The organism is Aquimarina addita (genome assembly GCF_039539305.1).
GTDB lineage: Bacteria > Bacteroidota > Bacteroidia > Flavobacteriales > Flavobacteriaceae > Aquimarina > Aquimarina addita.
Map to the genome: position 1 here is coordinate 1 of NZ_BAABCW010000001.1, position 54,236 is coordinate 54,236.

Consider the following 54,236-nt stretch of genomic DNA (forward strand, 5'->3'; position numbering starts at 1 on the left):
CAATGCCTATTCGGAATTGGGGAATAATTTTAAATCAATTTTTAACTATATTTGATGAAAGGGTTCAACTTTAAATAAAAGTCAAACCCTCTTTATTTTAAACTTACACACTTAATGGGATAGTGTCTTTTTATAAAACCACAAATAAGTCAACGCTTTTCGAAATCAAGTAAACCCTGAAATTTCTTACTTAAAAAAAGAATCTACAAACTCGTATTTATTAAAAACCTGTAAATCTTCAATACCTTCTCCAACTCCGATATATTTTACCGGAATTTGAAATTGATCACTAATTCCTATTACCACACCACCCTTTGCTGTACCATCAAGTTTAGTAACAGCTAGTGAAGTTACTTCTGTAGCAGCTGTAAATTGTTTTGCTTGTTCAAAAGCATTTTGACCTGTAGAACCATCCAAAACCAGCAAAACTTCGTGTGGTGCATCGGTTACAACTTTTTGCATAACTCTTTTCACCTTTGTCAATTCGTTCATTAGGTTAATTTTATTATGTAATCTTCCTGCTGTATCTATAATAATGACATCAGCATCCTGACTCACTCCTGATTCTAAAGCATCAAAAGCAACTGACGCCGGATCACTACCCATGTCTTGTTTCACTATAGGGATACCTACCCTATCTGCCCATACCTGTAATTGATCTATTGCCGCAGCCCTAAATGTGTCAGCAGCGCCAAGTACCACTTTTAAACCTTTTTTATTAAATTGATGTGCTAGTTTACCAATTGTTGTAGTTTTACCTACGCCATTAACCCCAACCACCATAATAACATAAGGCTTTTTGTTTTCTGGAATAACAAAATCTGTTGCTTCTCCAGAATTAGTCTCAGAAAGTAATCCTGCTATCTCTTCTCGTAAGATTTGATTCAATTCATCCGTTCCTAAATATTTATCTCTAGATACTCGTGCTTCAATTCTCTCGATTACTTTAATCGTTGTTTTTACCCCCACATCACTGGACACTAAAACTTCTTCCAGATTATCTAATACATCATCATCAACCTTTGACTTACCAGCAACTGCTTTTGTTAACTTAGAAAAAAAACTAGTTTTTGACTTCTCTAACCCTTTATCTAAGGTTTCTTTTTTATCTGAAGAGAATATTTTCTTAAATAAGCTCATTTTTTAATTCAATTTATAGGTACCATTTTTAATAAATCAACCCTTCAATAGGTTTCTTTTTGATATTATATCATACAATTAATAAATAACTATTTTTGCTCGATTCGAAATTAACAGCTATTGATAACGTTTTCTACTTTTAATCCTGATTATCCAATTTAATTACTGCACAGTCTTATAGGAGTCGGTATTAAAAGTTTAAAACCCGGAACATCTATATATATATTCGCCATAAATATAAAAAGAAAGAGCCATTCCAATAAAATTGAAACGGCTTCTTTTTAAATTATTTTAGTAAAATTACTTTTTACTTAAAAAATCCTTTACTTTATCAGGGGCAATGATTGTTTCTACAAAAGTATAAGCTCCTGTTTTTGGGGACTTAACCATTTTGATAGCCTTAGTTAATCTATTGGATCCTGTTTGTAACGATGCTACTGATTTCTTTGCCATGGTCTACTTATTTAATTTCTTTATGAACAGTCATTTTCTTAAGAACAGGATTAAATTTTTTAATCTCAATTCTATCAGGAGTATTCTTCTTATTCTTAGTTGTAATATATCTTGATGTACCTGGCTTACCAGAAGCTTTATGCTCTGTACATTCTAATATTACCTGAACTCTATTACCTTTCTTCGCCATTATAGTATATTTTTAAAAAGGAATTTATTTAGTTAAAAAACCTTTGGCTTTTGCTTCTTTTAAAACAGCAGAAATACCATTTTTGTTTATATTTTTTAATGCTGATGTAGACACCTTAAGTGTTACCCAACGATCTTCTTCTGGAAGATAAAAACGCTTTTTAATTAAATTCGCATTGAATTTACGTTTTGTTTTATTCATGGCATGAGAAACATTATTTCCAACCATTGCTTTTTTACCTGTAAGTTCGCAAACTCTTGACATCTCTTCTTAATTTTGGTATTATTTCAAAACAGGGTGCAAATTAACGAATTATTTATCGAACTACCAATTAATGTTTTGTAATTTTTATCCTTATTTAAGGATTTTTATATACACATTAGATGAACTTAAAAAAAATAAACTTTATCTTATCTTAAAACAGATCTCTAAATCCCTAATAACCCATTTATTACTATGCTCACTAAGGACATATATCTGCTCAACTCTTCTACAAACTTCATTCACAAAAGACCACTACACTTAAACGGTTTTTATAAATATTATCAATAAAACAGGTGTTTTTACCTATATATCAGGCCTTATAATCATATTATATTTACACCGGTTAGATTTTACAATTGTAACTAACTACTTAATTTGGGGTAATTGAGTAGTACTAAAGCGGATCCATAAGGATCCGCTTTCTATAAAAACAAGAAACTAAATTTCTCAATATCAAATATCTATCAAAAAAATATTTGAGTACAAAACCTACCCGCTATATCAAAAGAACACAATTCTTCCAATCTTCATAGCCTTATACACAGATGTTAAGGTGACAACAATCCATTTGTATTGCATCCATTTTTTATGCTGTTTGATCTACCTTACATTATGATACTAAAAACTATTTCTAATCTTAAAGGGTTTATAATAGTGGCATATACACTCATACATAGAAGAGCCTTCGGGCTGAAGCAATCATTTCTAAGTGCTCCTACTCAAGTTTTCAACAACTACAAAATGACCATTAATTAATCTGAAGCATTACTTAAACCTACTTAATCTATTTTAATTCTTTAAAAAGAAGTTCGAAAGATTTATGTACAGCCTTACCAATCGTTCGTTCTCTATTATTACTAAACACAAATTTTTCAGAAAAAACGTGATCCGGAGTAGCTATTGCTATAAAAACCGTACCCACTTCGTCTTCATCATTTATATCACTTTTTGTAGGTCCGGCATTTCCTGTAGTTGCTATTCCATAATCAGACTTAAAACGAGCGACAACTCCTTTAGCCATAGCCTCTGCTACCTCATTACTCATTACCGTAAACTCATCGATAAGAGCCGCGTCTACACCTAGAATATCAATCTTAGATTGTACAGCATATGCAACAACACCTCCATTAAAATAAGAAGAAGCCCCCGGATGTATCGTAAACGATTGAGCTATTTTACCCCCGGTACAACTTTCTGCCACAGCAAGTGATTTTCCTAACGAGGTTAATCTCTTTGCTATCATAAGTTCTATGGACTCATTATCTTCATACCCTACAATGATATCTCCTAATAACCCATGCAATTCGATAGTTTTTTTATCGATTGTCTCTTTTAGTAAATCTTCATCAACACCTCTTGCAGATAAACGCAATCTCACACTTCCTAAACTAGGTAGATATGCTAGTTTTATGAATGATGGTAAACTATCCTCCCAATCCTCAATACGTGCAGCGACAGAACTCTCACCTAAACCATATGTAAGTATTGTTTTATGAAGAATATACGGTCTATCAAAACGTCTTATCAGTTTTGGCAGCACCTCCTCTTTCATTAAATTCTTCATTTCAAAAGGTACCCCTGGCATAGAAACAAAAACCGTATCATCCTTCTCTATCCACATTCCGGGTGCAGTGCCATACGTATTCATTAACACTGTAGCCTTAGAAGGAACCAATGCTTGCATCTTATTTATCTCAGAGATAGGCTTCTTTATATACTTAGCAAAAATCTCCTCCACATGAGAAAGAACATTTTTATTCTCCACCAATTTGTCATCAAAATATTCGCAAATAGTATGTTTTGTGATATCGTCTTTAGTCGGTCCTAGTCCTCCAGTTAACAAAACAATATCAACCCTCTTTTTTGCCTCTTCTAATGCATTAAGAATATGTTGCTTATCGTCTTGTATGGAAGAAATTTGATAAACATCAATCCCTATTTTATTTAATTCTTTCCCTAAAAAAACTGAATTAGTATCTACTATCTGACCAATGAGGATTTCATCTCCTATGGTTATTATTTCTGCGAGCATATTACTGGAAGTCTGCTTTTAAAGCTTCAATTGAACTTTTAACTTTGGTTTCAATATGATTTAAAACAGGCATAATTTCTTCTTTACTTTTATTAGATTTAGACCAAGACTCTATCTGTTTAATTTCGCTTAATAAGTCTATATCAAATAATTGTAAATTAGGTTTCATTTTATGCGCATATTGATATGCCATCTGAGGATTATTACTAGCCACAGCTTGTGTCATATTATCCAGATCAGGCGGTATCTCTTCTAAAAATGTCTGCACTAATACCATAACAAATTCTTCATCTCCTCCAGATAATTCTCGTACGCTTTTTAAACTATAGCCTTTGCCCATATTTATTTTATTCTTATTGATAAAAGTTGTTGCTCACCTATAAAACCGGATAACATATCTTCTGCTTTTACTGCCCCTACTCCAGCTGGTGTTCCTGTAAAGATAATATCTCCAATCTTTAAAGTAAAATATTTTGACACATATTCTATCAATTCATCAATTTTCCATAACATTAATCCGGTATTCCCTTCTTGTACAATCTCCCCATTTATTTCTAGTCGAAAGTTAATATTATCTACATCATCAAAGTTTGCTTTTGGCAACCACGAACCAATAACTGCGGAACCATCAAAGGCTTTTGCTTTCTCCCATGGCAACCCTTTGGATTTTAGATTTTGTTGCACATCTCTTGCTGTAAAATCTATTCCCAATCCAATTTCGTCATAGTATTTATGAGCAAATCGACGATCAATGTGTTTTCCCACCTTTTTGATTTTAACTAAAACCTCTACCTCATGATGAACATCATCAGAGAAATCAGGAATAAAAAATGGTTGTTTCTTTAAAAGAATCGCAGTATCCGGTTTCATAAAAACAACCGGATCAGTTGGTTTCTCATTTTTTAATTCTTCTATATGGTTCGTATAATTACGACCGATACAAATCAGTTTCACAGAAAAAAATTTAATTATTATTTTGATGTGTACATAAATTAAGTACCACTCTCCTATCAGAAATATAGTTAATCAGCAAAATTAAAGTGTAATAAAACCTACATTTTTAAACTGTTATTCAACTTACGAAGTCTTATAGCCGTCAAGACTTTTTTAGTATATCGAGGAAAATCAGCATTTTGTATCCATCCAAAATAACCTGGTTCACTATCAAGTACTTCTTCTACCAATCTACCCTTATGTTTTCCAAAAGAAAAAACCTCTTGACCATCTTCATTATAAGCGATAAAACCAGCAAAATCAACAAACTGTTTTCTAGAACTATAGGCTGCTAAAAACTTAGTATCATTCTCCAGTTCGGGATATTTATCCAGTTGCGCCTTTAATATCTCATAGGTAGCATTAGTATCTGCCTCTGCAGAATGTGCATCCTCTAAATCCAAATTACAGTAAAATTTATAGGCCGCTGATAACGTTCTCTTCTCCATTTTATGAAAAATAGTCTGTACATCCACTGCAACAGAATTTTTCATATCAAAATCTAAACCAGCTCTTAGTAATTCTTCAGCGAGTAATGGGATATCAAAACGATTAGAATTAAATCCTGCAAGATCACAACCCTTGATCATTTCGTTTACTTTAGTTGCTAATTGATTAAAAGTAGGTTCATTTGCAACTTTCTCATCTGTGATTCCATGAATCTCTGTGGTCTCTTTAGGAATCGCCATTTCTGGGTTAACAAGCCAAGTTTTACTTTCCTTATTACCATTAGGAAATACTTTCAATATTGAAATTTCAACAATGCGATCTTTAGAAATATTTACACCAGTTGTTTCCAGATCAAAAAAACAAATTGGTCTTTTTAAATTAAGCTCCATAATTGATTGTGAATCTCAAAGATAATAGGTATTAGATATAATTTCATAGCGTAAAACACTATTTTAACATTTGTTTTGGTCACATTACATACTGACCAAAACAGTATTAGTAACTTTTATAGTTACTATCTTCATTTTTGGTATTAAAACCTGATTTTAATTGATTTATCTAAAACCCCTAATTTCTAAGATTCTAGCTTCATTGCTCAATACCAACCCAATTCCAGAAACACTTTTCAAAAAGATCAAAGGAGCACTGATCGCAAGTAAATAACACCAATCTGCCAAGCAATCCTTTTTAATATATGTTAAATTATTAACAGACATTTTTATTAGTTGCAACTACCCTACACTTAGTTGCGTAGAGATATCAAACCACAAGCCCAATGAATTTATAAAGAATCATCTAATTTACTTTTAAAGTATTCTTACCACACCTTCAACTCCTAACCACGAGAATGCAAGCTTAAAAAACTCCTGTTTTATGAAGCAAAACACTAGGGAAACATCATTAGTTTTAAAACTTAAATAAATTTAATAAGTAACTTATAACAAACAATATAACGCACTTAAGACAACGGTAGAAGCATTAAAGAAAGATAAATTTGTATTATAGATTATATTTCTATCAGATAATTCAGATTTAATTTGTTAGTCAAAGCTAACTTTTTTAGTTTTGTAGATAAAACAAATTCATTTTGAGTTCGTGTTTTCCTATAAACATAACAGTAGAATTACTTTAGAAATACACAAAATTCCATATGAATATGCAAGAAAACAATAAAACCCATCGCTTTAATGACTCTCAAAACTGATATTCAATTATCTAATTAGTTATTAAACAAAAAGTTAAAAATAAAATGAAAAAAATTATCACAATATTATCGATGATTCTCATCCTGTTTTCTTGTAAAAAAGAAGTGAAAGATCCAAATCAAAAACTAAATGTTGTAACCACCACTTCTATGATTACTGATTTAGTTAAGAATATTGGTGGAGACCTTATTACCGTAGAAGGCTTAATGGGCTCTGGAGTTGATCCACATCTTTACAAAGCTAGTGAAGGGGATGTTGGTAAGTTAGTGCAAGCCGATGTAATTTTCTATAATGGACTTCATCTGGAAGGAAAATTAGTAGAGGTATTTGAGAATATGAGTAATCAGCAGACTAAGACCATTGCTATTGGCGAAGCATTAGATAAAAATACGTTAATTGGATCTGACTATTTTGCTTCTAATTATGATCCACACATATGGTTTAGTACTGAAAATTGGATTAAAGTAGCAACATTTACTATCCAAAAACTACAAGAACTGGATCCTAAAAACGCGGATGCTTTTGCATCAAATGGCTCCAAATATTTAGAAAAATTACACAAATTAGAAGCTACATTAACTGCAAAAATCCAATCATTACCTAAAGAAAAAAGAATCTTAGTTACCGCACACGATGCCTTTAGTTATTTTGGAAAACAATATGATTTTGAAGTTGTGGGACTACAAGGACTATCCACAGCTACAGAGGCAGGTGTTCAGGACGTAAGACAATTAGCTAATTTTATTATTGAAAAAAAAGTAAAAGCTATTTTTGTAGAAACTTCTGTTCCAAAACGAACCATAGAAGCACTGGAGGCCGCAGTCAAATCCAAGGATCATAACGTAACTATTGGTGGAACTCTTTTTTCTGATGCACTTGGTACCTCGGGAACTAATGAAGGCACATATATAGGAATGTTTGAATATAATGTAAATACAATTGTCAACGCCTTACAATAATGGAACAAAAAATTGCAGTTCAAATAGACGATCTTACTGTGGCTTATAATTATAAGCCTGTACTTTGGGATATAGACCTTAGCATACCAGAAGGCGTATTAATGGCGATTGTGGGTCCTAATGGAGCTGGAAAATCTACATTAATCAAGTCAATTTTAGACCTCATACAACCTATTGCTGGCAGTGTGAAAATTTATGGAAAACCCTATAAAAAACAACGATCATTAGTGGCATACGTACCTCAAAAAGGAAGTGTAGACTGGGATTTCCCTACCACTGCGTTAGACGTAGTTATGATGGGAACCTATGGGAGTCTAGGATGGATCAAAAGACCTGGTCAAAAAGAGAAAAAGGCATCTCTGGAAGCCTTAGAAAAAGTAGGCATGCTTGCATTCAAAAATAGACAGATCAGTCAATTATCCGGAGGACAACAACAACGAATTTTTTTAGCCAGAGCTTTAGTACAAAATGCCTCAATTTACTTTATGGATGAGCCTTTTCAAGGAGTAGATGCTACCACAGAAATTGCTATTATTAATATCCTAAAGGAGTTAAGAAAATCTGGAAAAACAGTTATTGTAGTTCATCATGATCTACAAACAGTTCCTGAATATTTTGATTGGGTTACTTTTCTGAATGTCAAAAAAATTGCTACTGGTGTTGTAAAAGATATATTTAATGATGACAACCTAACTAAAACCTATGGCATCAATTATAAGGTAAGTGTACAGCAATGAGCCTACAAGAATACATAGAACTAATATTTACCGATTATACGTTACGCACAGTTACTATAGGAACTGCCGTACTGGGTACTATCTGTGGCATGCTTGGCAGCTTTGCTGTTTTAAGAAAACAAAGCTTATTAGGTGATGCGATTTCACACGCTGCATTACCTGGGATAGCACTGGCTTTTTTGTTATTTGGAGAATTAAATATTTTTAACGAGTTTCTTGCTGACATGTTAGGAAAAATAATTGGCAGTGAACAATCATATGCTATTTTGACATTTTTAATCTCTAATAAATCCTTCACTATTTTAATAGGTGCGTTATGTAGTGGTATTATTGGTACCATATGGATTAGAGGTATTACAAATAAAACACATTTAAAATCCGACACCGCACTTGGATTAATTCTATCCTTGTTTTTTGGATTTGGGATGTTGTTACTTACATATATCCAGAAACAACCTAATGCGAATCAAGCAGGGCTAGATGGCTATCTTTTTGGGCAGGCGGCTACTTTATTAGAACGTGATGTTTGGCTAATGGCAGTTATATTACTGATTAGTTTTCTTATGCTTCTTATATTTTGGAAGGAACTTAAACTATTACTTTTTGATACTGATTACACTAGAACCCTTGGTTTCAACAGTAAGTTTTTAGACATTCTCATCTCTACTTTTATAGTTATTGCTATTGTTATAGGCTTACAAACAGTCGGCGTAGTGCTAATGAGTGCAATGTTGCTAGCTCCTGCTGCGGCAGCCAGGCAATGGACTAATAGTCTTTCTGTTATGGTGATTCTTGCATCTGGTTTTGGTGCACTATCAGGAGTTATCGGCACTGCGATTAGCGCCAGTCAAAATAACCTATCTACAGGGCCAGTCATCGTATTGGTTGCAGCTGTATTTGTATTTATCTCCTTTATTTTTTCTCCTGGTAGAGGATTATTATTTAGAGAAATTCGTTTCAGAAAAAATCGAACAGATCTGGAGTTACACAAAACACTTTCTTTTATGTATCACATTGCCAGTGATCATGAAAATATTTCTCATCCCCATGCAATCAAAATATTAAATAATTTCAGAGGGTTTACCAAAAAATCTTTAAAACAGTTAGAACACAAGGATTACATTACTATCAATGGTAACATGTGGGCTATGACACAATCGGGATATGAGACTGCATCAAATCTATATAATCAATTAAAAGTGGATCATGAATAGTGCGCAGATAGAAATACAATTGATAGCCTCTTTGGTAGCGATTGCTTGCGCGATTCCGGGTACATTTTTAGTATTACGTAAAATGGCTTTAATTACTGATGCCATTAGTCATTCTATCCTATTAGGAATTGTTATTGGTTTTTTTCTGACAAATGATTTATCATCTCCATTATTGATTCCTATTGCAGCATTGAGCGGTATTCTTACTGTAATACTTGTTGAATTTATTCAAAAAACTAACTTAGTTAAAGAAGATACAGCTATAGGATTGGTTTTTCCGACTATGTTTAGTATTGGAGTTATACTTATTGATAAAAAAGCAGATGATGTACACCTTGATCTGGATGCAGTTTTAGTAGGTAAAATTGAGTATGCACCTTTAAACAGCTTTATCTGGGACGGTATAAATCTAGGTCCCAAAGCGCTATGGGTTATAGGAATCATTGCGCTCATAACGATCATACTACTTTTTGCATTTTTTAAAGAATTAAAAATAAGTACGTTTGATGCGGGACTTGCAGCGGCTCTGGGCTTATCTCCTGTGGCCGTACACTATGGATTAATGACAGTAGCATCTATTACAACTGTAGGAGCATTTGATGCAGTTGGGGCAATTCTTGTTATTGCTTTTATGATTGCTCCAGCTGCTATTGCATACCTATTAACTAATGATCTAATAAAAATGCTCATCTTTTCTTGTACTTTTGGAATTGTATCGGCTATAAGTGGGTATTGGCTTGCTCACATTATAAATGCATCAATAGCAGGATGTATGACAACCATACTAGGTATTTTATTTTTAATCGTCTATTTATTTGCTCCTAATAAAGGCTACTTTTCTGTTTTGTACAGACAAAAACAACAGCGCATCGAAGTTTCATTACTTACACTTCTGTTACATTTACGTAATCACAAGGATGATGAAACAGAACGCCATGTTAAACATCTTAATGAGCACATTAATTGGCAACAGGTTAGAGCAAAGTCTGTCCTGGATTTGGCACGTAATAATAACATGATCTATATTCAGAATGATATTATTTCACTTACAGAAAAAGGAGAACATTTCACAAGTGAAGCTATAGATTATATAATTTCTAATAAAAATTCTGAAATAGAACATATGAAGGACCGGTTTTTCCTATTTAGAGGGTAAACCGCACATTTTTTTATTATAAAATGTATCTTGAAAAATAAAATATCCAGAAATGTGTATCGAATTCTTAAAAAAAATCCCTCAACTACTAATATTCATTAGTGCAACCATAGCCTTTTCTCAGGATGCACCTGTTCGACTTATAGAGGACCTACAAAAAAAGCGTACTATATTATATGTGCAAAATGATACAGATACTAGTAAAAGTGTTTTTTTAAAGATTAACCCAACAGGATACAGAAAAAGTGCTCAAAGACCAATCATCAAAAATATACCCGCGAAAAGCAAAACACAAATGCTAATTTTGATACCATTGCGAGATGTATCATCTTCTTACACCTATGATCTTATTGTTAATGATGAATTAAAAAATTTAGAAACTACTAAAACAGATAAATAAGCTAAAAAATTTATCACTTTTAAACGTATACACTAATTAATTTCCTACAAAATTCATTTAAAAACTCTATTTTATACTTATGAAAAGTAAGGTTAAACCGTAAAAAGTGTGTATTTCAACGAAGTAAAAAACCAGTTTATCTAAAAGTTAAGAAAATTCTATTTTGCATTGCTTATTCACTGTACCTTTGACTAACAATAAGTTAACAATTTCATTAAGCCCCAAAACTATGAAAACTATACTTTTTACCATTGTAATCATCTTTTCTTTTACTGAAGCAAATGCTCAGGACATAGCATCAGAAACTACACCTACTAATGAAATCGAAAATTTCAAATCATCTAAAGTTGGTTTTTACAAAGCTTTAATTGCTAAAAATAATTTTGACATTAAAATTAAAGAACCGATTAAAGTAGTTGCTACAAGCAATAGATCAGCTTATTATGAAGCATTAATGATTAAGAATGGTTTCATTACTAAAACGAATAAGAAAAAAAGCATTCGATTAGTAAATAATGCCGCCAATAATCAAAAAGATTCTTCTGATATCAACAAGACTATAACATTACTACCTTAGAAAGTATTTATTATAACTGTCAGAATAATAATTCTTAACAATTTTCCTTTGTTAATCTTTCTGTCTAATTTCACTTCTCCGCATTGGCATAACATCAATAGTTTTAAACAAATCATTTGATGAAATAAATTCAGACTTTCTTAACTTAATACCACCGTCCAGTCCAATTAAAATAATTTCGAATGCCCCTTCTAACGATTTAAATTTTTCAAATAGCGTTTGCGATTTTTTCCAAGTAGCGTTCTCTACTCCGATTTTATACTGAGAAGGTGTGATCTGGTAGACAATTAATTTCCTGTCATTCATCTCGTCGGCATATGTATTAAATTCAGACATCTCTTTTTTTGCTATAGGGTGATCGCCTGCATCACTTATAACTAGCACTACTCTATTTTTCCATTGATGTGATGCAATATCCTGAGCATATATAGAATCAGAAATTATAAATGATACAGAAATTAATAATAGGATTACATGTCTCATTTTTTAAATAATAAGTATCTTTTTACTAAAATAGTTATAAAAAATTCAGGATGATCAGATACATATAACTCTTTTTGCCAAAACGAATATTATTCTTCTTATACCAAACAAATAGTTAATAAAAAACCACAACTAAAAGCTGTGGTTTTACATATTTTATAATGGACAATGAATGAATATAAACTTACGTATTCAATCCAAAATTTAATATTTTAAATTTCTCTTTTTATATCCCAAGCTTCCAGATATTCTTTTACACGTTGCACAAACTGTCCACCCAGTGCTCCGTTTACCACTCTATGATCATAAGAATGTGATAAAAACATTTTATAACGGATACCTATAAAATCTCCGTCGGGTGTTTCGATTACAGCAGGTACTTTTCTGATAGCTCCTAAGGCTAAAATAGCTACCTGAGGCTGATTAATAATAGGAGTTCCCATAATACTACCAAACGTTCCAACATTGGTAACCGTATAGGTACCTCCTTGCACGTCATCTGGTTTTAACTGGTTGTTTCTAGCTCTATTTGCCAGATCATTTACCGCCTTTGTCATTCCTACCAGATTTAACTGATCAGCATTTTTGATTACAGGTACGATTAGATTACCGTCTGCTAACGCAGCCGCCATACCCAAATTAATATTTTTCTTTTTGATTACCGTATCTCCTGCTATAGAAATATTGATCATTGGGAAATCTTTAATTGCTTTAGCAACGGCTTCCATAAAGATAGGAGTAAAAGTAAGATTCTCTCCTTCCCTTTTTACAAAATCATCCTTTACCCGCTTTCTCCAATTCCAAATATTGGTTACATCTGCTTCGATAAATGATTGCACATGTGCAGAGGTTTGCACAGATTCTACCATATGGTGCGCTATCATTTTGCCCATACGGGTCATTTCTATAATTTCATCTTCTCCAGATGATACCGAAGTTACTTTGGAAACATCTTGATTTGTTGATAAAATTGTGTCTACCGATTCACTTCTTGATGCTACTGATGTAGTTGCACCAGTATCAGCATTACGATGCTCTATATATGCTAAAAGATCATTTTTTGTAACTCTACCATCTTTTCCGGTTCCTGAAATACTTTCTAACTCTGTAACAGAAACATTTTCTGCTGCAGCTATATTTCTTACCAATGGAGAATAAAATTTAGAACTTTCGTTGTAATCCACATTAGTTGTTACAGCCTCCTTTGCTTCTGTAAGTTGCGCTTCAATGACTGCAACTTCCTGAGGAATCTCTGTCGTTGTATTTTCCTGTTCTTCTTTTGATACTGCAACACCTTCACCTTCGGTTTCAATAATAGCGATCGTCTGCCCTACTTTTACTACATCATCTACTTCAAAAAGTCGTTCTAAAAGAACCCCTTCTACTTCACTAGGAACCTCACTATCAACCTTATCAGTCGCAATTTCTAACACTGCGTCATCCATCTCGATAGTTTCCCCTACTTCTTTTAGCCAAGTTGTAATTGTTGCCTCTGCAACACTTTCACCCATTTTCGGAAGTTTCAGTTCAAATTTTGCCATATTACTAATAAAAGGTGTTTATGCGTTGTATTTTTTGCGAATTTACCTAAAAATAAGCTTTAAAATTATTTTTTTTGTATTAAAGTTTTTCTAAAAAACGATCACTTCTCCTTTTCCATCGCTATAATTACTTCCTAATATATAATTACATCCCTCAGGTCTTATTTTAAATACTTGAGTTGTATCCCTTTGTTGCTCCATAAGGCCAATAATCTCGCTAAAAGTCAAATACTCATTGTCAAAGATAAGTTCGTTATTCATATCTCCCAAATCTTGTACCGATTCTAATGAAATTAATTGTATATCCTTTTTTAAAACCTGAGCAATTTTTTGTTGCAATAATGGGTTATCAGATACTAAATAATGATGATCTATAACTCGTTTTTCTTTTTCCTGATTCTTAAAAGACTGTTGTATCGCAATGATTCTAATTCCAAAAGCAACCATACTATCCAGCAACCAATTACTTCTAAAATGTTTGCTATAGAATAAACGCATGGCTCCATAAAAACGTTTAATATAGGCTGCATTACGATCTGTGCTTTCTCCTTTATAATGAATAACAGGAACACTCCCTACATAATAATTCTGAAGCCCTTGTTTTAATATTTTATAAGATAGATCTATATCTTCTCCATACATAAAGTAATCCTCATCAAATCCATTCACAGATTCATATGCCTCTTTTTTCATAAAAAGAAAGGCACCCACAAGAATTTCTACATCCGCTGTTTCTGTTTCGCTTATATGATCTGCATAATAGTTTTTTACATGTCCTATTCGTATTCCAAAAAGCCTTCTGAATGATGTCATAGGTGATGGAATATTACGTTTGCTTTCTGGTAAAAAAGAACCTGTTCCGTCGATTAACCTCGTGCCCACCATACCCATATGCAATAATTTCTGAGAAGCTTCCAATATTTTTACAAAAGTATCTTCAGCTACAACGGTATCAGGATTAAGAATACATATATACTCGCCAGTAGCCATTGCTACTCCTTGATTATTAGCCTTAGCAAAACCCACATTTTTATTATTCTGTAGTAAGGTGATTTCAGGAAAATGTTGTTGCACCATTTTACAACTATCATCTTGAGAATTATTATCTATGATAATAATCTCAGCTTCAATGGTAGTCAACGCTTTTTTTACGCTTAGAATGCATAGTTCTAAGAAGTAGCGAACATTATAATTGAGAATAATGACAGATAACTTCATTAGCCTTTGATTGCATTTTCAAAAGGAATTCGATTGATAATACTTCTCCCTAAGGTTACTTCATCTGCATATTCTAATTCATCATTCACCCCAATTCCTCTTGCAATTGTAGAAGTTTTAATTTGGACACCATTCAATTGCTTATAGATATAAAAATTAGTTGTATCCCCTTCCATCGTAGCACTTAACGCAAAAATCAATTCATTGATCTGACCGGATTTTGCTTTTTCTATTAAACTGGTAATATGCAAATCTTGTGGACCAATCCCATCCATAGGACTTATTTTACCACCTAATACGTGATACAGACCTCTGTATTGACTAGTACTCTCAATTGCCATTACATCCCGTATATCTTCAACTACACAAATTACATCCTGCACCCTGCTTGGATTACTACAGATATGACAAATTTCTACATCACTAATACTATGGCATTTTGTACAAAACTTAATATCCTGACGTAATGTGCTGAGTGCTTCTACCAGATGTTGTGTTTGACTAGTAGGTTGTCGCAATAAATGCAATACCAATCGTAAAGCTGTTCGCTTACCAATACCTGGCAATTGTGACATCTCATACACAGCAGCTTCTAATAATCTCGAAGAAAATTCCATATGAATACAAATGTACTGGTTTTTGCGATTATTGTGCACTATTTATTTTTGATAGTTTGTTATTTGAAGCTTATTATAACTATCATTTCATAAAAGGATCGTAACACGGAAAAACATATGATAATTTTTCAGATAAGAACCCGCTCCATTTTAAAAAAACTGGTAACTTACTAAATATCTAAGTTTTTCATAACAGGTTATCTATTCCTTTTTTTTAGTTTGTTCTAATATTAATTCAATTAATGAATCCCGTGTTTCTTGTAATTCATTTATCTGTTCTTCGATACGCACTAATTTTTTCTTAAATGCTACTTCTTTGTCGACACATTGATTTATGCTTAAATCTCTTTGATCAAGAAGTTCCTTACATTCTTTCAAGGTAAAAGAGAAACGTTGCAAGTATTTCACAATTTGAATCCTTTTTATATTTTTTTCTCCATAATTTTTATAATTATTCCATTCAAACGGACGACTTATATCCGTCAGTATACCTCTACTTTCATAAAATCTAATCGTATCTCTGGAAACTCCCGTTTTTTTAGATAATTCACCAATTTTCATTTTCTCTAAATTTTATTTGACCATTGACTATAGTCCATGGTTTATATTTGGTAAATATAAACTAAAACTTTAAAGTAATGAAGAATAAAAAAACAGAAAAAAAAAGTTTAGTACGCTTCATCTGGGCATTTCCCTTATTGGTAATGCTACTCACTAGTATTATGAAATTGATAAAAGCTCCTTCTCTGGTCGCAAACTTTGAAAAACTAAATGGCATTGAATGGATGATTCCTTTTGGATTCCTTCAGTTGACTAGTGTGATACTATTTATTATTCCTAAAACCAGAAGAATTGGCTTTTTTCTACTTTGCAGCTATTTAGGGGGTATTATAGCTACAAGAGCCTTACACGATGTGAATCATATAGGAATCATATTAATGGTTTTATTATGGATAGGTATGTATTATGAAGATAAGGAGTTCTTTATAAAAAGGAAATAAAATCGTTTAATTCAATATCAAAACTGTGCTTGGTTATTAAATTTCAGATCAAATTTATTAGAATCTAGTATTAAACTCAGCTATTCTGGTATATTTTAAGCAGAACGGTTGTATCAAAAAAGATAAATACCTAAAGCAAACTACTAACCAATTTCAAAATCTAAGTGTAATGCTGAAACAAAAATCTATTTCACTATTTTTACGAAAAAAACATGTTTGACGCACTTTCTGAAGAAACTCAATTAACATTAGTCATCATTGGAATTGCCCTTCTATTTATCATTGTACTATGGAATTCTAAGCGAAACAAAAACAAGCTTTACAATAGAAATAAAAGAAATTTCAGAAAAAATTATCAGAAAAAATCGGAAAGACGAGATTAGGAATAGGCATTTATATAATTTATTCCCGATAGATTACACATTCTCATTATACCAGAAGCACAATAACAATGAAAATATACACAAAAACAGGAGATAAAGGTACTACTGCCTTATTTGGTGGTACCCGAGTTCCAAAACATCATATTCGTATCGATAGTTATGGTACCGTAGATGAACTAAACTCTCATATAGGTTTAATAAGAGATCAACAAATTGATGAATTAAGTAAAAAAACTTTGATCAATATACAAGACAAATTGTTTACTGTGGGTGCAGTGCTCGCTACTGATCCTGAAAAAGCAATGTTAAAGAATGGAGAGAAACGTTTAAACATTCCTACAATTTCAGAAGAAGACATTACATTTCTTGAACATGAAATTGATCGGATGAATGTTGATTTACCGCCCATGACTCATTTTGTATTACCAGGAGGACATCAGACTGTGTCATTTTGTCACATAGCCCGTTGTGTATGCCGACGAGCAGAGCGTTTAGCAACCGCTTTGTATGAATTAGAGCCCTTTGAGGAAACCACATTACAATACCTCAACCGACTATCTGACTACCTCTTCGTACTGGCACGAAAGTTGACTAAAGATTTACAGGCTGATGAGGTTAAATGGATTCCGCAAAAAAATCATTAGACAGGAATCAGTCAAAAAAAATCACGTTCTTATAATTATTGTGTAAATAATTAATTTTTTACTTGACTTTTTAAACTAAAAAATTATTTTTGCAAAAAATTAAACTAATTATCATATGTATTGGACTTTAGAATTAGCATCTTATTTAAGTGATGCACCTTGGCCAGCTACCAAAGATGAGTTAATTGACTATGCAATTCGTACAGGAGCGCCTCTTGAAGTTGTAGAAAACCTGCAATCAATTGAAGATGAAGGAGATTCTTATGATTCTATTGATGAAATATGGCCGGATTACCCTACTGACGATGATTATCTTTGGAATGAGGATGAATATTAAAAATATGTAAATAGTATTAAAAGTCTCGCAAGAGGCTTTTTTTTTGCGTAAATTACGCTACACTTTTTGATCTATATATTTAGTATCATAAAGCATTGTATAATATAGCCTATAAGGCTTTGAGATGATAACAGATCCCATAAAAGGATCAGAGCTGAACAGTTCTCTATAGAAGGTGCAACTGGTTTCTTTTGAAATTACATCTTATTAAAAACACACGACCATAATATCATGGGAATTTTAGATTCTGTATTAAAAGTATTTGTTGGAGATAAATCCAAAAAAGATATAAAAGACATTCAACCAAGAGTGCAATCGATCAAAAACGCTGAAAAAGAGATTGAAGCGCTTTATGATGACGAACTTCGTGCTAAAACGTTAGAATTCAAAGAAAAAATAAATGATGCACGTCAAAGCATTTTGCATAATATAGAAGCATTACAGACAGAAGCTGATGGTATTGAGGATATTGACAGAAAAGAAGATATCTATGCAGAAATTGATGCCTTAAGAAAAGAAGCGTATGAGGTTACTGAGAATGTACTAAATGAAATTTTGCCAGAAGCATTTGCAGTAATCAAAGAGACTGCTAAAAGATTCGCAAATAACGATACTATTGCTGTTACTGCATCTACTTATGACCGTGAGCTCTCGGGCACTAAAGAATATGTAACGTTAGATGGAGAAAAAGCTATCTGGTCTACAAGTTGGGATGCCGCGGGTAAAGAGGTAACCTGGGATATGGTACACTATGATGTACAACTTATCGGTGGTATTGCATTACACGAAGGAAAAGTAGCAGAAATGCAAACAGGAGAAGGTAAAACTCTAGTAGCTACCCTTCCTGTTTATCTGAATGCATTATCAGGTAACGGAGTGCACTTAGTAACTGTAAATAATTATCTGGCACGTCGTGATAGTGAATGGATGGCACCTATTTTTCAGTTCCATGGAATGACTATCGATTGTATTGATAATCACAGACCTAATTCAGCAGAACGAAGAGCTGCTTATAATGCTGATATTACCTACGGAACTAATAATGAATTTGGTTTTGATTATCTCCGTGATAATATGTCTCATTCTCCAGAAGATCTAGTACAACGTAAACATAACTTTGCTATTATTGACGAGGTAGATTCTGTATTAATTGATGATGCACGAACTCCTTTAATTATATCTGGTCCTATCCCAAAAGGAGATGTTCATGAATTTGATCAGTTGAAGCCCAAAATTGCAGATATTGTTTCGGTACAACAAAAAATGCTAACCAGTGTTTTTGCAGAGGCTAAAAAACTAATAAAAGAAGGTGATACTAAAGAAGGTGGTTTTAAGCTATTGCAAGTATATAGAGGAATTCCTAAAAACAAAGCATTAATTAAATACCTGAGTGAAGAGGGTGTAAAAATGTTACTTCAGAAAACTGAAAACTTCTACATGCAGGATAATAACCGTGAGATGCATAAAATCGATGCGGATTTATACTATGTGATAGAGGAAAAAAACAATCAGATTGATTTAACGGATAAAGGAGTAGAACATCTTTCTGGTAAAGACAATCCTGATTTCTTTGTATTGCCACAAATTGGTATGGAGATCGCCAAAATAGAAGGAGAAGGTCTATCCAAAGAAGAAGAAGCAGAGAAAAAAGAAGAATTATTCAGGGATTATAGTGTAAAAAGTGAACGAATCCATACTCTACGCCAGTTATTAAAAGCATATTCATTATTCGAAAAAGATGTTGAATATGTAGTGATGGACAACAAAGTAAAAATTGTTGATGAACAAACTGGTCGTATTATGGATGGACGTCGATATAGCGATGGATTACACCAGGCGATTGAAGCAAAGGAAAATGTAAAAATTGAAGATGCTACCCAAACTTTTGCTACAGTAACGTTACAGAATTATTTCCGTATGTATGGGAAGTTATGTGGTATGACAGGTACAGCCGTTACAGAAGCAGGAGAGCTCTGGGAAATCTACAAACTGGATGTAGTCGAGATTCCTACTAACAGACCGATTGCAAGACTTGATAAAGAAGATTTAGTATACAAAACAAAGCGAGAAAAATATAACGCAGTTATAGATCACGTTACAGATTTATCAAAAGCAGGAAGACCGGTATTGATTGGTACTACTTCTGTAGAAATTTCAGAATTATTAGGAAGAATGCTAACCATGCGTAAGGTACCTCATAACGTACTGAATGCCAAATTGCATAAAAAAGAAGCCGATATTGTAGCAGAAGCTGGTAACCCTGGTGTGGTTACTATTGCTACTAATATGGCTGGTCGAGGTACTGATATTAAATTAAGTGATGCTGTAAAAGAGGCTGGTGGTCTTGCTATTGTAGGAACAGAACGACATGATTCTCGTCGTGTAGACAGACAGTTACGCGGACGTGCCGGTCGTCAGGGAGATCCGGGAAGTTCTCAGTTTTATGTGTCCTTAGAAGATAACCTGATGCGTTTATTCGGATCAGAGCGTATTGCTAAGATGATGGATAGAATGGGATTAAAAGAAGGAGAAGTAATTCAGCATTCTATGATCTCTAAATCTATAGAAAGAGCACAGAAAAAAGTAGAAGAAAATAATTTTGGTGTTCGTAAAAGACTGTTAGAGTATGATGATGTAATGAATGCGCAACGTGAAGTAGTATACAAGCGTCGTTATCATGCCTTATTTGGAGAACGTCTGCGTGTAGATATTGCTAATATGATCTACGATACTGCAGAAGTAATCACAGAAGGAAATAAAGGTGCACAAGATTTTAAAAACTTTGAATTCGAATTGATCCGTTACTTCTCTATGAGTAGCCCGATTACTACAGAAGAATTTGAAAAAATGGATCCTCAGAAAATTGCAGGTGAAGTATATAAAGCTGCATACGAGCATTATCAGGACAAAATGAAGCGTAATGCAGAAAGCGCATATCCTGTGATTAAACAAGTGTATGAAGATCCTGCTAGTAAGTATGAGCGAATTCTGGTTCCATTTACCGACGGTGTAAAAAGTCTGAATGTTGCCACTAATCTGGAAAAAGCTTATGAAACTGAAGGAAAACAGTTAATCACTGATTTTGAAAAAAATATTTCTTTAGCCATTATTGATGATGCCTGGAAAACGCACTTGCGTAAAATGGATGAATTAAAACAAAGTGTACAATTAGCCGTACACGAACAAAAAGATCCTTTATTAATCTATAAGTTTGAAGCTTTTGAGCTATTCAAAGCAATGATCGAAGAGGTGAATAAAGACGTGATCTCTTTCTTATTTAAAGGAGAACTTCCAACAGGAAATACACAGGATATCTCTGAAGCAAAACAAGTACGTAAAAAAGAAAATCTGGAAGCTTCTAAAGAGGAAATTCAGAATCTTGATGAACGTTCTTCTCAGAACAGAGCTGCAGGACAAACGCAGCAACAACAAGTGACAGAAACTATCGTGCGTGAGCAACCTAAAATAGGACGTAATGATAAGGTTACTATTAAACATGTAATGAGTGGAGAAAATAAATCATTAAAGTATAAACAAGCCATCCCATTGATCGAAAAAGGAGAATGGGTTTTGGTTAATGACTAATATCCATTATTTTAATAATGCAAAAAAAGCCTGAAACTTGATGTTTCAGGCTTTCTTGTGAACTGTCACTTCAGGTCAATTTATATATTTTCAAAGAAATCAATATAGTGTTGTCAATAGAAACATACTATAGTAGGATACTAATAGTAACAATAATATAGATGAATCGTCTTATCTGTAAACAGTAAAATATTATGATCACCAAAATTAATCTACTTTTATTCTTTTTTATATTAGGTTATAATCAAGGTCAAGCCCAAACGCTAGACACTCTCATTAATGTTGGCAATCATCAACTACATTTTGAAATAATAAAAGGAAATAATACGCCTATCATTTTTGAGGCTGGAAACGGAAATGACGGAAGTGTATGGAAATCAATTATAAATGACATCTATAAAGCAACAGGTGCTACCTTAATAACTTATGATAGAGCTGGTTTAGGCAAAAGTGAAATCGATACTACGAACATTTCTTTCAAACTCGAAATTAAACATTTAAATACAGCACTTCGAAAGCTTGGTTATACTAAAAAATACTTTTTAGTCGCTCACTCATTTGGAGGTTTTTATGCTTCTGAATTTGCACTACTAAATGAAGATAATATAACCGGAGCCGTTTTTATTGACATAGCAACACCTTGTATGACTACAAAAGAATGGGCTTCTCATTACAAAAACAGCCTCACTCCTGATGTTTGGGCAATGCTCAAAAAACATAGAGAAGGTTTATATTATGTGTTACAAAACTTTCCAGATATTGCCGACTATATGTCTACACGTTACATTTCTAATGATATACCATTAACCTTAATTGTTGCAGAAAACCTACCCGACACCAATACTTTAAAAACAGAAAAGGATAGAACAAATTGGATAAGGTGCTTGAAAGAATTTGGTAACCTACCTAATCACACCTATGTGGTGGCTAAAAACGCTGATCATATAATTTGGGAGAAAAACCCTGAGATTGTTGTAGAAGAAATCGCAAAACTATATCTAAAAGTTAACAGTAAAACAAAGTCAAGCCGTTAAAATTGAACAAGATCAATCGCTATTAAGAGTTAATACAAGAAAGTATTTCAAGCTTTCTATTTTTTATTAATTAATCACTTTTTTAACTTATCTACTTTTTTCATATTTAATTCTTAGAAACACATATTTCAAAATCGTAACAATAGAAGATCATCTATAGTAAAACTCACAATACCCATACACTCCACTCCGCTTTATAATGATATATCTACTTTCTTAATTTTACGATTTTATAAATACAACTCTTTCTTTTTAATCGAACCATCAAAAACTTATAAGATATACACATCCGCCATTAGTGTATAACACACTATTTGCCAAACACCTACGCCTAAGATTATTAATATTTTATTAATTCATTTTATGCTTTGTTTAACAAAAATCCTCACAAGTTAACCAGGTCAATTACATCTAAATATTAAATCTTAAACCTAGAAATCATGAAAAATTTAACTTTAGTAATTACATTACTTTTTAATTATGTGCTTTTTGCACAAACATTTACAGATGATATTGGTATTACTTATACCATAACTTCTGATGTAGAACCCTACACTATAGAAGCTACTGATTATGATATGTCAAGTCAAACGTTAACAATACCTGATAGTGTTACCAACAATGATATTGAATACACAGTAACAAGTATTGGAAACAATGCCTTCGAAAACAGTGCATTATCTAGAGTAGATATTCCCGATAGTGTCATTAGTATCGGAGAATTAGCATTTCAGAACAATAATTTAACCGTTATAACGATTGGAAGTGGAGTGACTAATATTGGAGAAGGCGCTTTTATTCTTAATTCATCAATTAATGATGTTTATTATAAAAGTTTATTTCCCGAACGATTTTCCGATACTCTTTTTAGTGAAGGTGTAAGTAGTTCCATAAATCTTCATATTCCTGAAGGGTCTTTGTATAAATATAAAGTATACGGGTGGGTTCCATATAAGTTTAATTCTATTAATGTAGGCTTGACAAGTCCTAGTACAAAAGTATTTGATGTAGATCGGATCGAATACACAATAACCTCTGATACTTCACCGTATACAGTGGAAGTGTCGGGAAGATCTATTGGTGGTAGTGAATTCAGAGATGTGATCATACCGGATAGTGCCACTAATGATGGTATAACATATACCGTAACCCGTATTGGGGAGAATGCCTTTGATGATAATCATTTAACTGGTATTACTATCCCAAATACAGTAACCAGCATCGGGGATTATGCGTTTTTTTATAATGATTTTACCGAAGTAATCATTCCGGATAGCGTAACCAGTATAGGGATAGCTGCTTTTAAATCTAATATTACTTTAACCAATGTAACTTTTGGGAATGGTTTAGTTACTATTGGGAAACAGGCTTTCTTAAATACTTCATTAGAAAGTGTAATCATTCCAGATAGTGTGATTAGTATTGGGGAAGATGCTTTTTTGAAATGGGGTAATATCATGACTAGTCTTACGCTTGGCAATAGTCTGACCAGTATAGGGGAATTTGCTTTTGGTAATAGTGGTTTAACCAGTATTATCTTTCCCGAAAGTCTTACCAGTTTAGGAGAGGATGCTTTCTCTGGTACTACAACCATAAGCAATATTACTTTTGAAAACCCTACGCCTATACCTTTTTCTAATTCTTACTTTGATAATATTAGTGGTATAGACCTTATTATTCCGACAGGGACAACGGATGCTTATATCGAAGCCGGTTGGATTCCAGGTAATTTTAATTCTATTACAGAAAGCAGTATGATTCCAACTCCAATCCCTATGGATTTTACTGAAGATAAAATAGAAGATCTTTCTTTCGTTATGAATATTTTCAGCAATAATATAAAGGTAGATATGGGCGACTCTATACACTTAGAAAGTTTGAGTGTATACAATTTATCCGGTGAACGAGTTTTAGAGAGCAAAGAAACTATGGTATCTACCGCCGATTTAGACAGCGGTATATACATTGTACATATTAATACAAACGAGGGCACTTTAATAAAAAAGTTTGGAAAATAAACTATAGCTTGCATAGTCAAGAAAGGAATTAAAATTATACTATTTAGTATACAAACGGTGTTATCTATTATTAAGATAACACCGTTTGTATACTTCAATTGCTATCGTTCTATAATCCCTAATTATCGTTGAAGAATTTATCTATAATTCATCACTAGTACAAGCATTAAAAAAAGCGTATAAGCTTGCAATAAATATTATTTTGTATAAAATTTTCATTAATCAAATTTTGTATTCTGTACTAAAATAAGACTTTAACTTATAAAATCATCAATCTATAAATTATAAGTAGAAAATAGAGCTTTATTAAGTCGTTTTGTTAACCCAATATATCTACAAGCTGTAAATGACTATATTTCTTATATTTGATATATGTAGTTGCCTTCGTAATTATATGTAATTGTTACCCAGAATTTAGACAAATATCAGAACTAACAAGAAAACTTGAAAAACAAAACATAAATTTTAGCTAAGTGCTAGTTCAAAAACCTGTAATTTTCTGCTTTCGCACTGCGCATAGCTAAACATCCTAACAATTAAATGAAATACAAGTTTAACATATTAATTCTATTTTTTGTTACTTTTAACGGATATACACAAGATAAAAATCCAGATTTCAGAATCACCGAAAACGGTAAGTATGTTTTATTTAGTATAGATGGAAAATAATTGTCAAAACCAATTTATGATTATGGAATCTGTTATCCGGAAATATGTGAAGTGACTAGAAATAAAAAAATCGGTTTTATAGACTATAAAGGTGTACGAATCATACCTTGTAAATATTCGCAAGCATATTTAGTTACAAAAGGAATAATAAGTCTATCTAATGAAGAAGACAAAGAGATTACATTTTTATCTTTAGACTATAAAACATTTAAGTATAAAATCTAATACATATGAATTACAAAAAAATAACATTCCTCGCATTCAGCTGTTTATTATTATTTTCTTGTGGTAAATCAGGTAAAAGACAATACGAAACTATTCCAACGGCTCCAGGTAAAACGACACCGTTATCAGCATTTGATGAATTTAATCCTAATTCAGTAACTATTTCATTTGATGATGATGAAATCACTATTGATTCTAAAGGTTTTCCAAATCACACCACTCCATACTGGCAAGAAAGTGATTCTTTATATATTAAACCTGTAGTTGCTATTGCTCAAACACCAGGTCGTATTGGTAGCCATCGCGATCGTAATCACACGCTTACTGTGTCTGCCTCGCCAGGATTAGCTGTTAAGAGTACGGCTACAAGTTTAGGTGCCATTGGCATTTCTGTAACTGGTGTACCTATTTTTAATGATTCTGAAGGACCAGGCAGACCATTAGAAGAAAAGATTGCAGAAACATTTGATTATGCCGGAGCCCATGTGGGTCCTTCTGGTTATCACTATCACTCAGAATCCTTTGATGTTCCAGAAAACACTACGCTTTCTCATGATGATAAAAAATTAATAGGAATTATGGCAGATGGGTTTTTAATTTATGGTAGAAGAGATATGGATGGTTCTTATCCTTCGGATTTAGACGAATCAGGTGGGCACCATGGAATTACACAACACAGTGATGGCGAAGAATTTTATCATTACCACATTATAAATAAATACTATTTTGGAAATTTAATCGTAATATTCGGTGGAGATTTTAAGGGTTCTCCAAGCAATATCCTATGAAACAGTACCTCTCAAAGATGAAAAAAAGAGATATCTAGTTTAGTGTCTCTGGTTGGCTTACTAAATAATTAATGTGTATCTACTTTCTTAATTTTCTCAAATTCATACGAACTATTAAAAGTATAACCTGTACCAATCACTAGCAATAATGCTCCCGTATTATCCACAGCAGTATTGACAATGATATTACCTCTTTTTGACAACCCTATTCTTCTTTTACTATGTAAGCATCCCCCCATAATATAGGGTATTCCTTGACAATCCAGCTCTATGTTCTTAAGATAAAACATACCATTTTTTAATTTTCCAGCTATGAGCGTATCCTTAATTAACCGATTGTTTTCGTATAAACCAATGTTAACAGATGCCGCGTCTATTACATCGAGCTGAACAACATATTGATTTTCTGCAACTTGTAATGAATCTAATTTATTTTTTCTGGATTTCCAGGGTGGTGCATTTACAATTTGCGAATATAGATCAACATGACCATTAAACTCAGAAAATGGATGCTCTAGATTTTTAATGTAAGGAAGAAAATAGGCTCCACTTAATTCAGAAAGATTGCCTTCTGTGATTTTTATATATTCCTTTCTAAAAGACTGATTAGAAAACGAAGCACATCCTGCACAGCACAAGGCTATGATTGTAATACATAGTATGATGTTCTTCATTTATTTAATTATGCTTAGCAATCAAATATAAAACTTAATATTGTAACTAACATCATACTGACTCCCGTTCCGTTGGTTCTAATATTTTAATCATCTTAAAGGATTTTAATAAATGAAATAAACCAGGAAGAATCACTGCACCTCCTATAATTAGTGAAATACCCAACACCTTAATCACACTATCTGGTGCGATATTTTCTAATAAGCTTACGCTACCATTTTCTAAAATAATAATTTCTGGAAAATGAGCGATTAACGCTGCAAACAAAATTAAAAACACTTGTAATCCAGCAAAAAAACGACTCACTACTCTCCTACTCTTTCTTATTGCAATCCATAACGGAATCAAAAATAATCCGGATAATAACATCGCAATCATAGCATATGGATTCTTGATGAACTCACTTACAAATACATGATCAAAAAAATATCCATATATAAAGGTTATAAAGCCTATTAGAACCACAACTATAGTTGCAATAGCAGCTTTTCTAACATATATAGTTCGATTGATGGCTGCCGCCTCTCCTATTAAAAGAACAGCAGAAAGAAATGCACATAATGCGGCAAAAAAGAAACCAACTAATACCGTAAAAACATTCAACCAAGGGTGTATAAAAACTTCATAAAAGGTCAAACTACTAACATCATCTACTACCTTAATCTCTCCACTAATTAAGGCACCAAATACCATACCCAGGAAAATAGGTGTAACTAGACTAGAAATTTTGAACATACCATCATATAATTTCTGAGAGTTATCAATCACCGCATCATAATGTCTAAAAACAAAGGCTACCCCTCTCAGTGTAACACCTAATAAAAAGATGGTGAGCGGAATATGTAAATTGACTACCATAATGTTATAATAGGCAGGAAAAGCGATCCACAAAATCACGATCAATATAATAATCCAGATATGGTTTGCTTCCCATACAGGACCCATCACCCGGTAAATAGTTTTCTTAGTAATTTTCTGATTTTCTTTTGACGAAAATAACTCTACGATCCCTGCTCCATAATCTGCACCACCAAGCAATACATACAAATACAAAGAAAAAATCAAAAAGAATAATACAACATACAGCATACATTAAGTATTTGAGGAATTAAGTACTTTGATCTGACGGATCATTAACCAGGTAACCGCAACTGATAAGGTAAGATATACCGCCACATACGTATAGAAACTAAACACTATACCAGGCATTGGGGTAACCGCATCCTTAGTTCGCATAATTTTATGAATGATCCAGGGTTGCCTACCCACTTCTGTAACGATCCAACCTGCTTCTAGTGCAATAAATCCTAAAGGTGCTAATAGCACAAAAAATATCCAATATTTAGTGTTAACGAGCCATTTTTTCTTTTTAAGTGAGATAAAATATAGCACTCCTGCTAGCATTAAAATACTTCCTATACCTACCATAGTTTGAAACGCATAATGCACTATTGGCACATTAGGTCGTTCATCCTCCGGAAAATCATTCAGACCCTTTACTTCGGCATCAAAATCTCCAAAAGCAAGAAAGGATAACGCATTAGGGATGGCAATTTTATAACTTACTTCTTGTGTCTCTGCATCTACGATACCTCCTATATACAGAGGAGCTCCTTTTTCTGTATGATAATGAGCCTCCATAGCAGCTAATTTTACAGGTTGTCGCTCCGCAATATCCTTCGCAGAAATATCGCCACTGATAGGTTGTAATATTGCTGCTACAGCACCAAATGTAATGGCAATTTTAAATGCTTTAGTATGTAAGTTAATTTTTCTACCCTTATACACTTGATAAGCATGAATTCCTGCCACTGCAAAACCTGTTGCTGTAAAAGCCGCTAATGTCATGTGTAATGCCTGTGTAAACCAAGCCGGATTCAGCATGGCTTGTATGGGATCAATATTAAGAAACTCTCCATTAACATAATCAAATCCACTAGGTGCATTCATCCATCCATTGGCAGCAACCACCAAGATACCAGAAGCAACCCCGGATATTCCTATAATAACTCCTGTAAACCAATGAAAACGTTCTGGTAATTTATTCCATCCATATAAATAGAATCCTAATGCAATAGCCTCTACAAAAAACGCTGCTCCTTCCAGTGAAAAAGGCATACCTATAATAGGTCCCGCATGCTTCATAAATTCTGGCCAAAGTAGTCCTAATTCAAATGACAATGCTGTTCCAGAAACAGCACCTGTCACAAAAAAGATAGCTACTCCTTTTTGCCAGGATTTAGTTAAAGTTAAATATACTTCGTCTTTTGTTTTTAACCATTTGTAGTGTGATACTACCATAAAAAAAGGCATTACCATACCAATACAAGCAAAAATAATATGAAAAATAAGGGTAAATGCCATTTGGAGTCTTGCCGCATCAAGGTTTTCCATAGAAGAATTTTAGATAAGAAATTGATTTCCCGTTAACGTGTATAAAGATACGACACAAGGTCTGTTTTATAAAGAGAATCGATGGGACTTTTTATTTTTAACATGACGTTAATAGTGCGATACTATACATCAAAAAAAGACTGTAATGGCAGCATAAAGCATAAAAAAAACCGGATGTAAATTAATTCTTAGTACTTATCTTAAGAATATTTACATCCAGTTGATACTGGGTATGTTATTATACATTTTTTTAATTTTAAGTTTTCGAAAAAATTACCTGTGAATAGCATTACTACTTGCAGCTGGTAATTCTTGTAAAAACTTTTTTAATAATGTCCAATTTATGTGTAATGGCTTTAAAATAAAATTCATCATAATTTCTATATTTTTAATTAATACTCAATTTTTAGTTGCGAAACTTACCTATGAATAGCATTGCTACTTGCAGCTGGTAATTGTTGTAAAAACTTTCTTAATGTTGTCCAATCTAATCGCAAAGGCTTTAAAATAAAATTCATCATAATTTCTATATTTTTAATTCCTACTATTTTTTATAAAACCCGATGTCAGTATTTTTATATCGGTTGTATAATGAATTCCAAAAGGCGTGCCAAAAATTAAAAAAGCTCATTTTGAACCATCTCTCCAATTCTTCATAAAAATCAAATCAAAATGAATTAACAAAACTTATAATCAATTGACAAACAAATCATTAGATAACTAAAAAACGAATATAAACAATTGTTTAAAGTCTAAAGAAATAACTAAATAAATACCTGATTTACAGCTATCTGAATTTGATTGTTAAAATTTACTTAACGTAATGTATTACAATGTAAAAGACTAAAAAATACCTTTGTTATTTCCTATATAATTACTTCTATATATTAATCAACACTTCTTTTTCTAAGTTAAAGCTTCGTTAAAGCTATAACATGTTATTAAACGATCTATATGATCCTAAGTCTAACTCAGAGTATCATTAAATAATTATTTCTTTTTTAAACGAAACCAACTATATTGAACCAAAATAAAAGGAAGTATAGATTCGTTATAAAACCTCTAACATTGATTCTCATGAAAATTTTAAAAAGAAACCCTTTACCTGTAGTTGGATGTGTTATTCTAGTCTTATGTTTAGTCTTTACTTCTTGTAGCAATGATGATGATTCATCAACTGATGATACAGATACTGGTGAGGAAAATGAAAATTCAGACACCTATATTATGGCAGCAATTACAGGTACAGAAGGAGATGTCTATATAATTAATCAAAACGGTGACGAACTTTTTAGCTGGGATATAGATCTGGCATTAGGTAATGATGCTAATTTATTGGAAGATGGTAGTCTTGTCGTCGCTTTAAAAACTGCAGATGCACAAATTACCTTTGGTGGATATGGCGGAATCATTAGAAAAATCAATACAGACAAAACAACTGATTGGGAAATTACATATGCGCAGGGAGAGGAATACATGGCTCACCATGATGTAGAATATCTGGCAAATGGCAACATTCTCTTTCCTGTTTGGGAAAAAGTAAGTGCACTCGATGCTGCAACAGCAGGTTTTGAAGAAAATTTTGACATCTATCCGGAAGCTATTATTGAGATGAATCCGCTAACAGAAGAAATCGTTTGGGAATGGCATTCTAAAGATCATTTAATACAGAATTATGATGCTACAAAAGCAAATTTTGGGGTGGTCGCAGATAATCCTAATAAAATAGATATTAACTATAATAAAGCACAAGATAATGGAGATTTGATGCATATTAATGGTATAACACTAGACGAGATTAATGATATTATTTATGTAACTGTCAATAATTACAGTGAGGTATGGGTGATTGATCATAGCACTACGACAGCGGAGGCAGCAACAAATAGTGGAGGCACATACAATCTGGGTGGTGATTTAATATATCGATTTGGCAACCCTCTTACCTATGATAACTCAGGAGATGTAACGCTGAACCTTGTACACTATCCTAATCTTTTAGAAAATGGCAATATGCTGGTATATGGTAACGAAGTATATGATAATCAATCAGAAGTAATTGAATATCAATTAAACCCTCCTTATCAACTAGTGCCTGGACAAGATAACGAACCTTCTGTTGTATGGAGTTTTACCGATCCTGAGCTCTATACAGCAGGTCTGGGAGGCGCCGTGCGCATGGATAATGGCAATACTTTAATTACTGAAGCCAGAGCAGGAACCTTATGGGAAGTCAGTGAAGCTGGTGATATCGTTCAAAAATATGAAACGAACTATTCTACCATCTGGCGTGCGTATGTTTTCTCTTCTGATGATCCAGCGATTACAGCATTAGGATTGTAATAATTCGTTCTATAATATATAAACCCTCTGTCTCTTTCGATACAGAGGGTTTACCTTTTTCAACATCTTTTCTTATAACATCATTTATAAACCTTATGATTTGTTCTGGATAAGAAAATTTTTCGGGATTAGGGAATAAAAAAGAAGGTGTGCGGATTTCTGCAAGGATAAAAGAGAAGCAAATAGTATCTTAGTCACGTCAAATTAAAAAAATAAAACACACAAAACCGTACCACCTCTATGAAACTCCTCCATACGGCAGACTGGCATTTGGGACATCGCTTACATGAACATTCGCAATATAAAGAACAGTTATTTTTTTTACAGTGGTTAACTGCTCAGGTTGATGAATTAGAAATAGATATTTTATTGGTCTCCGGAGATATTTTTGATACAGGTGTACCCTCTGCTCAAAGTAGAAAAATGTATTATGATTTTCTGATCAATCTACAAAAGACGCATTGTACACATATCGTTATCACTGGAGGTAATCACGATGCTCCAGGCACTATTAACGCTCCAAAAGAATTATTACTAGCCTTATCCATTCATGTAGTAGGCAAAGCTACAGAAAACATTAGTGATGAAGTTTTTAACTTAACCGTAGGAGAAGAACAAATTATCATAGCTGCAGTCCCATATCTCAGAGATCAGGATATCCGTCGGGCTGTTGCAGGAGAAACCTTTGATGAGATTACAGATCGTTATAAAACTGCTTTAGTCAATCACTATACAGAAGCTGCTAGTTATTGTAAAAAATTGCAATTAAAAAAGGTTCCTATGATTGCTATGGGACATCTTTTTGCAATTGGTGGGTCTACCTCAGATAGTGAACAGAATATCTACGTAGGCACATTAGGACATATTGGAGCAGAGGATTTTCCAAAAACTTTTGATTACGTAGCATTAGGTCATCTGCACCGTCCACAAATTGTAGGAGGTTGTAATCATATTAGATATTCTGGTTCTCCTAATATTCTTAGTTTTAGTGAGATTGGTTATGAAAAAAAAGTAGTCGTATTAAAGACTGAAAAGGATACGATCACAGAAATTGAAGAAGTAACTATCCCAACCTTTAGAAAAGTACTTCGTATCAAGGGAACCATAGAAGAGGTTACCCTAAAATTAAAAGAGATTGATACTAAAAATGATACCCTTACTACCTGGGTAGAGGTAATTTTAGACACTGACTCGGGAATTCTTATAGATAAAACTGAAATTTATAAAGAAGCTGAAAAATCAGAGGTATTAGTTATCAATATTAAGACCAAAAACGAACGAACAATCAAGGGGCTTGAACAATTAATTCATCATTCACAGTCTATTAAAGAGTTATCTCCATTAGAAGTTTTTACAAAAAAATGTGAAGAAGAAGGGCTTAATTTAACCGAACAACCAGAATTATTAGATGCATTTCAGGAAATTGTACATATCATTAGAGAACAAAAAGTGTAGCTTATGAAAATACTAAAAATTGAGTTGCAAAATATCAACTCTCTAAAATCGGATATGCCTATCATCATCGATTTTGAAGATACTATTTTTCAAGACGTAGGACTTTATGCTATTACCGGAGCAACGGGAGCTGGTAAAACTACCATTCTGGATGCTATCACTATCGCCCTATATCAGGAAGTACCGCGATTTAACAAACCTAATGTCAAGGCAGGACTTGTTGATGTAGTCAGTTATGGCGCAATACATGCTATGTCACGAGTTACATTTATAAATAAAAATATCCGGTATGAAGCGCAGTGGAGTATCCGTTTAACTAGTAAAACTGGTAAAAAACTAACCAAACCAGATGAGAATGTCCGCTTAAAAAACCTATCTGCTAAAAAAATAATTGCCGAAAAAAAGACCGAGTTTAAAACGGCTATAGAAAAGATTACCCAACTCTCCTACTCACAGTTTCTAAGATCTGTTATGCTGGCTCAGGGAGAGTTTGCAGCTTTTCTCTCTGCTAATGCCAAAGAAAAAGGAAACTTACTGGAACAAATTACCGGAGAAGAAATTTATAAAAAAATTGGAGAAGCCATTGGTGCCAGAAAATCACACGAGACTAAAATTTTAGAACAAATACGTTCTAAAGTTAATACAGAAGATCTACTATCTGATACCTATCGTGATGAATTACAGAAAGAACAAGAACAAATCGCTTTAGATATTAAAGAATTAGTACCAAAATCAGATCGGCTGGATAAAATATTACACTGGTATAAAGAAGAAAAAAAACTACAAAACGATCAAAAAACACTCCAACTAAAAGAAGAATCGTTACAAAAAGAAAAAGAAATTCAGAAACCAGTTATAGAATTACTTACTACTCATGAAAAAGCGATCCCATTTAAAGAGCTTTTGGATGAAATTAACCGTACAGAAGAAATATTAAAGGATAAGAGAACTCAATACAGAAAATTAACCGGAGCTATTGATATACTTACTAAAAAGTTAAGTACCGCCCAAAATGAGGAAAAACTAACATCAGAAATCCTTACTAGGAAAGAAAAAGAACTACAAGAATGGTTACCAAAACTAGAAACTGTTACTCAATTAGATACTAAAATCAAGCATATAACTCAGCAAAAAGATTCAGGTAATCAAATATTGGCTCCTCGTATTGAAGCTGTTAAGAAACTTGAAAAGGAAATTGAGGGTCAACAGTTATTAGTAAAACAACTAAAAAAAGAAGTAGCAATTCTAGAAAATGAATTGGCTACTACCAAAAGTGTATTGGTTTTTGAAGGCAATATTAATAACTGGAACACACAGCTAACCCTCAGAAAAAATGAAAAAGCACAAATAAATGAGCTATTAGATCAGATCACAAAAGAAAGTAATTCTTTAAAAGATTTACAATCAGATATCCAGGTGGCGCAAGAGAAATTTGATAAAGAAAATACTGGTATTGATGCATTAAATAAGAAACTGAAAGATGCTGAAGATCTATTAGCAAAAAATGACTTATCAAAAGCGCTTACTACTCAGGAATCGTTTAAAAATCGACAAGAAACCTATACAAACGCAATGCGTATTGCTAAGGAGTATCAAATTGAATTGAAAAAGCAAAGTTCTCTTCAGCTTGACATAAAAGCATTACACAAGACAAAGCAAACCCAACAGAACGAATTAGAAAAGCACACCTCAGCACTTCAATTCGCACAGCAATCTCTGCAAGACGCAGAAAAAATACTGGAACAACAGCGTACGATCCAAACTTTTGAGGAAGAACGTAAAAAGTTAGTTTCATCAGCACCCTGTCCTCTTTGCGGTAGTACTGAGCATCCTTATGTAGATTCTTATGAAACTACTGAACTATCAGACAGTCAAAAAATGGTTGCAGAACGAAAAGAGACTCTCTGTAAAGTTAAGGATGTTATTCAGCAACTGGAAATTAATATGGCAAAAGAGAATACTTCTTTAAAAAATCAAACAACCTTGTTAGGTGAATGTACTGTGCGTGTACATACGTTTTTATCAGATTTCAAATTATTGCAAATTGAAGAAAACATTGATAATGTAGAGGGTATCCAAGAGAAATTATCCACTGTCCGGATTCGATTACAGAAGATTATACATAATATTACTACTGCACAAGAGCTACAAAAAGAAAAAGATGAGCTACTTAAAAAAATAACTGCTGAGAAACTAAAAACAGACAAACTAAAACAACTCATTATAAAAATCACCGAAAGTATAAAAAACAGCAATAAAGATCTGGATTTCAAAAAGATAGAAAGAGATAAAAAAACCAAAACGGTTGCCTTGATGGAAAATAAATTACACGAGGATCTGATAAAACATCAACTACAACTTCCTGCCACAGAAGATACCGATAATTTTATAAAAGAAATTACCAATAAAGTAATCTCCCATAAGGAGAAGGAAAAACAATTAGAAAGTCAGAATTATCAATTATCTCAATTAAAAAATACACTACGAAATAATCAAAAACAGATAGACGAAAAAAATAAGGAAAATAGTAAGCAGCAGGAAGAAATTGTCGGGTTAGAAAAAGAATTACAACAGCACACGACACAGCGAAAAAATATCTTGCCTTTAGAAATAACTGCTGAAGAAAAAAGAAATGAACTTCAGAAAGCTGTAACGACAGCAAGAGATAAATCAGAGGCAGTAACCACCGTGCTTCAGGGCTTAAAACTAAAGCAAAGTAGTGTACAGCGAGAATCTGAGGTATTAAAAACAGATGGCGAAGGATTAAAAGCTAGACTAATTAAAGATCAGGAAGAACTGCTAAAACAGATCAAAGGCGGTCCTTTCTCTACGTTAGAAGCCCTAAAAAATGCCTTATTACCTGAAGAAGAGGTAAGAAAATATAATACTATTCAGGAAAAATTACAATATACCGAAATAGAATTAATAACCCTCAAGCAAAAATGGAGCTCCTCGTTAAAAAAACAAAAAGAAACGCAAAATTTTAAAATCCCTCTGGAAGAAGCAACCAAAGAAAAAGAAGAATTAGAGAAATCTAAAGACGAACTTCTTACAAAAAAAGGAAGTATTCAGCAGAAAATAAAACTAGACGATAAAATCAAAGACCGTAATAAAGGGATTTTTGATGAAATCGATGCACAACAAAAGATTTTAAATACCTGGAGTCAGCTTTTCAGAATTATTGGCAATTCTAAAGATGCTTTTAATACTTATGTGCAGCGTCTTACCTTACAAAACCTAATTCATCTGGCAAATATCCATTTGTACAAACTGAACAAACGATATTCACTAAAAATGCAGGAGAACTATAAAACAGGAGAAGAACTTAACTTTATGCTTGTCGATCATTATCAGGCTGATGAAACCCGATTAGTGGATACATCCAGCGGTGGTGAGAAATTTTTAATCAGTCTTTCTTTAGCACTGGGATTATCAGATCTAGCCAGTCATAATGTACCGATACAATCTCTGTTTATTGACGAAGGGTTTGGTACGCTAGATACACACACATTAGAAACAGTTATTGTCACCCTAGAAACGTTACAATCTCAGGGCAAAATGATAGGTATCATTTCTCATGTAGAAAATTTAAAAGAACGTATTGCAACCCAAATTCAGGTTATTAAAAAGAATAATGGAGTGAGCGAGGTTCTTGTATCTTGATGTACTATTAAAGTACCTGCCACAACCGATAATATATGCATCTACTTCGGAACACAATTCTTATTGTAATCCAATTATTAATCAAAGCTAATAACCTTGTTTTTTTCTATTATTTATGCATCGAAAAATTAAACCGTAGTTATCCCGATTGCCATCAGGATACTTGAACTTTATAATTTGATCTAGCGAAAAAATTTTCAACTTATTTAAACCTGAAATAAAAATTGGATTGGTATTAATCACCAACCCATCATTTTTTTCACAGGTAAAAAATGATGGGTCAGTGATTAAAATAATTTATTAATTTATTCTACAGTATATCTAACTAGTACCAGGTTATCTAATACCACATTTGTAGACCATATAAACTGTGCGTCATTACTCGCATCATCAAATATGTCAGTAAAATTAGTATATGATGGTTTATTATCCACACCTATCGTCTCATTAGTATATGTAGTTGCATCTGGCCATGCACTATCATCAAATCCTTCTTCATACCAATCTGAAGGTGTCTCCCAATGTAACCCATAATAAGAAGTTCCATCAGCTGAATCTTCCTCATCACAATTATCAGATAGTCTGGCATTTGTAGTTGCATCTTCTGTTACACACGTTAAATCCTTAATGGGAGCTGTATAGAACGTTTGCGCTTTCCAGTCACTTCCTGTAATTGCAACTGTGGCATCGGATTCATCTTTAAAGACAGCAACCATTCCACCATCACCAGGATGATAATCAAATCCACTATTATTTTCAGAACCTAATCCAAGATTTTCTTCCCAATCCACTAATTTCATTGCAACCGTATATGGTGCTGTAACTCTGAAGCGAACTATACTAGAATTAAACTCTGTAAAAGGTACCGCATCCTTACCTACTGCCACACCATTGACATACATTTCAAAATAATTATCAGCAAAAATATATGCGGTAATTACTTCTCCATCGCTATCAATCTCAATAATATCGCTACCATCTAATGCATTGATTGCATCCGTCGCATTATCATATACATTGCCATAAGTATTATGTAAATCTGATGAGAATGGAAAGGTATCATCCGTAAAATTAACCTCTGCAGGAACAGTCCATGTAGTACCATCTGTTGCTTCGATACTTCCTACACCTGCAATCCGAATACCGTCTGGAAATAAATTTTCTGTTGTGGTTGTTGCGGGACCTTGGGTCACGGATGCCGTACCAGTATAAGTAGAACCAGAAGCTGTATCGTCATCATCAGAATCTGTATTATCTAATACATATCCCTCTGGTTGATCACAGGCTTCTTGACTTACATCCGGATTACCTAACCCATCACCATCTGCATCTTGATACCAAGTACTCGTTGTACAAGAATCATCATCTTCATTATCATCTTCTGAACAGGCAACAAAGCCTGACATGGCTATTGCCATTATAAATATCAGTATTTTAAGTTTACTTTTCATAATTATATTATTTAAGAATTTTATTTTAAAACGTAGCTACTAAATAGTAGTATTTTTATGGACACTAGGATTAGGCTATTATGCTTACAATGCTAATTCACATCGTTAAAGGTCAAAACAGCTTCATCAATAATAGTCACTGTTGAGATGGCATTAATCATAGTATCGTAATCTACATCTACAGAACTTGAATCAGGCAAATCTGGTGGTGTCTCTGACAATGCATATAATGTGATTATATATTCATGACTTCCAGTACTTGGAGAACAAGGAGATGTGTATGATATTGCATTTCCATCCTTATTTGTTCCCATAAACCAGTCTCCATCATCTGCTGTACCGTAGGGTATCTCAACCACAGTAGGATCTATATCCCATAATAAGAGATATGAATTAATTTCTGTGGGATCATCTGCATTAGGATAATGATGCATGATTACTGCTAGAGAATTTGCCTCTTCTGGTACATTCTCCCAACTGAGAGGAATTGAGTTTTCAATTCCATCAACTTTTTCTTCACACTTATATGCATCAAGAAGTTCTCCATTTTCATCAATAGCAATACTGGATAGTGTAAATGTTAAGTCTGAAGCATCGTCTTGATCGTCATCGTTATCATCATCGTTGCATGCCGCCGCTATCAGAAAGAAAGGGCAAAGCATTAGAATGATTATTTTTTTCATCATTTTCATTTTAATAGGATTTATCTTTGATAAGTTTCTACGGTCGATGTTCCATCTGGATTAACGAATTCATACGTATACAAACCTGTATCATCCCAACTATAATTTACCATATAATTTTCTGAGTCAACTGTATAAGTTAATGAATATGAATTCTCAGCTATTGTTTCAAAATCTACGATTTCAGCTCCCGCTAATGGTGTTCCAGCTTCTCTTAGTGGTTGAGTCATCGCTTGTGGAATTACCTGATTTTCTGGAGCGGTAGTAGCTGGATCTAATGTTACCTCTCCTCTCATACCTGCAATAAAATAAGGAGCTTCAGATATTGTATGGTATTGATAAGAACCATCTTCATTAAATCTTCCCAAATATTCATCTAATTCTTCTGTGGTTTCTCCATAGACAGGAAATCCGTCTAATGCATAGGCAATGGGCATATCTTCCCCTACGGTTGATTGCAAGTGCGTTGGCGGCACATGGTAATGATAGTCATCTGCTCTTCCGCTATGACCACCCCACTGATCTAATTCTCCGATAGCATTCGCATCTTCTCCCCTATTGTTCAAAGGATTGAAAATTGGAATTCCATTTGCTGCAATAGCTATGGCCCCTCTAAGTAAATTTGTTTCTGTAGACAGCGGGTTTTCTGCTAATACTGGTTGAATAGGTATTGCCCAACTGTTATCCCCTGTGTAATCTATATCTATAGGAACTTGCTGTTGCCAACTCGTAATACCAACCATCATGTTATGATCTGGCAATCCATTTGAAGATATGTAAAAATAAGTATCATCAGATGAAGTAGTGACTCCCGAAAAACTTTCGAATATAGATGCTAAAAACGAAAGATCATTTGCAGGCACTTCTGTAATTTCTTCAGAATCCGTATCATCAGAATCATCTTCGTCAGTGGAATCGTCATCACCACATGATACAAATGAAATGATTATAATACCTAAGATGCCATATACTGTATGTATCATTCTTTTTCGTCTAAAAAACTGAAATACTGAAAAGAGCAACAATGCTCCCCCTAATAATAAGAGCCAACTTTTTGAGTTTAAATAGGTGGTAGAGGATGTTTTACCTATCTTTTTAGTGTTCATCATCAAAATCATTTCATGCTTTGCTTCTATATATTCCTGATCTTTTACAGAAAAATCAGAGAAATCAAACGTAAGTATTTGATGAGATGCATCGCTTAGCCATACCTTATCGTTTTCATACTTTATAAAGTCAGCTTTAAATGTGTCTGTTTTTGATGTTAATTTCCATTCTTTTAAAGGAACTCCATGTCCTTTTTCATGAGCCGATAGACTCAAGCAAAATGTTACTAGTGTGATAATTAAAAGAAACTTTTTCATGAGGTTTTATGTTTTATATTTTATTTTTAGATGTGATCTTTTCGTTGAACTTGCGGGAATTTTTGTTAAAAAAAGCACAAAAATGATACTTACAAACAGAAAATATTAACATATAATTTTCACTCTCGTATGGAATCCATAAATTATATGATTCATGAATTTTGTCACTTTAATAGAAAAAACGAAGTAGCACAATTAAAATGAAACAATGGTACTACTATAAATGGTAGAATAAGTACTGGTAGACAAGTAACGTGAAGTTTTATTGCTTAAATTCTCGTTTAATTTAATGGTATTTTAATTCCAGAAATAAAATAATCCGGATTATCAGTGCCAAAGGCCATGTACACATAAAGAGTTCCATCTTTTATAATAGGTGAAGCAAATGCACCTAAATGATCCCAAGCCCAGTCATACACAGGATATTTCCTATATAGTTGTACAGGATTAATTAATAAAGGACTTCTACTATCGTGAATCCACGTATTTCCATCCCAATTCATTAATCCATATTCTCTATTATTAGAGGTTACATAATCTGACGACAACTCTTCACTGCCCAGTAACACATGTAATTTTGAATTAAAAACAATATACGATGCATCATCCGCTTTACCTCTTAAATAACCACTATTATTACTACCTCTATGTAATAAACTAGAGGATATAATACTACTATTAGAATCCAAAGCACTAAATAAATCTGTGGCAATTACTTCATGAATTTCTCTATCTATAAAATTAGGGTTTCTTCTATGAAAAAGTATTCTGAACTGGTCATCAAACTTTGTTAAAGCTAAGGGGAAACTGTTTTGATCTTCTCCATTCCAATCAGAAATCATAATCTCTTTGGGTTGCTGTATGATTGTAAGATTTTCATCAATGATCATATAGGCAGATGTATAATTATCATTAGGTTGTTGCACTCCCAGTAACACAAGAAAATTTCCATTTTCTAATTTGTATGGATTATCTGTAGAAAAAACATTTCCATTTGTTTTTGCAAATGGAATCATATCGGTACTCAAAATTTTATCATTATGAAATGTCCAGTTCTCTAAATCGTTACTAGTCGCATAATAAAGGCTCCGTGAGGCGTGAGCTCCAAAAACCACAGGAGTAAGAAGCACGTATGTTCCATCAGATTTTTCTATAATACCACCTGGTTGAATATAATTAAAAACACCTTCAGTAACACTCGTTGGATACGAGTCAAATAGTGGACGATCATTAATAATACTATAATTCACAAAGGGGTTAAAAAATTCTATTTTAGCACCTGAATTTTTATTTAAGCTTCCAAGATACGTTTCTCCCAGAGTAATCCAGCCACTATCTAAATCTACACTTATAATCTCTACTACTGTTGAAGCCTCACCGCCTTGAGTTATAAACCAACTTTGATTATCATTACTTTCAATTGTTAAGTTTTCAATGTTCGTATAGTTGGTTTTAATTCTATTATTCAATTCATCATACTCTGTTATTGTTATTGGATTCAATCGCTCAATATTATTAATTCTATCCGAAATCAAAGCATTCGAAAATAAATAATTGAGACTTCCTTCCGGGAAAACTTCTTCATAACCATACTCAGGATTGTAATCTTCTGTTTGGCTCAAGTCGTCTACGCGACAAGCTATGATAAAGAAAAATATTGATACTAATAGTATTTTTTTCATGTACTAAGTTTAAGAGTAAGGTTAAAGAATTTGTTCTGATTATATCGTTAATGAATGATTGCTTAGGATCTTCTCAAATTTTAATATTGACATACACAGGAGTATGGTTGATTTTTAATAAAAAATTGAAAAACTAAATTTAAAGATTGGGTGGGATTGATCATTAAACACAATTTATTTTTTAATACTTCATAAAATCAGATTTAAAAGTTTGTGTTCTTGATTGGATTACTGTTTTATTTAAAAAAGTTTCCTGTCCTTTTTTATGAGATAGTAGACTCTGATGAGATATTATTAAGACAATAGTCATAGTGAAGTCATATTTGTATTTCATTTTTAGATGTAATCATTGATATTAACTTGTGTGGAGTTATGTTAAAAAAAACAAAAAAGACCATTAAAAAATTAATAGTCTTACGCTACTACTCTGATTTTTATTTTTTTGGTGGTGGTTTTCTTTTTCCATCTGATGCTTCCAGAGCATCTATTCCTTCATCTTTTTTGCCCTTATTATGTAATGCATCATTAATTATTTGTGCAAACTTTTCTTTTTGTTTAGCATCACAAATTTTTTGAATCTCTTTAAAATGATAGAATACACTAATTCGCTTTTCTTTTTCTTTTTGTCCAAGTAATGATGTTATAGAATCAACCGCTTCTTCATCTACAGAAACATCAGACAACTTATTAAAGAGTACATCTTTTAAATTTTTAATATCTGCAGATAATCTCATCATAGTCTCTTTATGATTTTGATTACTTTCTTTGTACTGTGCTAATTGTTCTTTACTAAACTTGAGTTCCTTGACAATAAAATTGGTAGGTTGTTGCGGTTTTTTAGGTTTTCTATCCGTCGAGTCACACATATGATTATATATAAAAAAACCATTGACTACAATTAAAAAAACAAGTAAAATATATAAGATAAAATTTTTCTTCATATGTTTATTTTAATAATTTTTAAGGAAAACTTAATGTAGATGTGTCATTATCTGTAGATAGTTCAAACGATTCTGCAAATTGGCTCACATCTTCTTTATAATCTGTTTTTTGGAGTTTAGCTAATACTAAACTATTCAAAATCAAAACACAAATCAACGTTGCAAGTTGCATTTTGGGAGCAAACCAAAATCTAACCGTTTCTGGTTCTTCTTTTTCTAAAAATAACCGTTGCATCACTTTATCTTTAAAAAATGGTGATACTTCTACAGTTTCAATAGTATCAAACGCTTGTAAGGTCTTATCTATAGTACTTTGTATATCCTTATTTGTCTTCATATTTTTCACCTCTTACATTTTTAGATGCAATAATTTTCAAAAACTTGCGTTAGCGATTATTTTTATAATAGTTTTCCAGTAATTTCTGTAAATTCTTTTTTGCCCGAAACATAAGGGATTCTACAGAGGAGACACTTTTCTTAATGATTTCACTAATTTCCTGATAACTTTTACCATTCACTTTATGCAATGTAAAAACAATTTTTTGTGCCTCAGGTAATTGATTTATTGCATAAAACAAGGTTTCACTTTTCTCTTTATTTTCTAAAATAATTCCAGGATGATTCATTTCAGTAAAGTATCCAGTCTTATCCAAAGGTATTTCAGTACCCATAATAGATTGTAAAAAAGCAAATCGTTTTTTGGTATTACGTTTTCTAATAAATTCTAAACACTTATTAGTAGTAATTCTATAAATCCAGGTTGACAATTTAGAATTCCCTTTAAATGTATGAATCGAATTATATACCTCTACAAAAACTTCTTGCGCGATATCTTCCGCATCTTCTTTGTTGGGTATAAAAGAAATACAGGTACTAAATACCTTTTGTTGGTATTCATCTAATAATTGACTATACGCCTTATTAGTTCCTTTTCGTAAAGATTCGATGAAGTCATCTTCTTTCATTTATCATAATTCGATTGCAATATATATATTTTTTTGGCAAACAAACTTTATGAAGTTCCATAAAAAAAGCCTAAAACTCTCAAAAGACTTTTAGGCTTTTTATTAATTGAAGTGTAAAACTTAATCATTTTTCACAACAAACTATAATATAGTAAACTTATCAATGGTTACAGACATACTTCTATTTGGGTTTAAAGAGTTTCTAAGTGAGATTTACATTCACTCATGGTAAAAGATAAGTAAGCTATGTTTTTATGAATTCGTTTAGTGAATGTCTTATCCTCATAATCCATCAATTTACTTTTTAGAGAGATATCCACATTAATATGTGTAGCATTATGACAAGAATAGATAATCAAAATGTCGAGATAAGATTAAAATGCTATGATAATTTTAGGAAAACTTTAAAACCAAAATCTATATATTTACTCGCTGTAATTCTGTACCCATGAAGATTTTATTGCAAACCTTCTTTTTTGTTCTAGCTTATACCTCCATTGCACAAAATTCTAACCTTGAGAAATCTGTTTTGGCATTAAAACAAAAAATCACTCAATCTGAAAAAGGTGAAAAATTAAAATGGATGGATAGCCTGTCTGTACTCGTAAAATTTAATGATGAATATAACTATGACTCCATAATAAGACAAACTATCAAGTATGCGCTAGAACTGGATTCATTGGATATAGCTACTCGCAACACCCATGAGCTTGTTTATTATAAAAGCGTTATGGTTGGTAAACCTGAAGAAGGGTTGAAAATTTTTAAAGAATTCGTTGGCAAAGCAGAAATACTAACTAATAATATAACCAAAGCGAGGCTCTATATGTATGGAGCATATTGCTATTATGCGATTGGTGATATTGATGAATCATTAAAACAGTTGGGAATAGCAAAAAAATTAGCGTCAAAAACGACTGATAAAAGATTGCAGGCTGATATCGATTTAAATTTGGGAAAGTACTATGGTGAGATCGGAGATTTTGTAAAATCCTCCAATTTTATTCAGCAAGCTATTCCCATATTTATCAAGTTTAAGGATACATCAAAGATTATTGGTTCTAAAAATGCGCTATCGATTCTTTACAGTCAAAATGCTTTTTATGAAGAAGCAGAACTAGAGCGGAATGAGGCAATTTCTTTGGCTAAAAAACAAAAAGAACAATCAAGCTTATATTTTTTATATTTTAATGCTGCTCAAGATTACAGGCTACTTGGTGATCATAAGAAGTGGATAGCCAATATGAAACTTTGCCTTAAGGCAAACGAAAATTCTCTTTATAAACTTCACTTCGAACCTCTTATTCTATGTAATTTGATTATTGCCCTTGCAGAAAGTAACAACCTAAAGGAGGCAGAAGAATATTTTAAAACTGTTGAGAACAATCTGGAGAAGTATTCAACAGGAAATAATTATAATACCTATATCGAAACCCTTAAGCAAATGGCATTTGCCAAAGGTAACTATCCAGAAGCATTAACTTATGGGAAGGTACACTTGGATTCAGTATTAAAACTAGACGCTTTTGTCGAAATTATGAATGCCGAGAATTTTATGGCAAAAGTTTATAATGCGCAGAAGGATACTGAAAACTCACTGAAACACAAAATTCGTTATTATACTATTAAAGATTCTGTGGCTACGGTTCAAAAAGTGAAAGCCTTGACGTTTTATCAAACGCTATATGAAACGGAAAAGAGAGACCTTAAAATTGAAGCTCAGGAATCTAGTATTGCGCTTCTGGCTTCAAAAAATAAAATAAAAAATCAATGGATGCTCTTTGGGGGTTTAGGGTTACTATTAATTTTTTGGATTATATTTTTGATTTGGTCTAGAAGCGAAGCACGCAAAAGACATCAGCGACAGGAGCAATTTACGACCCAGTTGGTCAATATACAGGAAGTTGAACGCTCTAGAGTTGCCAAGGAGTTGCACGATAGTGTGGGTCAGAAATTACTCGTTCTTAAAAACATATTATTTCAAAAAGAGAAAGATCAACAAGAAGAAATAAATGTTCTCGACGAAACTATTATTGAAGTTCGAGAAATGTCTCATAGTTTACACCCTTTTCAGTTCGAGAAACTTGGCCTTGTGAAGTCTTTGGGAAATATGATAACCGCTTTTCAGAAAAATTCTGAAGTTTTTTATTCTTCTGAAATCGAAGATATTTCAGGGTTAATTCCAAAGGAAAAAGAAATCGTAATTTTTAGAATGCTGCAGGAATGCATTGGGAATGTTGAAAAACATGCAGAGGCTACTGCTTGTAAACTTATCGTTAAGCAGAAAAAAGGAGATGTTGTTTTTCGCCTAAAAGATAATGGTAAGGGTTTTGATGTTGAAAAGAATTCTGAAAAAGTAGATAGCTTGGGAATGAAAACGTTAAAGGAACGTGCCAATTATCTTGGTGCTATGTTAAGGATAGATTCTGAAGCGGAAAAAGGAACTACTGTAGTCATTAAAATTTCCATAGCATGAATCTGACGATCGTTTTAGCGGATGATCATCCCCTACTGCTAAGTGGAACAGAGCAGTTTTTAAAAAACCTGCAATTTAAAGTGGTAGGAACTGCCACAGATGGGAATGAAGCATATTGTCAAATTATAAAACATCAGCCAGATATTGCTATTTTAGATTTTGATATGCCCAAGTATAATGGTATAGAAGTAGGAAAGTTATGTTTGCAAAAAGGAGTAGAAACCAAGATAATCATTCTAACGCTTTACAAACAAGAATCCATCATTAGTGAGGTTGGAAATACCATTCATGGCTATGTGCTAAAAAATGATACCATAGACGAACTCGCCCATGCCATAGTTCAAGTTGCAAAAGGCAATAACTATATAAGTAAAAATTTAAATGAAAATATTCATCTTAGCGATCCCACAAAAACTATTGAACATCTCACAATCACTGAAATGAAAATATTACGCCATCTGGCAATGGATATGTCTTCTTCACAAATAGCCGAATCTCTTTTTATTTCGAAACGTACAGTGGAGAAACATCGTAGTAATATTATTAAAAAATTGGGTATTTCCTCCTCTCAAAATGCACTTCTTCTTTGGGTGCAAAAAAATCCAAACTTCTTCATTAAGTAGTCGTACATATTTCTAAGAATTCTTTTTCTCTCTACTTTTTAGGAATGAAGAAAAGAGCTTCGGCAAATGGATATATAATTGGCGGGTCTATAGTCACAAATATCTGGCGAAGAATACTACGGCACATTAAAAATAAGCGCTACCCAAAACCCTTTATTCCTGTGGGTAGTTTAAAATCGATATTTTTTTGATACGTAGGTGTACGTATTGCGCCAATATCTATTCATTGGTAAGTTTGTTCCTTTAATCTAGGAAAAGTTACTAAACCATAAATAATGAATACATGCTTACATAGTTTTTGTTAGCCGGTATTGCAAAAATTAAAGGGAACAAATTTTTGAATTAAAAAACACATATCGCTTTAACAAGTAATTCTTGGTCTATCAGCAGAGTAGGAAATAACATTTTTTTCTTCGCTGAAAGGTTAGAGAACCAACAAAAAAATAGAATTATAATGATCGCATTTGGGAATACACAACATTATAAAAAAATGAAGAAGTATTTACTTTTAATTCTAATACGACCATTGATAAGCTACTTACGAATCCAAATAAGTATTGACTTATATCCTAAGGCAGTTGTTAATGTATTCGGAACAAGTAATAGTTTTTCTGGTTATACTTTTGTAGTAACTCATCCAAAAAACACTACTAAAAAAATTAATTGGTAAAAAAGTTATTCATAATCTCATATTAACAAATCACTCCAAAGATTAATTACTCATGAAAAAAATTACACTAATATTAACCCTATTATTTAACAGTTTGTCGTTTGCCCAAGATTTTACAGTAGATGATATTGAATATACCATAACATCGTTAACAAATCCAGTTACAGTAGAAGTAGTAGGTTATACAGGAACAAGTACTGTAGTAGATATACCCACAACAGTTACTTATGATAACATTACATTTAGCGTAACCAGTATTGGTGAAGAAGCTTTCCGGGGAAATAAATTAACCAGCGTTACTATTCCAGACAGTGTAACAACTATTGGAGCTTATACTTTTTGGGATAATGAATTAACCAGCGTTACTATTGGTAATAGTGTAACAACTATTGGTGGTGGTGCTTTCGCCAATAATGAATTAACCAGTATTACTATTCCTGACAGTGTAACAACTATTGGTGGTGGTGCTTTCGGTCATAATGAATTAACCAGTATTACTATTCCAGACAGCGTAACAACTATTGGAACGGCTGCTTTCTCTTATAATAATTTAGCCAGTGTTACCATTCCTAACAGTGTAACAACTATTGGTGGTGCTGCTTTCTCTTATAATAATTTAGCCAGTGTTACTATTCCAGATAGCGTAATAAGTATTGGTGAAGAAGCTTTTTTAGATAATAAATTGACCAGCGTTACTATTGGTAATAGTGTAGAAACTATTGGTGAATCTGCTTTTCAGGAAAATGAATTAACCAGTGTTACTATTCCAGATAGCGTAATAAGTATTGGTGATGCTACTTTCTGGGAAAATGAACTAACCAGTGTTACTATTCCAGATAGCGTAATAAGTATTGGTGAAGAAGCTTTTTTAGATAATAAATTGACTAGTGTTACCATTGGTAATAGTGTAGAAACTATTGGTGATGCTGCTTTCCGGGGAAATGAATTAACCAGTGTTACTATTCCAGATAGCGTAATAAGTATTAGTGAACTTGCTTTTTATGGGAATAAATTGACTAGTGTGACTTCTAAAAGTTTACAACCAGCAACACTACTTAGCAGTGTTTTTAACGGTCGTAGTTCAATAACTTTAAGTATTCCAACAGGTACAGCAGCAACATATGAAACTGCAGGTTGGACAGGTTTTAATTCAGTTTCATTATTTGACGCAACATTTATTGTAGATGATATTGAATATATCATAACATCGTTAACAAATCCAGCTACAGTAGAAGCATCTGATTATACAGGAACAAGTACTACAATAGCCATACCTACAACAGTTACTTATAGTAACGTAACATTTAGCGTAACCAGTATTGGTGAGTCTGCTTTTCTAGAAAAAAAATTAACGCGTATTACCATTCCAGATAGTGTAACAACTATTCGTCTTTTTGCTTTTTATGATAATGAATTAACCAGTATTACCATTCCAGACAGTGTAACAACTATTGGTAATTCAGCTTTCTGGGGCAATAATTTAACCAGTGTTACCATTGGCAGTAGTGTAACAACTATTGGTGATTATGCTTTTTATCATAATGAATTAACCAGTGTGATTTCTAAAAATTTACATCCAGCAACACTACTTAGCAATGTTTTTTCTGACCGTAGTGTAATAGACCTTTATATTCCTATAGGCACAGCAGCAACATACGAAACCGCAGGTTGGACAGGTTTTAATTCAGTTTTATTATCTGACACAACATTTATTGTAGATGATATTGAATATACCATAACATCGCAAACTAATCCAGCTACAGTAAAAGTATCTGATTATTTTGGAACAAGTACTACAGTAGCCATACCAACTAAAGTTGCTTATAATAGTTTATCATTTACCGTAACAACTATTGGCTATGAAGCTTTCTATAATAATTATTTAACAAGTGTAACCATCCCTGATAGTATAATCAGTATTGGTGATTATGCTTTTTTTATTAATCAATTAACCAGTGTTACCATTCCTGATAATGTAACCAGTATTGGTGATTTTGCCTTCTCTAGTAATGATTTAAATAGTTTTACTATGGATAATAGTGTAGAAACTATTGGTGATTATGCTTTTTATAGGAATTATTTAACCAGTGTTACAATTCCTAATAGCGTAACAACAATTGGGGATAATGCTTTCGAGGAAAATAATTTGACCAGTGTAATATCTGAAAGTTTAGCCCCTGCAACACTGCTTAGCAATGTTTTTGATGATCGTAGTGTAATAGATCTTAGTATTCCAGCTGGTACAACACTAATATACGAAACCGCTGGGTGGACAGGGTTTAATTCTGTTACTGAAGCTAATACCCTAAGTACCTATGAAAACACCATATTAGAAAACCTAAGCTTTACTAATAATGCTAATACTATTGTAATCACCACTATTAATGGGATACGTTTAGAAAACATGAGCCTATACAATATGTCTGGGCAACGTGTATTGGCTAGCCGGCAATCAGAGATCTCTATTAATCATTTAGCAAGCGGTGTATATATAGCACAGCTTACTACTAATGTAGGTACCATTGTTAAAAAATTTGTAAAGTAAGTTTTATAAGTAGTAGTGTGCATATAAGGTAATACAAATAATCAGGCTATGTGCGTGCCTATCAAATACAGCTGGGTCACAAAAAAATAAATTTAGTTTAAACCACTTGAAAATATATAACGATGAAAAAATTAATACTAGTATGTGCCTTATTATTTAACAGCTTGCTGTTTGCCCAAGATTTTACAGTAAATGATATTGAATATACCATAACATTTACAAATACAGTTGAATTATCTAATTATAAAGGAACAAGTACCACAGTAACCATACCAACTACAGTTACTTATGATAGCGTTACATTTAGCGTAACAAGCATTGGTAATGAAGCTTTCCTGGATAAAAATTTAATCAGTGTTACAATTCCGGATAGCATAACAACTATTGGTGATTATGCATTCTCTAATAATAATAAATTAACCAATGTCATATCTGAAAGTTTAGACCCAGCAACACTTGCTGACACTATTTTTGGGGATCATAGTTCAATAAACCTTAGTATTCCTTCAAATACAGAAGAAACATACCAAACGGCAGGTTGGACAGGGTTTGATACTATTTTACTATTTAATTTAACATTTATTGTAGACGATATTCAATATACAATAACATCGCTAACAGACCAAACTACAGTTGAAGTGTCTGATTATACAGGAATAAGTACTACAGTAGCTATACCTACTACGGTTACTTATAATAATATTTCATTTACCGTAACAACTATTGGTCATGCTGCTTTCGCCCAAAAAGGTTTAACCAGTGTTACCATTCCTGATACTGTAACAACCATTAGAGATTACGCATTCGCTGAAAATGATTTAATCAGTATTGCCTTTCCTAATGGTGTAAAATACATTGGCTTTGATGCTTTCTGGAACAACGATTTAACCAGTGTTACCATTCCTGATAGCATAACAACTATTATTGGGGGTGCTTTTGCTGATAATCAATTAACCAGTGTCACCATACCTGATAGTGTAACTAGTATTGGTGATTATGCTTTTTTTGGAAATAATTTAACCAGTGTAACATCTGAAAGTTTAAACCCAACAACACTTGCAAACAATGTTTTTGATAATCGTAGTGTAATAGACCTTAGTATTCCAGAAGGTACAATACTAACATACGAAACCGCTGGCTGGACAGGGTTTAATTCTGTTACTGAAGCTAATACCCTAAGTACCTATGAAAACACCATATTAGAAAACCTAAGCTTTACTAATTATGCTAATTCTATTGTAATCACCACTACAAATGGGATACGTTTAGAAAACGTGAGCCTATACAATATATCTGGGCAACGTGTATTGGCTAGCCGGCAATCAGAGATCTCTATTAATTATTTAGCTAGTGGTGTATACATTGCACAGCTTACTACTAATGTAGGTACCGTTATTAAAAAGTTTGCAAAGTAAGTTTTATAAGTAGTGAATAATTAATAAGGCAAGGAAACAAAAAAATAAAATAGAAAATAATACAATTAGCTTTTTGAAATATGAAATTTTCAAAAATTCATTAATCCTCATGATAATTGGAGTTTTAGGTTTGGCTATAGAATTAATGAGAGGATAACAATAGCCACCAAAAAAATAAAGAATAAAAATGAAATACCAAAAAGAAAAACTTTACGCGCTATGTTCTCTAGTAGTCATGCTATTTATGTTTACAGTACTATTTATAACAGCATTACTCATTCATTCCTAATAACTATAAACATAATATAACCAGGAGTTATGACTAAATATCCTGTTTTGTTTATTAACTCTAGCCTTTTATTAAAAATATACGATGAATTTTGTGAAAATGACAGCTTTACAACAACAATTGTCTAAGATTCAATTTGAGAACGTATCTATATTAACCACAAAATAAACAGATAATAAATTATGAAAAAAATAGTAATATCGTTCACTTTATTTACCTTATTATTCACTTGTTTACTATTTGCTCAAGAATTTACAGCAAGTGGTATTAAATATAGGATAACCTCTTCAACTACGGTTGAAGTTTCAGGTTATAATACCGAGGCAAGTAAAATAGTCATACCTAGCACGGTTACTCATTATAATAGTACATATACGGTAACCACAGTTGGTGTAAAAGCTTTCCATCCGAATTCATTAACCAGTTTTACTATCCCTAGTATAACCGCTATTGGTGTAAATCCTTTCTATCCAAATTCATTAACCAGTGTGATTATTCCTAATAGTGTAATAATTATTGGTGAGTATGCTTTTTATGATAATGATTTAACTACTATTACTATTCCAGAAAGTGTAACAACTATTGGAGATGCTGCCTTTTATGCTAATGATTTAACCAGTATTACTATTCCTAAAAGTATAAAAACTATCGGTGATAGTACCTTTGGTTATAATGAATTAACCAGTGTAATTTCTGAAAGTTTACACCCAGCTACACTAAATGACGGTGTTTTTGATAATCGCAGTGTAATAAACCTTAGTATTCCTACAGGTACAACACAAGCATACGTAACAGCAGGTTGGACAGGGTTTAAATCTGTTACTGAAGCTACTATATTTTCAGTAAACTATTGCACACTTCTTCATTGAGTTCACACATTTTATTTGATATCAAATAAAATGTGTGAACCAAAAAAAACACTGATAATCATATGATTAACAATGTTTTAATATAACCTATCACTAGGCTTATCGGGGTGGCAGGATTCGAACCTACAATGTCTTCCTTTTTTTACACCTCATTTTGTCGTTATTAACGCCAAAAAAATAATAAAATAAGACGTTACACCAAGTAAAACCGCACTTTTTTTTAAAATATTTTTCGCTCCATTTTCATGAACTTTACTGCCAACTACTGCCATCTTTGTACGGTTTTGATTTTCAATAAAATAGAAAATTATAAAAATAAGAATGGTTAAGAATTTGACAATAAATTCTACTCACGAAACTTTTTTTTATTTTTTTTCTTGAATGTGTAAAATTATTTCTCAAATACTAAATTACGGTAACACATTGAGTCGAAAGTGATTAGTTGCGACACAAAAATATCATTTATTATATTAAAAATTAACCACAGACCTTTTTCATTATTTCTGATATTGTGATTGATGATATTACGTTAAAAGACCTTTTGTATGATTATTTAAAAAAATGGCTTGTAGGCAGTGCTTCCACCTGTTTGGGATTAGGTGTAAATCAAACCTGTTTAATCCTGGTCGGTAATCAGGGATCAGGAAAAACTACTTGGCTAAATCGTCTTTGTCCAAAAGATATGCAAGAGTTTTTGGTATGCTCACATATCAACCCTTCTTTAACAGACAAGAATACCGCTAATTTCTTAGCAGAAAAATGGTTTGTAAATGTAGATGATCAACTAGAAACAATCTTCGGTAAGGATTTTAATTCTATGAAAGCGATTATTACCGCACCCTTTGTCACAAACCGTAAGTTGTTTCACAAATTGTCAAAAACCCGTCCGCGTATTTGTTCTTTTATGGGTTCTGTTAATAGCCCACGTTTTCTTACTGATTCAGAGAACAGAAGGTATTTAGTGTTTTCGGCAGCAGAAATAAACTATAAGCATACGGTAAATATGCAGAAGGTTTGGGCGCAAGCTGCTCAGTTGGCAAGAGATAATTTCCAATTCTGGTTTTCTCATAAGGAAATGAAGCAGCTCAATAAAGTAAATGATATTTATAAGCAAAGCACTCCGGAAGAAGAATGGTTGATGAAACTTTATGAACCTTGTGAACCGTCTGACCCAAAAGCAATGTTTATGATGCTTTCCAGAAATGCTATCACAGATGAATGCACATTCTGGTATGCGAATGTCAATGAAACGACTTTCACAGGCGATGGAACGGCTTAAATTTGGTCAGCCTACATCTAAACGAATTGAAGGCAAGGGAGTGCGTAAAGTATATCCTATGCGTTTTAAATCGGATGAACAAGAACAAAAACTGCAAAGAGAGTTTAGAGATATGCATAAAAAAGAGGAATGAGAAAGAGG

At 32.8% G+C, this 54,236-nt stretch carries 49 protein-coding genes; 25 read left to right on the forward strand and 24 right to left on the reverse strand.

Annotated elements, in window-relative coordinates; translation table 11 throughout:
* Positions 1–186 precede the first annotated feature (186 nt).
* The 8 genes from ftsY to ABD816_RS00040 all read right to left on the reverse strand — a co-directional run bounded on the left by ftsY (position 187) and on the right by ABD816_RS00040 (position 5,911).
* Entirely contained in the window at positions 187–1,140 is a 954-nt protein-coding gene (gene ftsY / locus ABD816_RS00005) for a signal recognition particle-docking protein FtsY (protein WP_344923607.1), read from the reverse strand.
* A gap of 300 nt (positions 1,141–1,440) precedes the next feature.
* The gene (locus tag ABD816_RS00010) at positions 1,441–1,593 is read right to left on the reverse strand and encodes a DUF4295 domain-containing protein (RefSeq protein WP_344923609.1); all 153 of its coding nucleotides are present in this window, start codon (positions 1,591–1,593) and stop codon (positions 1,441–1,443) included.
* A 7-nt stretch (positions 1,594–1,600) separates the two neighbouring features.
* Positions 1,601–1,783: a 50S ribosomal protein L33 gene (gene rpmG, locus ABD816_RS00015; protein ID WP_344923611.1), complete on the reverse strand. Its 183-nt coding sequence runs from the start codon at positions 1,781–1,783 to the stop codon at positions 1,601–1,603.
* A 24-nt stretch (positions 1,784–1,807) separates the two neighbouring features.
* Positions 1,808–2,047 (reverse strand): 50S ribosomal protein L28, encoded by a 240-nt coding sequence (gene rpmB, locus ABD816_RS00020; RefSeq protein WP_344923613.1) that lies wholly within the window; start codon positions 2,045–2,047, stop codon positions 1,808–1,810.
* A gap of 784 nt (positions 2,048–2,831) precedes the next feature.
* Positions 2,832–4,079 (reverse strand): CinA family nicotinamide mononucleotide deamidase-related protein, encoded by a 1,248-nt coding sequence (locus ABD816_RS00025; protein WP_344923615.1) that lies wholly within the window; start codon positions 4,077–4,079, stop codon positions 2,832–2,834.
* A gap of 1 nt (position 4,080) precedes the next feature.
* On the reverse strand, positions 4,081–4,419 hold the full coding sequence (locus tag ABD816_RS00030) for an Hpt domain-containing protein (RefSeq protein WP_344923617.1): 339 nt from the start codon (positions 4,417–4,419) through the stop codon (positions 4,081–4,083).
* A 2-nt stretch (positions 4,420–4,421) separates the two neighbouring features.
* Entirely contained in the window at positions 4,422–5,033 is a 612-nt protein-coding gene (locus ABD816_RS00035) for a fumarylacetoacetate hydrolase family protein (protein ID WP_344923619.1), read from the reverse strand.
* 98 nt (positions 5,034–5,131) lie between these two features.
* Positions 5,132–5,911: an exonuclease domain-containing protein gene (locus ABD816_RS00040; protein ID WP_344923620.1), complete on the reverse strand. Its 780-nt coding sequence runs from the start codon at positions 5,909–5,911 to the stop codon at positions 5,132–5,134.
* Between the two features lie 860 nt (positions 5,912–6,771).
* On the opposite strand from ABD816_RS00040, the gene ABD816_RS00045 reads away from it, so the two are divergent.
* The 6 genes from ABD816_RS00045 (at position 6,772) to ABD816_RS00070 (ending at position 11,770) form a co-directional block, all read left to right on the forward strand.
* A complete protein-coding gene (locus tag ABD816_RS00045; protein ID WP_344923621.1) occupies positions 6,772–7,686 on the forward strand; it encodes a metal ABC transporter solute-binding protein, Zn/Mn family in 915 nt (304 codons plus the stop codon).
* Positions 7,686–8,423, forward strand: coding sequence for a metal ABC transporter ATP-binding protein (locus ABD816_RS00050; RefSeq protein WP_344923622.1), 738 nt, complete (start codon positions 7,686–7,688; stop codon positions 8,421–8,423). The genes ABD816_RS00045 and ABD816_RS00050 overlap by 1 nt, the downstream gene beginning before the upstream one ends.
* Entirely contained in the window at positions 8,420–9,637 is a 1,218-nt protein-coding gene (locus tag ABD816_RS00055) for a metal ABC transporter permease (RefSeq protein ID WP_344923624.1), read from the forward strand. The genes ABD816_RS00050 and ABD816_RS00055 overlap by 4 nt, the downstream gene beginning before the upstream one ends.
* On the forward strand, positions 9,630–10,793 hold the full coding sequence (locus ABD816_RS00060) for a metal ABC transporter permease (RefSeq protein ID WP_344923626.1): 1,164 nt from the start codon (positions 9,630–9,632) through the stop codon (positions 10,791–10,793). The genes ABD816_RS00055 and ABD816_RS00060 overlap by 8 nt, the downstream gene beginning before the upstream one ends.
* 52 nt (positions 10,794–10,845) lie before the next feature.
* Entirely contained in the window at positions 10,846–11,193 is a 348-nt protein-coding gene (locus tag ABD816_RS00065; RefSeq protein ID WP_344923628.1) for a hypothetical protein, read from the forward strand.
* Between the two features lie 229 nt (positions 11,194–11,422).
* Complete coding sequence (locus ABD816_RS00070) at positions 11,423–11,770, forward strand: hypothetical protein (protein ID WP_344923630.1); 348 nt, start codon at positions 11,423–11,425, stop codon at positions 11,768–11,770.
* Positions 11,771–11,821: 51 nt separating this feature from the next.
* On the opposite strand, the gene ABD816_RS00075 is transcribed toward ABD816_RS00070, so the two are convergent.
* The 5 genes from ABD816_RS00075 to ABD816_RS00095 form a co-directional block, all read right to left on the reverse strand.
* Entirely contained in the window at positions 11,822–12,253 is a 432-nt protein-coding gene (locus ABD816_RS00075; RefSeq protein ID WP_344923632.1) for a DUF4174 domain-containing protein, read from the reverse strand.
* A 212-nt stretch (positions 12,254–12,465) separates the two neighbouring features.
* Entirely contained in the window at positions 12,466–13,794 is a 1,329-nt protein-coding gene (locus ABD816_RS00080; protein ID WP_344923634.1) for a dihydrolipoamide acetyltransferase family protein, read from the reverse strand.
* 90 nt (positions 13,795–13,884) lie between these two features.
* On the reverse strand, positions 13,885–15,012 hold the full coding sequence (locus tag ABD816_RS00085; protein ID WP_344923636.1) for a glycosyltransferase family 2 protein: 1,128 nt from the start codon (positions 15,010–15,012) through the stop codon (positions 13,885–13,887).
* Positions 15,012–15,629, reverse strand: a complete 618-nt coding sequence (gene recR / locus ABD816_RS00090; protein ID WP_344923638.1) for a recombination mediator RecR — start codon at positions 15,627–15,629, stop codon at positions 15,012–15,014. The genes ABD816_RS00085 and recR overlap by 1 nt, the downstream gene beginning before the upstream one ends.
* Positions 15,630–15,830: 201 nt before the next feature.
* On the reverse strand, positions 15,831–16,190 hold the full coding sequence (locus ABD816_RS00095) for a MerR family transcriptional regulator (protein WP_344923640.1): 360 nt from the start codon (positions 16,188–16,190) through the stop codon (positions 15,831–15,833).
* Between the two features lie 77 nt (positions 16,191–16,267).
* Between ABD816_RS00095 and ABD816_RS00100 the strand changes: the two genes are divergently transcribed.
* The 8 genes from ABD816_RS00100 to ABD816_RS00135 all read left to right on the forward strand — a co-directional run bounded on the left by ABD816_RS00100 (position 16,268) and on the right by ABD816_RS00135 (position 26,313).
* Positions 16,268–16,630 carry a hypothetical protein gene (locus tag ABD816_RS00100; protein ID WP_344923642.1) on the forward strand — a complete coding sequence of 121 codons (363 nt, stop codon included), beginning with the start codon at positions 16,268–16,270 and terminating at the stop codon, positions 16,628–16,630.
* A 451-nt stretch (positions 16,631–17,081) separates the two neighbouring features.
* A complete protein-coding gene (locus tag ABD816_RS00105) occupies positions 17,082–17,657 on the forward strand; it encodes a cob(I)yrinic acid a,c-diamide adenosyltransferase (RefSeq protein WP_344923644.1) in 576 nt (191 codons plus the stop codon).
* A gap of 115 nt (positions 17,658–17,772) precedes the next feature.
* Positions 17,773–17,994: a DUF2795 domain-containing protein gene (locus ABD816_RS00110; protein ID WP_344923646.1), complete on the forward strand. Its 222-nt coding sequence runs from the start codon at positions 17,773–17,775 to the stop codon at positions 17,992–17,994.
* Between the two features lie 231 nt (positions 17,995–18,225).
* Positions 18,226–21,579, forward strand: a complete 3,354-nt coding sequence (gene secA, locus ABD816_RS00115) for a preprotein translocase subunit SecA (protein WP_344923648.1) — start codon at positions 18,226–18,228, stop codon at positions 21,577–21,579.
* Between the two features lie 194 nt (positions 21,580–21,773).
* Positions 21,774–22,613 carry an alpha/beta fold hydrolase gene (locus tag ABD816_RS00120; protein WP_344923650.1) on the forward strand — a complete coding sequence of 280 codons (840 nt, stop codon included), beginning with the start codon at positions 21,774–21,776 and terminating at the stop codon, positions 22,611–22,613.
* 440 nt (positions 22,614–23,053) lie between these two features.
* Positions 23,054–24,631 (forward strand): leucine-rich repeat domain-containing protein, encoded by a 1,578-nt coding sequence (locus ABD816_RS00125; RefSeq protein ID WP_344923652.1) that lies wholly within the window; start codon positions 23,054–23,056, stop codon positions 24,629–24,631.
* A gap of 669 nt (positions 24,632–25,300) precedes the next feature.
* On the forward strand, positions 25,301–25,525 hold the full coding sequence (locus tag ABD816_RS00130) for a hypothetical protein (RefSeq protein ID WP_344923654.1): 225 nt from the start codon (positions 25,301–25,303) through the stop codon (positions 25,523–25,525).
* A gap of 5 nt (positions 25,526–25,530) precedes the next feature.
* Positions 25,531–26,313, forward strand: coding sequence for a YHYH protein (locus ABD816_RS00135; protein ID WP_344923656.1), 783 nt, complete (start codon positions 25,531–25,533; stop codon positions 26,311–26,313).
* Between the two features lie 68 nt (positions 26,314–26,381).
* On the opposite strand, the gene ABD816_RS00140 is transcribed toward ABD816_RS00135, so the two are convergent.
* The 3 genes from ABD816_RS00140 to ABD816_RS00150 are packed head-to-tail and all read right to left on the reverse strand — an operon-like array spanning position 26,382 to position 29,382.
* On the reverse strand, positions 26,382–26,987 hold the full coding sequence (locus ABD816_RS00140; protein ID WP_344923658.1) for a hypothetical protein: 606 nt from the start codon (positions 26,985–26,987) through the stop codon (positions 26,382–26,384).
* 52 nt (positions 26,988–27,039) lie between these two features.
* Positions 27,040–28,077 carry a cytochrome d ubiquinol oxidase subunit II gene (locus ABD816_RS00145; protein WP_344923660.1) on the reverse strand — a complete coding sequence of 346 codons (1,038 nt, stop codon included), beginning with the start codon at positions 28,075–28,077 and terminating at the stop codon, positions 27,040–27,042.
* Between the two features lie 3 nt (positions 28,078–28,080).
* Positions 28,081–29,382, reverse strand: a complete 1,302-nt coding sequence (locus tag ABD816_RS00150) for a cytochrome ubiquinol oxidase subunit I (protein ID WP_344923661.1) — start codon at positions 29,380–29,382, stop codon at positions 28,081–28,083.
* A 1,077-nt stretch (positions 29,383–30,459) separates the two neighbouring features.
* Between ABD816_RS00150 and ABD816_RS00155 the strand changes: the two genes are divergently transcribed.
* The 3 genes from ABD816_RS00155 to ABD816_RS00165 all read left to right on the forward strand — a co-directional run bounded on the left by ABD816_RS00155 (position 30,460) and on the right by ABD816_RS00165 (position 36,843).
* Positions 30,460–31,725, forward strand: a complete 1,266-nt coding sequence (locus ABD816_RS00155) for an arylsulfotransferase family protein (RefSeq protein ID WP_344923663.1) — start codon at positions 30,460–30,462, stop codon at positions 31,723–31,725.
* Positions 31,726–31,965: 240 nt separating this feature from the next.
* Entirely contained in the window at positions 31,966–33,180 is a 1,215-nt protein-coding gene (locus ABD816_RS00160) for an exonuclease SbcCD subunit D C-terminal domain-containing protein (protein WP_344923664.1), read from the forward strand.
* A 3-nt stretch (positions 33,181–33,183) separates the two neighbouring features.
* Entirely contained in the window at positions 33,184–36,843 is a 3,660-nt protein-coding gene (locus ABD816_RS00165; RefSeq protein ID WP_344923666.1) for an AAA family ATPase, read from the forward strand.
* A gap of 305 nt (positions 36,844–37,148) precedes the next feature.
* On the opposite strand, the gene ABD816_RS00170 is transcribed toward ABD816_RS00165, so the two are convergent.
* The 7 genes from ABD816_RS00170 to ABD816_RS00200 form a co-directional block, all read right to left on the reverse strand.
* Positions 37,149–38,294, reverse strand: coding sequence for a hypothetical protein (locus ABD816_RS00170; RefSeq protein ID WP_344923668.1), 1,146 nt, complete (start codon positions 38,292–38,294; stop codon positions 37,149–37,151).
* A 92-nt stretch (positions 38,295–38,386) separates the two neighbouring features.
* The gene (locus ABD816_RS00175) at positions 38,387–38,977 is read right to left on the reverse strand and encodes a YbhB/YbcL family Raf kinase inhibitor-like protein (protein WP_344923670.1); all 591 of its coding nucleotides are present in this window, start codon (positions 38,975–38,977) and stop codon (positions 38,387–38,389) included.
* 20 nt (positions 38,978–38,997) lie between these two features.
* Positions 38,998–40,341 carry a YHYH protein gene (locus ABD816_RS00180; protein WP_344923672.1) on the reverse strand — a complete coding sequence of 448 codons (1,344 nt, stop codon included), beginning with the start codon at positions 40,339–40,341 and terminating at the stop codon, positions 38,998–39,000.
* 281 nt (positions 40,342–40,622) lie between these two features.
* Positions 40,623–42,023, reverse strand: a complete 1,401-nt coding sequence (locus ABD816_RS00185) for a hypothetical protein (protein ID WP_344923674.1) — start codon at positions 42,021–42,023, stop codon at positions 40,623–40,625.
* A gap of 434 nt (positions 42,024–42,457) precedes the next feature.
* A complete protein-coding gene (locus ABD816_RS00190; protein WP_344923675.1) occupies positions 42,458–42,964 on the reverse strand; it encodes a Spy/CpxP family protein refolding chaperone in 507 nt (168 codons plus the stop codon).
* Positions 42,965–42,983: 19 nt separating this feature from the next.
* A complete protein-coding gene (locus ABD816_RS00195) occupies positions 42,984–43,301 on the reverse strand; it encodes a hypothetical protein (protein WP_344923676.1) in 318 nt (105 codons plus the stop codon).
* 49 nt (positions 43,302–43,350) lie between these two features.
* A complete protein-coding gene (locus ABD816_RS00200) occupies positions 43,351–43,929 on the reverse strand; it encodes an RNA polymerase sigma factor (RefSeq protein WP_344923677.1) in 579 nt (192 codons plus the stop codon).
* A 448-nt stretch (positions 43,930–44,377) separates the two neighbouring features.
* On the opposite strand from ABD816_RS00200, the gene ABD816_RS00205 reads away from it, so the two are divergent.
* From ABD816_RS00205 to ABD816_RS00230, 6 genes are all read left to right on the forward strand, one after another.
* Entirely contained in the window at positions 44,378–46,405 is a 2,028-nt protein-coding gene (locus ABD816_RS00205; protein WP_344923679.1) for a tetratricopeptide repeat-containing sensor histidine kinase, read from the forward strand.
* Positions 46,402–47,028, forward strand: coding sequence for a response regulator (locus ABD816_RS00210; protein ID WP_344923681.1), 627 nt, complete (start codon positions 46,402–46,404; stop codon positions 47,026–47,028). The genes ABD816_RS00205 and ABD816_RS00210 overlap by 4 nt, the downstream gene beginning before the upstream one ends.
* A 490-nt stretch (positions 47,029–47,518) precedes the next feature.
* Positions 47,519–47,698, forward strand: coding sequence for a hypothetical protein (locus ABD816_RS00215; RefSeq protein WP_344923683.1), 180 nt, complete (start codon positions 47,519–47,521; stop codon positions 47,696–47,698).
* Between the two features lie 52 nt (positions 47,699–47,750).
* Complete coding sequence (locus ABD816_RS00220; RefSeq protein WP_344923685.1) at positions 47,751–50,243, forward strand: leucine-rich repeat protein; 2,493 nt, start codon at positions 47,751–47,753, stop codon at positions 50,241–50,243.
* 122 nt (positions 50,244–50,365) lie between these two features.
* Positions 50,366–51,658: a leucine-rich repeat protein gene (locus ABD816_RS00225; RefSeq protein ID WP_344923686.1), complete on the forward strand. Its 1,293-nt coding sequence runs from the start codon at positions 50,366–50,368 to the stop codon at positions 51,656–51,658.
* Positions 51,659–52,129: 471 nt separating this feature from the next.
* Complete coding sequence (locus tag ABD816_RS00230) at positions 52,130–52,816, forward strand: leucine-rich repeat domain-containing protein (protein WP_344923688.1); 687 nt, start codon at positions 52,130–52,132, stop codon at positions 52,814–52,816.
* A 149-nt stretch (positions 52,817–52,965) separates the two neighbouring features.
* On the opposite strand, the gene ABD816_RS00235 is transcribed toward ABD816_RS00230, so the two are convergent.
* Entirely contained in the window at positions 52,966–53,088 is a 123-nt protein-coding gene (locus ABD816_RS00235; RefSeq protein WP_344923689.1) for a hypothetical protein, read from the reverse strand.
* A 239-nt stretch (positions 53,089–53,327) separates the two neighbouring features.
* Between ABD816_RS00235 and ABD816_RS00240 the strand changes: the two genes are divergently transcribed.
* Positions 53,328–54,095 (forward strand): VapE domain-containing protein, encoded by a 768-nt coding sequence (locus tag ABD816_RS00240; protein WP_344923690.1) that lies wholly within the window; start codon positions 53,328–53,330, stop codon positions 54,093–54,095.
* Entirely contained in the window at positions 54,061–54,228 is a 168-nt protein-coding gene (locus ABD816_RS00245) for a hypothetical protein (protein ID WP_344923691.1), read from the forward strand. Before ABD816_RS00240 ends, ABD816_RS00245 begins: the two co-directional genes overlap by 35 nt.
* Positions 54,229–54,236 lie beyond the last annotated feature (8 nt).

Bases quoted from the DNA above. Each gene is read 5' to 3' on its own strand.
- ftsY (WP_344923607.1), bottom strand. From the start codon at position 1,140: ATGAGCTTATTTAAGAAAATATTCTCTTCAGATAAAAAAGAAACCTTA.
- ABD816_RS00010 (WP_344923609.1), bottom strand. From the start codon at position 1,593: ATGGCAAAGAAATCAGTAGCATCGTTACAAACAGGATCCAATAGATTA.
- rpmG (WP_344923611.1), bottom strand. From the start codon at position 1,783: ATGGCGAAGAAAGGTAATAGAGTTCAGGTAATATTAGAATGTACAGAG.
- rpmB (WP_344923613.1), bottom strand. From the start codon at position 2,047: ATGTCAAGAGTTTGCGAACTTACAGGTAAAAAAGCAATGGTTGGAAAT.
- ABD816_RS00025 (WP_344923615.1), bottom strand. From the start codon at position 4,079: ATGCTCGCAGAAATAATAACCATAGGAGATGAAATCCTCATTGGTCAG.
- ABD816_RS00030 (WP_344923617.1), bottom strand. From the start codon at position 4,419: ATGGGCAAAGGCTATAGTTTAAAAAGCGTACGAGAATTATCTGGAGGA.
- ABD816_RS00040 (WP_344923620.1), bottom strand. From the start codon at position 5,911: ATGGAGCTTAATTTAAAAAGACCAATTTGTTTTTTTGATCTGGAAACA.
- ABD816_RS00045 (WP_344923621.1), top strand. From the start codon at position 6,772: ATGAAAAAAATTATCACAATATTATCGATGATTCTCATCCTGTTTTCT.
- ABD816_RS00050 (WP_344923622.1), top strand. From the start codon at position 7,686: ATGGAACAAAAAATTGCAGTTCAAATAGACGATCTTACTGTGGCTTAT.
- ABD816_RS00055 (WP_344923624.1), top strand. From the start codon at position 8,420: ATGAGCCTACAAGAATACATAGAACTAATATTTACCGATTATACGTTA.
- ABD816_RS00060 (WP_344923626.1), top strand. From the start codon at position 9,630: ATGAATAGTGCGCAGATAGAAATACAATTGATAGCCTCTTTGGTAGCG.
- ABD816_RS00065 (WP_344923628.1), top strand. From the start codon at position 10,846: ATGTGTATCGAATTCTTAAAAAAAATCCCTCAACTACTAATATTCATT.
- ABD816_RS00070 (WP_344923630.1), top strand. From the start codon at position 11,423: ATGAAAACTATACTTTTTACCATTGTAATCATCTTTTCTTTTACTGAA.
- ABD816_RS00075 (WP_344923632.1), bottom strand. From the start codon at position 12,253: ATGAGACATGTAATCCTATTATTAATTTCTGTATCATTTATAATTTCT.
- ABD816_RS00080 (WP_344923634.1), bottom strand. From the start codon at position 13,794: ATGGCAAAATTTGAACTGAAACTTCCGAAAATGGGTGAAAGTGTTGCA.
- ABD816_RS00085 (WP_344923636.1), bottom strand. From the start codon at position 15,012: ATGAAGTTATCTGTCATTATTCTCAATTATAATGTTCGCTACTTCTTA.
- recR (WP_344923638.1), bottom strand. From the start codon at position 15,629: ATGGAATTTTCTTCGAGATTATTAGAAGCTGCTGTGTATGAGATGTCA.
- ABD816_RS00095 (WP_344923640.1), bottom strand. From the start codon at position 16,190: ATGAAAATTGGTGAATTATCTAAAAAAACGGGAGTTTCCAGAGATACG.
- ABD816_RS00100 (WP_344923642.1), top strand. From the start codon at position 16,268: ATGAAGAATAAAAAAACAGAAAAAAAAAGTTTAGTACGCTTCATCTGG.
- ABD816_RS00105 (WP_344923644.1), top strand. From the start codon at position 17,082: ATGAAAATATACACAAAAACAGGAGATAAAGGTACTACTGCCTTATTT.
- ABD816_RS00110 (WP_344923646.1), top strand. From the start codon at position 17,773: ATGTATTGGACTTTAGAATTAGCATCTTATTTAAGTGATGCACCTTGG.
- secA (WP_344923648.1), top strand. From the start codon at position 18,226: ATGGGAATTTTAGATTCTGTATTAAAAGTATTTGTTGGAGATAAATCC.
- ABD816_RS00120 (WP_344923650.1), top strand. From the start codon at position 21,774: ATGATCACCAAAATTAATCTACTTTTATTCTTTTTTATATTAGGTTAT.
- ABD816_RS00125 (WP_344923652.1), top strand. From the start codon at position 23,054: ATGAAAAATTTAACTTTAGTAATTACATTACTTTTTAATTATGTGCTT.
- ABD816_RS00135 (WP_344923656.1), top strand. From the start codon at position 25,531: ATGAATTACAAAAAAATAACATTCCTCGCATTCAGCTGTTTATTATTA.
- ABD816_RS00140 (WP_344923658.1), bottom strand. From the start codon at position 26,987: ATGAAGAACATCATACTATGTATTACAATCATAGCCTTGTGCTGTGCA.
- ABD816_RS00145 (WP_344923660.1), bottom strand. From the start codon at position 28,077: ATGCTGTATGTTGTATTATTCTTTTTGATTTTTTCTTTGTATTTGTAT.
- ABD816_RS00150 (WP_344923661.1), bottom strand. From the start codon at position 29,382: ATGGAAAACCTTGATGCGGCAAGACTCCAAATGGCATTTACCCTTATT.
- ABD816_RS00155 (WP_344923663.1), top strand. From the start codon at position 30,460: ATGAAAATTTTAAAAAGAAACCCTTTACCTGTAGTTGGATGTGTTATT.
- ABD816_RS00160 (WP_344923664.1), top strand. From the start codon at position 31,966: ATGAAACTCCTCCATACGGCAGACTGGCATTTGGGACATCGCTTACAT.
- ABD816_RS00165 (WP_344923666.1), top strand. From the start codon at position 33,184: ATGAAAATACTAAAAATTGAGTTGCAAAATATCAACTCTCTAAAATCG.
- ABD816_RS00170 (WP_344923668.1), bottom strand. From the start codon at position 38,294: ATGAAAAGTAAACTTAAAATACTGATATTTATAATGGCAATAGCCATG.
- ABD816_RS00175 (WP_344923670.1), bottom strand. From the start codon at position 38,977: ATGAAAAAAATAATCATTCTAATGCTTTGCCCTTTCTTTCTGATAGCG.
- ABD816_RS00180 (WP_344923672.1), bottom strand. From the start codon at position 40,341: ATGAAAAAGTTTCTTTTAATTATCACACTAGTAACATTTTGCTTGAGT.
- ABD816_RS00185 (WP_344923674.1), bottom strand. From the start codon at position 42,023: ATGAAAAAAATACTATTAGTATCAATATTTTTCTTTATCATAGCTTGT.
- ABD816_RS00190 (WP_344923675.1), bottom strand. From the start codon at position 42,964: ATGAAGAAAAATTTTATCTTATATATTTTACTTGTTTTTTTAATTGTA.
- ABD816_RS00195 (WP_344923676.1), bottom strand. From the start codon at position 43,301: ATGAAGACAAATAAGGATATACAAAGTACTATAGATAAGACCTTACAA.
- ABD816_RS00200 (WP_344923677.1), bottom strand. From the start codon at position 43,929: ATGAAAGAAGATGACTTCATCGAATCTTTACGAAAAGGAACTAATAAG.
- ABD816_RS00205 (WP_344923679.1), top strand. From the start codon at position 44,378: ATGAAGATTTTATTGCAAACCTTCTTTTTTGTTCTAGCTTATACCTCC.
- ABD816_RS00210 (WP_344923681.1), top strand. From the start codon at position 46,402: ATGAATCTGACGATCGTTTTAGCGGATGATCATCCCCTACTGCTAAGT.
- ABD816_RS00215 (WP_344923683.1), top strand. From the start codon at position 47,519: ATGAAGAAGTATTTACTTTTAATTCTAATACGACCATTGATAAGCTAC.
- ABD816_RS00220 (WP_344923685.1), top strand. From the start codon at position 47,751: ATGAAAAAAATTACACTAATATTAACCCTATTATTTAACAGTTTGTCG.
- ABD816_RS00225 (WP_344923686.1), top strand. From the start codon at position 50,366: ATGAAAAAATTAATACTAGTATGTGCCTTATTATTTAACAGCTTGCTG.
- ABD816_RS00230 (WP_344923688.1), top strand. From the start codon at position 52,130: ATGAAAAAAATAGTAATATCGTTCACTTTATTTACCTTATTATTCACT.
- ABD816_RS00235 (WP_344923689.1), bottom strand. From the start codon at position 53,088: ATGGCAGTAGTTGGCAGTAAAGTTCATGAAAATGGAGCGAAAAATATT.
- ABD816_RS00245 (WP_344923691.1), top strand. From the start codon at position 54,061: ATGAAACGACTTTCACAGGCGATGGAACGGCTTAAATTTGGTCAGCCT.